General features: G+C 68.6%; 44 protein-coding genes, 1 tRNA gene and 6 pseudogenes (1 of these 51 only partly in view). 14 read left to right on the top strand and 37 right to left on the bottom strand.

From position 1 onward, the window contains the following. Positions 1-88: 88 nt before the first annotated feature. The 11 genes and pseudogenes from ABIA35_RS15455 to ABIA35_RS15405 all read right to left on the bottom strand — a co-directional run. Positions 89-673 carry a hypothetical protein gene (locus ABIA35_RS15455; RefSeq protein WP_370346594.1) on the bottom strand — a complete coding sequence of 195 codons (585 nt, stop codon included), beginning with the start codon at positions 671-673 and terminating at the stop codon, positions 89-91. Between the two features lie 223 nt (positions 674-896). After that, positions 897-1,514, bottom strand: coding sequence for a class I SAM-dependent methyltransferase (locus ABIA35_RS15450; RefSeq protein WP_370346592.1), 618 nt, complete (start codon positions 1,512-1,514; stop codon positions 897-899). A gap of 421 nt (positions 1,515-1,935) precedes the next feature. Further along, entirely contained in the window at positions 1,936-2,373 is a 438-nt protein-coding gene (locus ABIA35_RS15445) for a monooxygenase family protein (protein ID WP_370346590.1), read from the bottom strand. Positions 2,374-2,739: 366 nt separating this feature from the next. Next, positions 2,740-3,519, bottom strand: coding sequence for a GNAT family N-acetyltransferase (locus ABIA35_RS15440; protein ID WP_370346588.1), 780 nt, complete (start codon positions 3,517-3,519; stop codon positions 2,740-2,742). 240 nt (positions 3,520-3,759) lie between these two features. Next, a complete protein-coding gene (locus ABIA35_RS15435; protein WP_370346586.1) occupies positions 3,760-5,364 on the bottom strand; it encodes an acetolactate synthase large subunit in 1,605 nt (534 codons plus the stop codon). Between the two features lie 193 nt (positions 5,365-5,557). Continuing rightward, positions 5,558-6,154: an NADPH-dependent F420 reductase gene (locus tag ABIA35_RS15430; protein WP_370346584.1), complete on the bottom strand. Its 597-nt coding sequence runs from the start codon at positions 6,152-6,154 to the stop codon at positions 5,558-5,560. A 46-nt stretch (positions 6,155-6,200) separates the two neighbouring features. After that, positions 6,201-6,317 (bottom strand): annotated as a pseudogene (locus ABIA35_RS15425) (3'(2'),5'-bisphosphate nucleotidase CysQ); the annotation flags it as partial. Positions 6,318-6,342: 25 nt separating this feature from the next. Further along, positions 6,343-7,137, bottom strand: coding sequence for an alpha/beta fold hydrolase (locus ABIA35_RS15420; protein ID WP_370358314.1), 795 nt, complete (start codon positions 7,135-7,137; stop codon positions 6,343-6,345). A gap of 41 nt (positions 7,138-7,178) precedes the next feature. Then, on the bottom strand, positions 7,179-7,997 hold the full coding sequence (locus tag ABIA35_RS15415; protein WP_370358313.1) for an inositol monophosphatase: 819 nt from the start codon (positions 7,995-7,997) through the stop codon (positions 7,179-7,181). A gap of 232 nt (positions 7,998-8,229) precedes the next feature. Further along, entirely contained in the window at positions 8,230-9,096 is an 867-nt protein-coding gene (locus ABIA35_RS15410; protein WP_370346579.1) for a hypothetical protein, read from the bottom strand. A 118-nt stretch (positions 9,097-9,214) separates the two neighbouring features. Continuing rightward, positions 9,215-9,412 (bottom strand): annotated as a pseudogene (locus ABIA35_RS15405) (cytochrome P450); the annotation flags it as partial. A gap of 388 nt (positions 9,413-9,800) precedes the next feature. Between ABIA35_RS15405 and ABIA35_RS15400 the strand changes: the two are divergent. Both ABIA35_RS15400 and ABIA35_RS15395 read left to right on the top strand, forming a co-directional pair. Further along, on the top strand, positions 9,801-10,454 hold the full coding sequence (locus tag ABIA35_RS15400) for a TetR/AcrR family transcriptional regulator (protein WP_370346577.1): 654 nt from the start codon (positions 9,801-9,803) through the stop codon (positions 10,452-10,454). 180 nt (positions 10,455-10,634) lie between these two features. Next, positions 10,635-11,030, top strand: a complete 396-nt coding sequence (locus ABIA35_RS15395) for a hypothetical protein (RefSeq protein ID WP_370346575.1) — start codon at positions 10,635-10,637, stop codon at positions 11,028-11,030. 421 nt (positions 11,031-11,451) lie between these two features. On the opposite strand, the gene ABIA35_RS15390 is transcribed toward ABIA35_RS15395, so the two are convergent. Beyond that, entirely contained in the window at positions 11,452-11,718 is a 267-nt protein-coding gene (locus tag ABIA35_RS15390; protein ID WP_370346573.1) for a hypothetical protein, read from the bottom strand. Between the two features lie 251 nt (positions 11,719-11,969). Between ABIA35_RS15390 and ABIA35_RS15385 the strand changes: the two genes are divergently transcribed. Continuing rightward, complete coding sequence (locus tag ABIA35_RS15385) at positions 11,970-12,368, top strand: FtsX-like permease family protein (RefSeq protein ID WP_370346602.1); 399 nt, start codon at positions 11,970-11,972, stop codon at positions 12,366-12,368. 31 nt (positions 12,369-12,399) lie between these two features. Here ABIA35_RS15385 and ABIA35_RS15380 read toward each other — a convergent pair whose 3' ends face one another. Both ABIA35_RS15380 and ABIA35_RS15375 read right to left on the bottom strand, forming a co-directional pair. Then, on the bottom strand, positions 12,400-13,104 hold the full coding sequence (locus tag ABIA35_RS15380; protein ID WP_370346571.1) for a site-specific integrase: 705 nt from the start codon (positions 13,102-13,104) through the stop codon (positions 12,400-12,402). Continuing rightward, positions 13,104-13,760 (bottom strand): hypothetical protein, encoded by a 657-nt coding sequence (locus tag ABIA35_RS15375; RefSeq protein ID WP_370346569.1) that lies wholly within the window; start codon positions 13,758-13,760, stop codon positions 13,104-13,106. The genes ABIA35_RS15380 and ABIA35_RS15375 overlap by 1 nt, the downstream gene beginning before the upstream one ends. 119 nt (positions 13,761-13,879) lie before the next feature. On the opposite strand from ABIA35_RS15375, the pseudogene ABIA35_RS15370 reads away from it, so the two are divergent. Then, a pseudogene (locus ABIA35_RS15370) lies at positions 13,880-14,830 on the top strand (hypothetical protein); the annotation flags it as partial. Between the two features lie 63 nt (positions 14,831-14,893). Here the strand turns inward: ABIA35_RS15370 and ABIA35_RS15365 are convergent. The 6 genes and pseudogenes from ABIA35_RS15365 to ABIA35_RS15340 form a co-directional block, all read right to left on the bottom strand. Beyond that, a pseudogene (locus ABIA35_RS15365) lies at positions 14,894-15,370 on the bottom strand (transposase); the annotation flags it as partial. Between the two features lie 886 nt (positions 15,371-16,256). Continuing rightward, a complete protein-coding gene (locus ABIA35_RS15360) occupies positions 16,257-17,024 on the bottom strand; it encodes a contact-dependent growth inhibition system immunity protein (protein WP_370346600.1) in 768 nt (255 codons plus the stop codon). Between the two features lie 31 nt (positions 17,025-17,055). Then, on the bottom strand, positions 17,056-18,498 hold the full coding sequence (locus ABIA35_RS15355) for an RNase A-like domain-containing protein (protein ID WP_370346567.1): 1,443 nt from the start codon (positions 18,496-18,498) through the stop codon (positions 17,056-17,058). A 183-nt stretch (positions 18,499-18,681) separates the two neighbouring features. Then, positions 18,682-19,041: a hypothetical protein gene (locus ABIA35_RS15350; RefSeq protein WP_370346566.1), complete on the bottom strand. Its 360-nt coding sequence runs from the start codon at positions 19,039-19,041 to the stop codon at positions 18,682-18,684. Between the two features lie 405 nt (positions 19,042-19,446). Beyond that, a tRNA-Ala gene (locus ABIA35_RS15345) sits at positions 19,447-19,519 on the bottom strand. A 197-nt stretch (positions 19,520-19,716) separates the two neighbouring features. Then, the gene (locus ABIA35_RS15340; RefSeq protein ID WP_370346563.1) at positions 19,717-20,169 is read right to left on the bottom strand and encodes a YidB family protein; all 453 of its coding nucleotides are present in this window, start codon (positions 20,167-20,169) and stop codon (positions 19,717-19,719) included. A 448-nt stretch (positions 20,170-20,617) separates the two neighbouring features. Here ABIA35_RS15340 and ABIA35_RS15335 point away from each other — a divergent pair, with 448 nt between their 5' ends. Further along, a complete protein-coding gene (locus ABIA35_RS15335; protein WP_370346561.1) occupies positions 20,618-21,331 on the top strand; it encodes a TetR family transcriptional regulator in 714 nt (237 codons plus the stop codon). A 5-nt stretch (positions 21,332-21,336) separates the two neighbouring features. On the opposite strand, the gene ABIA35_RS15330 is transcribed toward ABIA35_RS15335, so the two are convergent. The 5 genes and pseudogenes from ABIA35_RS15330 to ABIA35_RS15310 form a co-directional block, all read right to left on the bottom strand. Next, complete coding sequence (locus ABIA35_RS15330) at positions 21,337-22,101, bottom strand: SDR family NAD(P)-dependent oxidoreductase (protein ID WP_370346559.1); 765 nt, start codon at positions 22,099-22,101, stop codon at positions 21,337-21,339. Positions 22,102-22,177: 76 nt separating this feature from the next. After that, the gene (locus ABIA35_RS15325; protein WP_370346557.1) at positions 22,178-22,783 is read right to left on the bottom strand and encodes a TetR/AcrR family transcriptional regulator; all 606 of its coding nucleotides are present in this window, start codon (positions 22,781-22,783) and stop codon (positions 22,178-22,180) included. A gap of 53 nt (positions 22,784-22,836) precedes the next feature. After that, on the bottom strand, positions 22,837-24,303 hold the full coding sequence (locus ABIA35_RS15320; RefSeq protein ID WP_370346555.1) for an NAD(P)/FAD-dependent oxidoreductase: 1,467 nt from the start codon (positions 24,301-24,303) through the stop codon (positions 22,837-22,839). Between the two features lie 99 nt (positions 24,304-24,402). Beyond that, positions 24,403-24,849 (bottom strand): annotated as a pseudogene (locus ABIA35_RS15315) (VOC family protein). Positions 24,850-24,882: 33 nt separating this feature from the next. Beyond that, positions 24,883-25,734, bottom strand: coding sequence for an alpha/beta fold hydrolase (locus ABIA35_RS15310; protein ID WP_370346551.1), 852 nt, complete (start codon positions 25,732-25,734; stop codon positions 24,883-24,885). 227 nt (positions 25,735-25,961) lie between these two features. On the opposite strand from ABIA35_RS15310, the gene ABIA35_RS15305 reads away from it, so the two are divergent. The 3 genes and pseudogenes from ABIA35_RS15305 to ABIA35_RS15295 form a co-directional block, all read left to right on the top strand. After that, entirely contained in the window at positions 25,962-27,608 is a 1,647-nt protein-coding gene (locus ABIA35_RS15305) for a tannase/feruloyl esterase family alpha/beta hydrolase (protein ID WP_370358312.1), read from the top strand. A gap of 43 nt (positions 27,609-27,651) precedes the next feature. Further along, on the top strand, positions 27,652-28,233 hold the full coding sequence (locus ABIA35_RS15300) for a DUF308 domain-containing protein (protein WP_370346547.1): 582 nt from the start codon (positions 27,652-27,654) through the stop codon (positions 28,231-28,233). Between the two features lie 9 nt (positions 28,234-28,242). Then, positions 28,243-28,893, top strand: a pseudogene (locus ABIA35_RS15295) (esterase/lipase family protein); the annotation flags it as partial. A 377-nt stretch (positions 28,894-29,270) separates the two neighbouring features. Here ABIA35_RS15295 and ABIA35_RS15290 read toward each other — a convergent pair. Then, positions 29,271-29,783, bottom strand: coding sequence for an AAA family ATPase (locus tag ABIA35_RS15290; protein ID WP_370358311.1), 513 nt, complete (start codon positions 29,781-29,783; stop codon positions 29,271-29,273). Between the two features lie 265 nt (positions 29,784-30,048). Here ABIA35_RS15290 and abc-f point away from each other — a divergent pair, with 265 nt between their 5' ends. Together abc-f and ABIA35_RS15280 are read left to right on the top strand one after the other, a co-directional pair. After that, the gene (abc-f, locus tag ABIA35_RS15285; RefSeq protein WP_370346542.1) at positions 30,049-31,674 is read left to right on the top strand and encodes a ribosomal protection-like ABC-F family protein; all 1,626 of its coding nucleotides are present in this window, start codon (positions 30,049-30,051) and stop codon (positions 31,672-31,674) included. A 41-nt stretch (positions 31,675-31,715) separates the two neighbouring features. Continuing rightward, positions 31,716-32,291: a TetR family transcriptional regulator gene (locus ABIA35_RS15280; RefSeq protein WP_370358310.1), complete on the top strand. Its 576-nt coding sequence runs from the start codon at positions 31,716-31,718 to the stop codon at positions 32,289-32,291. A gap of 97 nt (positions 32,292-32,388) precedes the next feature. Here ABIA35_RS15280 and ABIA35_RS15275 read toward each other — a convergent pair whose 3' ends face one another. Together ABIA35_RS15275 and ABIA35_RS15270 are read right to left on the bottom strand one after the other, a co-directional pair. Then, entirely contained in the window at positions 32,389-32,850 is a 462-nt protein-coding gene (locus ABIA35_RS15275) for a MarR family winged helix-turn-helix transcriptional regulator (protein ID WP_370346538.1), read from the bottom strand. Beyond that, on the bottom strand, positions 32,850-33,269 hold the full coding sequence (locus ABIA35_RS15270) for an SRPBCC family protein (protein ID WP_370358309.1): 420 nt from the start codon (positions 33,267-33,269) through the stop codon (positions 32,850-32,852). Before ABIA35_RS15270 ends, ABIA35_RS15275 begins: the two co-directional genes overlap by 1 nt. Positions 33,270-33,417: 148 nt before the next feature. Here ABIA35_RS15270 and ABIA35_RS15265 point away from each other — a divergent pair, with 148 nt between their 5' ends. Further along, positions 33,418-34,200 carry a hypothetical protein gene (locus tag ABIA35_RS15265; protein WP_370358308.1) on the top strand — a complete coding sequence of 261 codons (783 nt, stop codon included), beginning with the start codon at positions 33,418-33,420 and terminating at the stop codon, positions 34,198-34,200. Position 34,201: 1 nt separating this feature from the next. On the opposite strand, the gene ABIA35_RS15260 is transcribed toward ABIA35_RS15265, so the two are convergent. Continuing rightward, the gene (locus tag ABIA35_RS15260; RefSeq protein ID WP_370358307.1) at positions 34,202-35,098 is read right to left on the bottom strand and encodes a DUF1003 domain-containing protein; all 897 of its coding nucleotides are present in this window, start codon (positions 35,096-35,098) and stop codon (positions 34,202-34,204) included. 225 nt (positions 35,099-35,323) lie between these two features. Here ABIA35_RS15260 and ABIA35_RS15255 point away from each other — a divergent pair, with 225 nt between their 5' ends. Beyond that, positions 35,324-36,469, top strand: a complete 1,146-nt coding sequence (locus ABIA35_RS15255; RefSeq protein WP_370358306.1) for an LCP family protein — start codon at positions 35,324-35,326, stop codon at positions 36,467-36,469. A 31-nt stretch (positions 36,470-36,500) separates the two neighbouring features. Here the strand turns inward: ABIA35_RS15255 and ABIA35_RS15250 are convergent, their stop codons facing one another. Beyond that, the gene (locus ABIA35_RS15250; protein WP_370346527.1) at positions 36,501-37,157 is read right to left on the bottom strand and encodes a Bax inhibitor-1 family protein; all 657 of its coding nucleotides are present in this window, start codon (positions 37,155-37,157) and stop codon (positions 36,501-36,503) included. Between the two features lie 161 nt (positions 37,158-37,318). Between ABIA35_RS15250 and ABIA35_RS15245 the strand changes: the two genes are divergently transcribed. After that, positions 37,319-38,779, top strand: coding sequence for a class II fumarate hydratase (locus ABIA35_RS15245; protein WP_370346525.1), 1,461 nt, complete (start codon positions 37,319-37,321; stop codon positions 38,777-38,779). A 19-nt stretch (positions 38,780-38,798) separates the two neighbouring features. Here the strand turns inward: ABIA35_RS15245 and ABIA35_RS15240 are convergent, their stop codons facing one another. Continuing rightward, positions 38,799-39,764 carry a helix-turn-helix transcriptional regulator gene (locus ABIA35_RS15240; RefSeq protein WP_370346523.1) on the bottom strand — a complete coding sequence of 322 codons (966 nt, stop codon included), beginning with the start codon at positions 39,762-39,764 and terminating at the stop codon, positions 38,799-38,801. 71 nt (positions 39,765-39,835) lie between these two features. Between ABIA35_RS15240 and ABIA35_RS15235 the strand changes: the two genes are divergently transcribed. Next, positions 39,836-40,738, top strand: a complete 903-nt coding sequence (locus tag ABIA35_RS15235) for an NAD(P)H-binding protein (protein ID WP_370358305.1) — start codon at positions 39,836-39,838, stop codon at positions 40,736-40,738. A gap of 74 nt (positions 40,739-40,812) precedes the next feature. Here ABIA35_RS15235 and ABIA35_RS15230 read toward each other — a convergent pair whose 3' ends face one another. The 6 genes from ABIA35_RS15230 to dnaE all read right to left on the bottom strand — a co-directional run. Then, positions 40,813-42,585 (bottom strand): phospholipase D-like domain-containing protein, encoded by a 1,773-nt coding sequence (locus ABIA35_RS15230; protein ID WP_370346518.1) that lies wholly within the window; start codon positions 42,583-42,585, stop codon positions 40,813-40,815. Positions 42,586-42,966: 381 nt separating this feature from the next. Beyond that, on the bottom strand, positions 42,967-43,524 hold the full coding sequence (locus ABIA35_RS15225) for an SRPBCC domain-containing protein (protein ID WP_370346516.1): 558 nt from the start codon (positions 43,522-43,524) through the stop codon (positions 42,967-42,969). Then, positions 43,521-43,838 (bottom strand): ArsR/SmtB family transcription factor, encoded by a 318-nt coding sequence (locus ABIA35_RS15220; RefSeq protein ID WP_370358304.1) that lies wholly within the window; start codon positions 43,836-43,838, stop codon positions 43,521-43,523. The genes ABIA35_RS15225 and ABIA35_RS15220 overlap by 4 nt, the downstream gene beginning before the upstream one ends. An 85-nt stretch (positions 43,839-43,923) precedes the next feature. Then, entirely contained in the window at positions 43,924-44,757 is an 834-nt protein-coding gene (locus tag ABIA35_RS15215) for an inositol monophosphatase (RefSeq protein WP_370358303.1), read from the bottom strand. A gap of 32 nt (positions 44,758-44,789) precedes the next feature. After that, positions 44,790-45,410, bottom strand: coding sequence for a nitroreductase family protein (locus tag ABIA35_RS15210; RefSeq protein WP_370346510.1), 621 nt, complete (start codon positions 45,408-45,410; stop codon positions 44,790-44,792). Between the two features lie 2 nt (positions 45,411-45,412). Then, a protein-coding gene (dnaE, locus tag ABIA35_RS15205) for a DNA polymerase III subunit alpha (RefSeq protein ID WP_370358302.1) crosses the window boundary here: on the bottom strand, positions 45,413-47,297 show its 3' portion. Its footprint extends 1,688 nt past the window's final position; the window shows 1,885 of its 3,573 coding nt (coding positions 1,689-3,573); its start codon lies beyond the right edge, outside the window — the gene reads right to left on this strand; the stop codon is at positions 45,413-45,415.

Raw genomic sequence — 47,297 nt, 5'->3', positions numbered from 1 at the left:
AATCCGGACGCGATGACCGCGCGAAACGGACACGGCGGTGATCAGCTGTCGCCGAGTAGTTATGGGCATGACCGGCGGATCGGGCAATCTACGTGCCCGATCCACCGGATAAGAGATGACATAGTATTGTCAAACGCCCTCTGAGATCTCCTGGTACGTCCCAGTTCGGATACTCCACGATGCGCTCGGGGTCGAGCGTGCAGCGGCGGGGAAGCACCTCGTCATCTGCCAGCGGATGTGGGGTGGGGAAGACGTCGAGGGTTTCGGTGATCTGCGTGCTGTCGCGCCACACCAGCACGGGCTCGACTGGGTAGTGGGTTTCCTGGAACGGGCACCAAAGCACCTGAAGTAGGTCGGTGTTCGGGGGGAAGGGCAGTTCGGGAACATGCGCTGCGAACAGCTGCAGGACGCCTGCCAGTGGGAACTCGTTATCCCTTGCGTTGAGCGGTCTAGGGTCGTTGTTGGTGCGCCACAGACTGGCATGGTGCTCGCTCGTGGAACATATCGGCCAAGGTCCGTTGGCTGGCCACAGGAACGGCCCACCGACCGAGCTGGCCCGCGCGCTGACGGATCCCGGCCGCGGATGCAGCCTCACCGCCGGACGTGCCAGCGGCGCCAGCTCGGGCATCAAGGCAGCGATGTCGATGGGCGATGGCGGCGTCGTGCGCGTCATTCCAGCATCCTCCGGGTCGGGTCCGATGGACCCTATCGAGGGAAACCCCTTTCCTGGTCAGAAACTCCCTCGGGCTACCCGACCGAGTTTTCGGCACGCACAACCCTCAGGTTCCTCGGCCAGGTTTTGACCCGGCTGGCGTTGTCGGCCCGGTCCTCAGCGTCGACGGACGATGCTACAAGCCGGCCTTGTCGCAGCTCACAGGGGCTTTCGGGGCGCTCGGCTAAGCGCTGTTGCCCAGGAAACGCGTGACCGCCACGAATTCGTTGTACACGAACAGCCTCCCCGCGACGCGCGGCAGGGGAAATGAGAACTGGCGGATGACGTCCAACCCGGCAGCGGTCGCGATCTTGCGCTGACCCGCGAAATCGATGAAGGTCACATGCGTGGTGTCCGAACGGAATCCGCGCTCCTGGGGCGTGATGACGACGACATGTCCGCCCGGCTCGAGGTACGGCAGATACTGCTTCAGCAGGCCGACCGCGTGGTCCCGGTCGAGGTGCTCAAACACATGTGCGAAAAGAAGCGAGTCATAGGACCGTGGGACAGCGTCCGGCGACTCCGCGAACTCCTCGCACGTATAGGCCCTCAGCCCCCGCGAACGTGCCACTGCGATGGAAACCGCATTGTGATCGACACCGACCGCGCTGCTGCCGAGGTGCTCGAGATTACGTCCTAGCCCACAGCCGACGTCGAGCGTGCGTCCCAGGTGCAGTCGACGGATGTTCCAGCGGTAGACCGCCTGAACGTTCAGGACCTGCTTCCAGCGCGTGAGGCTGAGGCGAGCATTGCGCTGGGCGTAGTCCTTGCCCGCGGTGGACCCACCGCCCCCGTTCTCCATAGTGATGACCTGTGTCTTCAGTTTCGATCGCTGGACGGCTGTCGCTACATCCCAACCCGCTCGGTTTCGTCGCGCAACCCGGCACCACCGCTCGGGTGCCATTGACGGCCCTGTGCTGGTCGGCAGTTCAATTCGGCCACTACCCCGGACCTGGGGTGATGCCGTGGGGCGATCGGTTCTGTGGCTGTCGTCTTGCTGTACCGGATCTTCGCGAGTGTTCGGTCATGGCTGGCGCTGCCGGCCCGATCGCAGGCGTCGAAGAACTCGGTGTCCGGTCGCGAACAAGTGGCGCCGACCGAAGGCCCCCGGACGGCGGCCGATCAGCGACGAAACTCGTCCAGCTGATCCTCACCATGGCCCGGCAGAACCGCACCTTAAATCAGCTTGTGAAACTCAGTACCGGTTCAGCGCGGCCGTGAGCTCAGAGCGCGGTCTGTGAGGGGTCGTCTGATTGGCGGGGGAGGGGACCATTCACCTTCCACGCCAGCGGCTGTACGTCGCGCAACGCACCGATTCCCGTCGGAGGCATGTTGCCGTAGAGGGCCTCGGGCGCGGCTGCCGTAAGCAGCTCGTGCCAGACACCGACTGCCGCTCGGCCTGCGGCGTAGTGCCGCCAAAATCGTTCCTGCGCGGCACGGTGTGGGGAGTCGATGTCGCGGGCGAATGTGTGCAGGGCGTCGGTGTCGCTCCAGTACTGCACCAGCATTGCCTGGCGCGGCCCGGGTCCGAGCAGGAGCCGGTAGCCGAGCAGGCCGCTGTCCGGATCGTCGGCGAGGTCACAGACCATCGGTGGCAGCGCGAGCAGGAGGGGCAGCCAGTGCCGAGGTGCACGCCATTTGTTGATGCGTATGCCGATCATGATTATGGTTGCCGGATCGATGCCGTCAGCTGCTACTTTGCCTACCCGGACGCCCCGCCGGTACGGGGCGCCGACAGTCCACTCCGGATGGAACAGCAATCTTCCGAAACCCAGCAGCGCAGACAGGGCCGCCCGAGCCCTTCCCCGTCTTGTAGAGCCGTGCTTCATGGCGTTATCTGTTTCACGTCCTCCGCCGACGTGTTCGGCGGGTAGAGTTTTGGACCTTTTCGTTCCGGACTCTGCTTACCATTTGTCGAAGATCCACCGTCTTGATGGTGTTGGTCAGGTCGCTGGTGTGGCCGGGGTCGTGGGTGCTCGTGCTGGTCGTGGGCGGGTGTCCACGCCGTGGATCGCTAGGGCGGTTCGTCAGTCACTCGGTGCCTGAAAAGCCACGTGCTGAAGCTCGCCCACTGTCTCGAAGCCGAGCCGGCGATACACTGGCGCACCGAGTCTGCTCGCCTGCAGGCTGCCGATCCGGAATCCGCGTTCGCGACCGGCGAGCAGTGCGGCGGTCGTCAACGCAGTAGCGATTCCCCGGCCGCGAAAGGGCTCCCTCGTGCTGACCCAGTAGACTCCTGCGACTCCGTGGCTCATCGACACCTTGGCCGTACCGACTACGTCCCCGTCGAGCGTTCCGATGAAGCGCTCCACAGTCGACTGCGCAGTCGCGTATCCCGTTTCTCTGGCGACGACTGCTGCTCGAAGCTCGGGCGCGATCCCGAACACGTCCGAGTACGCCTCGACGTATTCGGACATAGTCGCGCCGTCGACCCGGGTGATCGCCAGCCCGGGAACCTCCGCCTCGGACACGCGCTTGAGGTCGATCGCCATGACGGGCAAGGTCGAACCGAGCTGTCCGCCGCCGGCCTGCAACTGTTCGAGTACTCCCGGGTCGCTGTCCGCGCCGACCCACCACAGGTGCGGCACCCCGTCGAGTGCGCGCAGCCCGGTCTCGACGGCTTCGTCCACAGACCGGCCACGGATCCGCAGCACCCCGTTCAGCAGCGAGTACGCCAGACCCGATCGGTAGAGCGGCATATCGTCGTGCGCGGTGTTCGAACTGCCCCATCCAAGCCAGTACGAGCGGAGGTTGGCCAACTGCGGCTCTATCTGGTGTATGGAGGTAATTGGTGCCGGTATAACCATGTGAAGCGCCTTCCTATTTAAACTTGATCTCGGCGAGGAGCTCGTCCGCGCTCAGCTGCCACACCAGCAGTCTGGCCAGTTGCTTGAAGATGGCTGATCTTCACTGAACTCGCGCCGGAGCCATCTCGCCGTGTCCGCTCACGTGAGTTCCGTGTCTGTCTGAAATCCAATGTCGCGAATAGATGCGGAAACCACACATGCCGTTATGAGGTCTTTGGCTGTCGTTGTTCCCGGCGGTGTTCAGGTCGGCTGGAGGATCGCCTCGATGAGGTGCGGTCCGGGTGTGGCCAGCGCGGTGGAGAATTGTTCGGCCAGTTCGGTGGTGTTTGCGGCCCGTGTCGCGGGGACGCCCAGGCCGGTGGCCACGGCGGTGAAGTCGATGTCGGGCCGGCTGAGGTCGAACAGGGCCCTGGCGGCCGGTCCGGCTTGGCCGCCGCCGACGCGGTCCAGTTCGGCGCGCAGGATCGCGTAGGAGCGGTTGTTGAGTATGACGGTGGTCACGTTGAGCTTCTCGCGGGCCTGGGTCCACAGTCCGGAGATGGTGTAGAGCGCGCTGCCGTCGGCTTGCAGGCAGACGACGGGCCGTTCGGGACATGCGATGGCTGCGCCGACGGCCACTGGGATGCCTTGCCCGATGGCCAGACCGGTCAGGCCGAGCACGTCGTGTGGTGCGGAGTTGGCGGTCGCCGGGAAGAGGGTGTTCATTCCCTCGGTGATGGACTCGTCGACGATGATCGCATCCCGTGGGAGCAGGGCGCCGATGACCTTTGCCCAGTTCTGGGTGCGCAACGGCCCGTCGGCGACGGGAGGCGGGGCGTCTTGCGACGGCAGCACTGCGAGGGTGTCCGGCGCGACGATGTCTGCCAGTTGGTCCAGCGCGTCGATGACATCGAATCCCTCGTCGGGGACGAAGTGGTGCACGCGCGTTCCCGGTGGAGTGAGAAGGCCTGGACGGCCCGGATAGGCGAACGATGCCACCGGTTCGCGTGCTCCGACCAGGATCAGGTGCTTGATGCCCGCCAGTTGCTGGTCGACGGTTTCGGCCCGGTACCCCAGGGGCTGGATCGGCGGTACGCCGGCGCCGCGCCGTAGCCGGGCGGGCCAGGTCGGGCAGAAGGCGGCGGTTCCGGTGGCCTTCTGTATCCGGGCGGCGGCTCGCAGGCCACGCTCACCTAGTCCGGCTCCGTCGATCAGCAGCGCGGCAGGCTCGGCACCGGCGACCAATGCGGCTGTGGATTCCACGTCTTCGCGGGTGGTGCGACGCAGTGGCGGTGCCGGGAGATGTGGCGGAGGCGGGGCGCTCTCTTCCCAGGAGAGGTCGGCGGCGATGATGAGTGTTGAGATCGCGCCGGAGGTGCCGGTGCGTGACCGGTCCGGGGCGCCGGGCATCCGCACCCCTGCGCTCATCGCCGCCGCCACGGCTGCGGCGGTGTCGGGACCGATGTGCGTCGAGGCCGTCGGTCGGCGCACCCAGTGGGAGACGGTCGCGGCTGCGGCATCGATGTCGGATTCCAGGGGCGAGTCGAGCTCCTTGTGTAAGCGGGCGTGGTCGCCGATGACGTTGACGATCGGGGTGCGTGCTCGGCGGGCGTTGTGGAGGTTCGCCAGGCCGTTGGCCAGGCCGGGGCCGAGGTGGAGCAGGGTCGCGGCCGGCCGGCCGGTCATGCGGGCATAGCCGTCGGCGGCCCCGGTCGCCACTCCTTCGAACAGGCACAGCACGCCACGCATGGCCGGGTGGCGGTCGAGCGCCGCGACGAACTGCATCTCCGACGTACCGGGATTGGCAAAGCAGACGTCCACACCGTTGTCGAGCAGGGTGCACAGGAGAGTCTCGGCACCATTCATAGAAACTGATCGCCTTCCACTGATTCTTTGGGTGGTGTTCCGCTGTTGGAGGCGTGTCATCACACCGCTGCGACATGAGCTGGGACGCAGGCGTGACTGAGGCCGAGGCCAGGTGAGATACCGCTCTAACCTCGCCCGTGCGTTCCGGGCGGCAGGCCAAGGATTCCTCCCAGGGCGGTGTGCTGTGTGCGAGTCAGCGGGCGATCGAGATCGCGAAGGGTGTGAAGCCGCTGGACCGAATCACGTGCGGTACGAACAGTATTGCGGCTTCTGTTGCGCGGGCGGTCTGGATTCCGCCGAGGTCGGTGATCCACTCCGTGCGCCAGCCGAGGTCGGCGAGCAGCTCACGGACGGCCTGCTTGGCCTGCGGGTCCTCGCCGGAGAGGAACGCGGTCGGCGGCTGGACGAGCGTGTCCGGAGCGGTCATCACCGGGAAAAGCATGGTATTGAGTGTCTTGACTACGCGCGTTTCGGGGAGCGCTGCCTGGAGTTGTTCGGCAAGGCTGGAGCCGGGGTAGAGCAGGCCGGCGGGCAGTCCGTCCGGTCCGTCGGTGGTGGCGTTGGACACGTCGACGAGGATCTTGTCGCGGAGTTCTTCGCGCAGGGCGGCGAGACGTTCCAGCGACCCCTCACCCGGGGTGGCGTTGATGACGACCTCGGCTGTCCGGGCGGCGGCCGCGGCGGCGCCCGGTGTGCGGTCAGCGACGGTCACCTGATGTCCTGCCCGGGTGAGAGCGGCGGCCAGGCCGCCGCCGACGCGGCCGTTTCCGAGAACTGCGATCGTGGTCATGATGATCAGGTCCTTCCTTGGGTGCGGGTTGTGGTGCGCGGTCAGCGGTGACGAGCAGCGCCCCGGGCAGCAGGTCCGCGCGGGCGCTGGCGAACTGCCAGAAAGCGTCGATCCGGCCGGCGGCCATGTTCAGCAGGTGCGGGGTCGCGGGCGCGATGAGCCGGCGCGCTCAGGATTGAAACAGGTACTCAGGCGCTGAAGAACTGATGGACGCGGGAGGCGAACCATTCGGGTTGTGCCAGGTGCGGATAGTGCGTGAGCTTCGGTGCCTGCTCGACCACGGCCCCGGGGATACGGTGGGTGAGCCAGTCGGTGTAGTCACCACCGGGGTCCGTTCCATGCAAAGACAGGTACGGGACGTCGGGCGGGAGGCTCGTGGTGCGTCGAGACCACGCTGCCAGCGTGTCTGCGTCCCAATCAAGCAACGGGGTCCAAAACCCGCTGAAAACTTCCTGGTCGACGGCGCGGCGGCGCTCGATGTCGGCCGCCAACTCGGGGTCCAGCTCGCCGTACAGCTGGGCGAAGAGCGTACGAACGAAGTCGGCGAAACCCTCTCCCCGCACGGTGGCGACCAACTCCGCAGGAAGTGGACCGACCCGCAGCGACTGGTCGACATTGACCACGCCGCGAGTGGGGTAGCGGGCCGCGTAGGCAGTCGCAATCACCCCGCCGAGGGAGTGACCGACGACGAACGGGGATTGGCCCTCGCCCAGGGACTCGATCAGGTGGTGGATGTCCTCCACCGACTCGTCGATCCCGAACGGCGAGGTCCGAGGCGAGTCGCCGTGGCCACGCAGGTCGACGCGCAGCACGCGGAAGTGCTGCTGCAAGCGGACGGGGTTCCAGAAGCTCCGGTTTTCGGTGATGCCGTGGACGGCCACGAGCATCGGTCCCGTGCCGTCGAGGTCGTGGGCCAGCAGGTTGTTGGCTGCGGCGAGGTTGCCGCCGACGCGGCCGTTTCCGAGAACTGCGTTCGTGGTCAAGCTGATCTGATCCTTCCCATGTTTCGGATTGTGGTGCGCGGTCAGCGCGAGAGCGTGGCGACGGCCTCGGCGTGGATGCCGGGCGCGGCGGCCAGGAAGCTCTGGCTCTGCGAGGTCCAGGGGCGGCCCTGGGCGTCGGAGATCTGGCCGCCGGCTTCGGTGACGAGCAGCGCTCCGGGCAGCAGGTCGGCGCGGGCGCCGGCGAACTGCCAGAAGGCGTCGATCCGGCCGGCGGCCACGTTCAGCAGGTGCAGGGTCGCGGGCACGGCGGTGCGGACGACGAGCGCGTCGAAGAGCATCGCGGTGATCGAGGAGCCGACGCGGCGCACGACCTTTTCATCCTCGTCGGGCCGGGCCTGGCTGGTGGCCACGATGCTCAGGCCGAGGTCCGCGGTCTGGGAGACGTGCAGCGGCTGGCCGTCGAGGTGGGCGCCCGCGCCGGTGAGCGCGGTGTAGGTCTGGCCGGTCAACGGCAGGTGGACCGCGGTGAGCACGGGCTGGTTGTCGCGCACGAGGGTGGCGGTCACCGCCCACTCCGGCAGGGCGTGCAGGTGGTTGATGTTGCCTTCGGTCGGGTCCACGACCCACCATTCGCCGGGCGGCAGCGCCCCGCCGTCCAGCTCGTCGTCCACCCAGCTGGCCCCCGGGCGCAGGCCCGTGAGGCGGGGACGCAGGATGGCCAGGGCCGTGTCGTCGTTGACGGCGAGCGCGCGCATCAGCTCGTCGCGGGTCTGGTAGGGGACCAGCTCGCCGAAGCGCTCGCGCAGCGCTGAACCGGCCTCCCGTACGGCTATCGCGGTCTGGGCGAGCACGTCGGCGTCGGAGGCGGCAACGTCAGCGGTCTGAGGCGTTTCGGGCATGGTGGTACTCCCGTCTGAGGAGGGGGCTGAGGCCGGTCGAGGGCCGAACTGCGCGATGCTTCTTGCGCTTCGCCTCAACGGTATGCAGCCGCATCATTAACTTCAAATGCATGTCAGGCACGGCTTGGATTACTCGTATGCAATTGGATTCGGGCGTTCAGCGGCCGCACGCTCAGCGGATGACAGGATTCTGATCGGCGGGCCGGCGACGATCTGTTGCCCGCGGCCTTCTCTAGTGGGACCAGGCCAATGCGGTGGCGGAAAGCTCGCCGCGTGGTGCGGCGGCGTCCGCGATCCCCAGGCACTGTCCGCCGTCGAACAGTCCCAACTCGTAGTGCACGGTGTGCTCGTCGTGTCCGCTGACGGCGATCCCGACGTCGTAGGCGCGAGGGTGAAGGACTTCGCCGAGGTAGGTCACGCGGTAGCGCCAAGGGAGGTACCGGGGGAGCTTTCTGGCGGCGTCGTCTCCCAGTAGATGGTGTGCGTGAGAGGCGATCGCCTCGTCGTACCAACCCAGTTGGGCGACGTAGTTGACATGCCGGTTGAGGTCGACGTCCCCGATGCGGCTGTGGACGGTGGCGGCGGCGGGGTAGTACTGCCACTCGCGGCGACTCGGGTCGGGCTTCGACTCGACTGCCGCACTGGTGTGAGGCAGCCGCAGTTCCTCAAGGTCGGCGAGCAGTTCGTCGGGCACGGTGATCGGCCCGGACTTGTCGGCGAGGACGATGGTGGCCTCAGCCATGGCGACGAGATGCCCGTCGGCGAACATGCCTTGACCGTAGGTGAACGAGGACCGTCCGATCGCGCGGATACCGGTGCCGATCCGGACGGTCGCGCCGACCTTGCCGAACGCCGTCAGCCGCTCAACATGCTGGCCGACGAACAAGATGCGGTGCGGCTTGACCCCGCCGTCGGCCGCGAGCTTGTCGAAGCGTGGGAAACGTAGACCGATTCGGGGGTGCTCGAACAGGCGCGACAACGCCACCGTGCTTGTTGTGCCGTCCGGTGCGAGGTCGCCGAACCGCTGCACCACCTGCTGGTGGTCAGGAAAGTCGTCCTCGGCCGGTAGCGCGGCGTCGGATTGTTCGTCGATGGTCAACGGACGTTCCCCTCAAGATGGTCACCGTTATGAACCGGGATCGCAGACCGTAGATCAGTGCACGACGCTTGAAAGCGGGCCTGGCGGCGGGGTCGGCGAGGCGCAACCCGGGGAACCGCCGCAGCAACTTCTCCACCGCGTCTTCGACCGCGCTCGGATCGTCGTGCACCAGCGCGAGTTGGTCGGGGTGGCGCAACAACGCGAGCGTTCCGAGCGGGATCACGTTCGCAGTGGTCTCGTGGCCGGCGATCAGCAGCAGGTCCGCCAAGCCGACCAGTTCCTCGTCGGAAAGCGCGCCCGCGCCGTGCTCGCGGATCCAGCATCAGCAGCCGCCCGGCACGGCGTCGCTTCATCTCCTCGTCGTCCACGCCCTCGGTCGCCAAGCCGGGTGACGCGCCGACCGTGTCGAGTCGGAGCCGTTCGACATCACTGTGCACGGCCCGGACATCGTCGAAGCGGCTGAAGCAGATGGCGTCGTGCCCCAGCGGCGATCGCACCCGGTAGACCTCGCCGGAGTCACGCCGGCTCCGCAGTCCCGGGGCGATGTCGAACTCGTTCCGCAGAGCGACTGGCTCGTGCAGGTCTGTCACGGGTGTCTATTGAACATGATGCACGCACCGCGTGCAACATCGCGGGCAACGCCGAGTTCAACACCGCGTGTGTTCTGCGATGGAACGCCCGCTCTCCTCGACTAAGCTGGCCTCATGCGTCAGCGGTGGAGTAGGCAGACCATCTTGGACACTGCTGTGGAGCTGATTTCGGGCTCTGAGAGGGACGAGCTGTTCAGCATGCGCAAGCTCGCTGCCGAGCTGGGTACCGACTCCTCCAGCCTGTACCGCCACTTCCGCAACCGCACCGAGCTGATGCTCGCGATCGTGGACCATGTGCTGGTCCAGGCCATGCACGACTACCGGCGACAGGGGACCTGGCGTGAGCGGCTCCTCGACCTGATCCTGCGCTCATGGGATGCCTACGCCGCGCTGCCGCAACTGGCGAAGGACGCCAGCCACTATCCGGGCACCGGGCCCGGCAGCCAGATGGTGATCGAGGAGACCCTGCAAGCCCTCACCGACGCCGGCGTGCCCGAGGAACTCATCCCCGAGTGGTACCACCGACTGGTGACCTTGTCCGTGTCCCTGATCTCCGCGCACGCGGCCAGCCAATCTTCCAGCCTGACCGAGCAGAAGCGGAGACTGGAGACCTTCCGGGTGATCACGCTCGGCGCTGACCCGGCAGAATTTCCCGCCCTGGGCCACTTCGCTCGCCGGATCGAACCCATCGGGTTCAACCGCGAGAGCTTTCTCGCCACGGTCGAGTTGGTGCTGGACGCGGTGCCCGCGCTTCAAGAACGAACCTGAACCCAGCGCTACAGTCCAGAAGGCTAGAAGTAGCCCCGGGCATGCGCTGCCTGGCAGCCCTGTAGGTGCCGAGAATGTCGTCCTTGCTGGTCGGGATGGGTTGGCCTGTCGCTTCCCAGCGACGAGCGGTCAGCCGGTTTTCGATGCGGTGCTTGCCGGGGATGGCGATGATGGTTGGTCGTGCTGGTCAGGTTCGCGTATCTGGCAGTGACGAATACGTTCGCTGCGTTGCGGCTGCTCCCGATGAGCGGTCGGGAGAAGGATGCCGAGATCTTGGCGCTGCGCCATCAGATTCGGATCTCGCAGCGGCATTTGGGCGGTCAACGGGTCCGGTTCGAACCTGCGGATCGGGCGTTGCTGGCGGCGCTGCTCGGCACACTGCCGGGCAAGACGCTGCGTCTGCTGCAGTTGGTCATGAGCCCGGATAACGGGTCGGTGGCGGCCCGGTGTCGGGCAGCGGCCTGCTGGTGGTGGTTCGGGCGGATGGTGAGGACCCGGCCGGCCTTCGCCGTAGCGCAGCGCTCACGCAGCGGTCAGCCGGCGCACTCAGTGAAGGCGGCCCTGCGTTGCAGGTGAATCCGGGACGCCTCGCCCAGCACGATCTGATGTCCGGCCGGGCAGGTGACGGTGCCAGCGGTGGCGTCGATGGCGAAGTCGTCCAGGCTGAACCTTGTGGTGGTCAGTAATTCTCTGACCATCACAGGTATCGTGCACGAGTACCGACACACCGCCTGACCTGACTCGACGACCTTATGGGCAGGCGCAGAGCCAGCCGATGCATCTTCGTTGGGCGTGGACAGTTTCCAGTGAGGGGCTCTGACCTGAACGGACAGCGGTGAATTCGTACCAGGCCGGCACGTGACTCATTGAAGAGTCCTGGTAGATCGCCTGCCGCTCACTCGAAGCGGTCTACACCCTTTGAAGATAGAGCCGCCCCGGTCAGCGATAGCAGGCGAGCCGCGAGTTGTGTCAGTTCCCTTTGCTACTTCGTCGCGGGTCAGGTGCAGGTGGAGTTCGTCCACGGAGACGTTCCGTACTCGTTCACCGCGCGTACGGTGTAGCACAGGTTGTTGGGTCTCGTCTGGAAGCCGGGGATGGTGAGGCTGGTGCCTGTGACGCGGGTCGTCTTGTCCTGTGGCGGGTCGCCAGAGGTTTCGCCGGGATAGGCGTAGTGGACGTCGTAGCTGGTCGCGTCGCTTTGCTTGAACCAGCTGATGACGACGTTATAGAGCGGGGGAAGGCAGGTACAGGCTGGATCGACCATCGCTATGGAGCCTTGGACGCTCTGGGGCGGGTTTCCTTGAGGCGGCGGAGGGGTTGGCGTAGTGCTCGTCTTGGGGGGTGGTGTTGGTGTCGTGTTTCGTGTCGGCGGTGGGGCGGTGCCGGTGTGGGTGAGTGTGATGGTTCCGCTCGTCGTGACGACTGTGGTTGTGAGGCTGGCAGTGGGGTTGGGGCCTGGATTGGGGTTGCTCGTGCCACAAGGGCGGCCTGTCCGCAGCCCAGCGACAAACCGTGATGGCCGGCCTGGTCGGCAGCGCCATGCCGCTGATGCTGGTCTTCGGATACATCGCGGTGGCCGTCGCCAACACCCTGGTGATGACCACCCTGTCCCGCTCCCGGGAGTTCGCCCTGCTGCGCCTGGTCGGCGCCACCCCGAAGCAGGTGATGCGGATGATGCGCACGGAAACGCTCATGGTGGTCCTGATCGCGGTCGTGGTCGGCACCGCCGTGCCGCTGCTGCCGCTGGCGACGGTCAGCCTGGGCCTGACCGGTTCACCGACCCCGTATGTTCCACCCCTGCTGTACTTCGCGATCGTCGCGGCTGCCTCGGCGCTGGCGGTGTCAGCCATCCTGGTGCCGATACGGTTGGCGCTGCGTGCCCGGCCGATCGACGCCATCGGCATGCGCGAGTAGGCAGGGCCATCCGGGATCCGAAGCCCGACGATCACAAGACCATCGAGATACTGCTGCCACGCCACCAACTCGCCGTCTTGCCGCGGCAACTTGCCGGGGCAGGAAAGCGTCCGCGGCATGCCGTCATCGTCGGAGGTGCCGGGCGATGGCGTTGGCGGCGGCGTGTCGAGTCCGGTCGGTGACGGTGGCGTACAGGTCCAGGGTGACGGTGATTGCTGGAGTGGCCGAGCATGTCGGAGACGACCTTGACCGGGACGCCGGCGTCGAGGGCGTGAGTGGCGGCGCCGTGTCGGAGGTCGTGCAGTCGGATCGGTGGGAGGGCGGCGTCGCGGACCAGGCGGTCGAACAGGCCGGTGACATCGGCCGGGTTCAGGGCGGTGCCGTTGGGGTTGGTGAATACCAGCCCGGTTTCGGTCCATGCTTTGCCTGCCGCGTGGCGCTCGGCCTGTTGGGCGCGGCGGTGGTGTCTCAAGGCTGCGGTCACCGGTCGGGCCAAGGCGACGGGGCGGTTTCCGGCTTCGGTCTTTGGCGGGCCCTGGATGGTTTCGGTGCCGATGCGCAGGAGCTGGCGATGGATGTCAGCCTCGCCTGCGTGCAGGTCGAGGTCCTCCCAGCCCAGGCCGCAGACCTCACCGCGGCGCATGCCGGTGTACGCCAGCGCTACGAACAGCGCGTGCAGCCGGTGTCCTGTGGTGTGCTCCAGGAAGCGTCGGGTCTGGGCCGGGGTCCAGACCATCAACCGCGATGGACGTCTTCCGGTCTTCTTCCATATGGCGACCGTGCCGGAGTCCATTCCAGTGGTCGCGCTCGCCGCGGGGCGGGTAGTTTGACCAGTTTGGCTGCGTTGCTGGTGACGAGTTCGCGGCGTACCGCTTCGGACAGGGCGGATCGCAACACCGCCCGAGTCCACTGTACCGTGGACGCCCCAACCGGACGCCGGAAGCCTGGCATCGTGGCCACCTGCGCTCGGGCGGCGCGGGCTGTAGTGGCATCGTGCGCCCGCCATGCTGCCTTTGCCCGGTCAAGCGCTGCGTGCCGGGCGGCATTGGCGGCGGAGACGCTGTGTGCTGCGGCGGAGATCTGGGCCAATGCCGCGCGTACCTGTGCAGGGCGAAGCTCTTCCAGCAGGACGTGGCCGAGCGTTGGGATCAGGTGCTGCTCGATCAGGCTGGCGTAGTTGAGCCGGGTGGCGGGGCGCAGGTCGGTGCGCTCGGCCAACCATTTGGTCAGCCACTGCCCCAGTGTCAGCGTTGGTGTTGGCGACAGTCCGTGCCGTAGGCGGTCGGCTACCTGGGCGACGTCCGGTAGCGGTGTTCTATGGGCGATGGCGGAGTGGACGGCTTGGCTGATCGCAGACTGTGTGGCGATCGGATTAGGGGCCGACGTGGCCAAGGTGAGTAACTCCCGCAGTGAGGCCAGAGCCTGTTCTGCATCGGCGTGAGTGGCGTATCCGCCGCGTCGGAAGTGCCGGCGTGGTTCAAAAACCCTGCTATAGGGTTTCACCTGCGCGAATGCCGCCCGGAGGTGGCGTCGGGTACGGGACGATGATGCTCGTGTCTATGCGTCTGCTCCACCTTCTGTTTTGCCGTATAGCCTCCTGGCTGGTGTTGTTAGGCCGCAGCGGCGCCGCCAAGGACGTCGAGTTGCTCGTACTGCGCCACGAGGTGGCAGTGCTGCGACGGGCCAATCCGAAACCGCGACTGGACTGGGTCGACCGCGCGCTGTTCGCGGCGCTGATCCGGCTGCTGCCCAGGAACCTTCGTGCCCACCGGCTCATCACCCCCGGCACCGTGCTGCGCTGGCACCGGCGGCTGGTTGGAACGAAGTGGCGACAGCCACGACCGCCAGGACGCCCACCGATCAGCGAGGAACTCGTCGAGCTGATACTTCAGCTGGCCGGCGACAATCTGTCGTGGGGCTACACCCGGATCCAAGGCGAGCTGCGACGCCTGGGTCACCGGGTCACCGCCGCCACCATCCGCAAGATTCTGCGAAGCCACGCCATCCCGCCGGCACCGAGGCGGGACGACGGCTCGACCTGGCGTACGTTCCTGCTGGCCCAGGCGTCAACGATCCTGGCCACGGACTTCTTCCAGATCGAGACCGTCACACTCAAGCGGCTGTACGTCTCCTTCGTCCTGGAGCTCGACACCAGGCGGGTACACGTCCTCGGGGTCACCGAGCACCCGACCGCAGCCTGGGCGACCCAGCTGGCCATGAACTTCCTGGCCGACGTCGGCGAGCGGGCCGACCGATTCCGATACCTGGTCCGGGACCGGGACTCGATCTTCACCGACGCGTTCGACGCGGTCTTCGACGCCGAGAACATCGAGATAAAGAAGTCGGCACCGCAAACCCCGAAGATGAATGCCTTCGCTGAACGCTGGGTGAAAACCGTCCGCGCTGAATGCACAGACCGGATGCTGATCATCGGCGACCGCCATCTGCGGCTTGTCCTGGACCGCTACGCGGAGCACTACAACGCCGGACGTTCGCATCAAGGACACGGGCTTAGGACTCCTAACAAAGCCGCGGTCGGCGTACAAGTGCCGCGGGCGCTGTCGGGGCCGACCGCCCACACCCCGGACCGCAGGGATGGCGTGGATCAGCGGCATCAACTGGGTGACGTCGTTGCGGTTGCCGCCGGTCTTGCCCCGGTCCACCGGGGATGGGCCAGTGGCCGGCCCGCCCTTCATCGCCCGCAGATGGGAGGAGTCGACCGCGGCGCGGGAGAAGTCCAGCAGTCCCGCGCCGCGCAGCTCGGAAAGCAGCAGCTCGTGCAGCCGCTGCCAGACTCCGGCGGCGTTCCAGTCCCGAAGCCGCCGCCAGCAGGTCATCCCTGAGCCGTAGCCCAGCTCCAGCGGCAGGAACTCCCAGCGGATCCCGGTGTACAACACGAACAGGATGCCGTTCAGGGCCTTGCGGTCATCGATCCGCGGCCGGCCCGGGTACCTGGGGTTGCGCTCGACCTGCGGCAACAGCGGCTCGATCCGCTCCCACAGGCCGTCGTCGACCTCCCATGGCCGACGTGTGCTCTTCTTCGTCTCGGCTGTCTCCCACCTCCGACAGCATCAACGAAGGCTGATACACACACATTCCCGCAGGTCGGACGACCCAATTTTGTTACGAGTCCTTAGCCTGCGGGCGCCGCTGGACGACCCGACCGTCATCCCGTTCCCAGCTCAGCGAATCACCCGAACGAAGATCCTCGGCGGCCTCATCAACGAATACGAAGCCGCAGCATAGACCCAGGTCAACGCCTCGGCAGGGTTATTGAACCCCACAGGCATGGAGTTCTACTACCCGCCGAACACGGTCGTGCAGCGCATCACACGCGAGGAACTCGAAGCTGGGGACGGCCGCTGAAGGGCGGCGACCCCGCCTCCCGGAGCGGCTTCTGACACCGAACAGAAATCACCCAATCTGGTGACCGACGCTGTTGCCACGATCCCAGGGCTGTCCCAGACCCAACCAAGATCGGGTCGCGCATGGGTCGCGATCTTGGATAAAGAATGATCGACAGCGAGTTGCAGTGAGACAAAAGCCTTCATCGCGGCGCAGCCGAAAACTGGCCGTGAGCTGCGGTGTAATCCCCTGAACAGGGCAGTGGCGCCCTCGTTTCCGAGGGTGCCACTGCCACTATGTGGAGCTTAGGGGCCTGGTAGTCGAATCCTGAAACTATGCCTGCGAGCTGGCGCGGGACCGTTGCATGCTTTCAACTTCCGAAACCGCACCACGCATGCACCGGTGGTGTCGAGACGCGTTGTGACTGGTTGAGACCGGGAGCGTCGCTGCACTAGGTGCTCGGACCAGCCGCGGGCCAAGCGAGCCTGGCCCGGAGCGGAGGCAGCTTCGACAGCCTTGATCGGTACCTCGCGCGGCAGTGGATCAACGTCCCCAGGCACGTTTGTCGTGTGCCGGATATGCGGGGTTCGGAGGTGCCGGAGGCTGGTAATCTACGCCTTGCAGTCGCCCCCGTAGATCTCGGGTGATCGAAGACAGCCATTCTCCATGTGACAACCCGCGCGACGGGCGCACCTGGCGGCCGAGCATTGAGGTCGCCATTTCAAGAAAATCTTCGTCGGAGCCCATCGCGAGCAGCTCGTCGATCTCGGACACGGCAGCGGCTACTTCGTAGGGCCAATTTGTGGTGAAGTAGTCGGCGAGAATAACTTCACTGGTCGCATTGTTGCCGTATACGTAGCCGATGTCCTGGTGATAGTAGCTGCCAAGCAGGTTGCCCAGATTGGGAAAGCGTTCCCGCCACTCCCACCGGGTCTCCGGCTTCTGAACCGCGGCCTGTTCACCGCCTTCCGTGAAGGCAACCAGGTGCGGGATCATCGCCGTCAGGCAATCCTCACGGGTCCTGCCATCCGGAACGATCATGCGCGACATCGAGTCCATGTCCGCGGTGACCTCCGGGTCGTCCAGGCCACGCTTGAGCGTGTCGAGGATCTCGGCAGTGGCCCTGAAGGCCCGGCCCGGATAGAAGGTGGCCATACGCAGGTACGAACGCATTGCCTTCGAGGGCGAGTCCGGCGTATCGGTGAACCGTTCCTGGAGCGGCACGGATGAATAAGCTTCGAGGAGGAGCCTCAGCTCCGGCAACCTCTCGGCCCACGGGGCGTCGTCATCGAAAATGTCAGGCTGTGTCATCGTCAAGACCTCAGGCTATTGCTGGCGCATATTAAGGGAGCCACGTGGCTGCGTCAATCCCAGTAGGAAAGCTAGTTAGGATATAATACCCATTTGGTGCGGCCGGATCGGCTCTAATGACTACTCTGGCGCCCAGCACCGGCTTGGACGGGAGCTTATTCTCCCAATCTTCTCTGGTGAGCTTGCGGCCGGTCACCTCGCCGAGAGTGTCCACTTCGAAATCCCGTGTGCTGCCAGGTTTTGCCTTGCTCAGCCAATTGGTGATTTGCGCATTATTCTGATCGATCACCATTTGGCTGAACCTCCGTTCGTCTTCGTAGGTCTCGTATGTCGACACCTCGTCCGGCGGATTTTCATCGTTTCTGGTGTCATAGAGCCGATCGCCAAGCTCCTCATTGCTTTCCCCAACGTGCTTATCATATGCGTGGCCGCCGTATTGTTGATCTCCGCCCGGGTCGGCATCGCGGAGCTTCGCCGGCTTCGCTCCGCCCCGTTTGCCCCGGGGCCAGGCGTTGTAGTCGCCGTTGGCCATCGCGGCCATCCAGTCGTACAAGCCCTTGCCGGCCAGAGCGCCGCCAGCGGTGATGAGCCCGGCCGACACGGCGGCCGCCGGAATACCGAGGACGGCACCGACCCCCGTCGCGTCGAGCACCACGCCGCCGACCTCGCCGCCGGCACCCGCGACCATCAACATCAGCCCGGCGAGCGTCTGGGCGATGCCGAGAAGCGAGTTCGGGCTGAACAGCGCCTTGAGGACGTCTTCGAGTTCGTACGCCATGCCTTCGGCGAAGTGTCCGACGTCCGAAAGGACTTCGCCGGCAGTCGACAGGACACTGCTGGCGACGTGTTGCCACCAGTGCTTGTTGTGGATGCCGTCGGACTGTGCGTGGTGCAACGCCTTGGCGCAGTTCTTGGCTGCGTCGATGCGGTCGTCGTAGGCCTGTTTCGCCTGCGCGGTGAGCGCGGCCATGTGGGCCTGGGCGTTCTTCAGGCTGGCCTGCGCACTGTCGTGCGCTGTCTGGGCATCGGCAAGAGCCTGTTGGTCGGGGTTGACGGCATGGCTCTGCTGGGCCGACTTCAAGTCGGACGCGGCGCTGTTCGCAGAGGTGGTGGCACGTTGGAGATCGACCGCGGCGTCTTTGGCCTGGTGCAACGCCGAGTCCGCCTTGGTCTGCGCAGCCTGCAGCTTCGGTGCGTACGAGGACAGGGCGTCGGAGGCCTCGCTATAGGAGATATACAACTTCTGTAGACGCCCCGGCAGCGGACCGAACTGATCCTTGAACGCCTCAGCGGTCTGGCCCACCCACTGCAACGCTGTCGCATCCGAGCCGAAGGAATTCAGACTCCGATAAGCCGACTCCACATCGTGCGCGAAGTCCCCGAACTCCTTGGCCAGAGCCTCAACCGACTCCACGGCGCCCGGCGTGGGATCCCCATCCAAACTCAGAATGTCCCAGCCAGATGGACGCGCCATCAGTCCAACCCCCCCCGGATGATTCTGCTCAGCCCACGCATGGAGCTCCCCCCGCACAGTGAGAAAGAGCATACAAGGGGCCTGCGACACTAGTAACCCGCGAGTACCGATCAGTTGCTCAGGGTTCTCGGCGCCACCGATCCTGTGCACATGAACTCGCCGCCAGCGAGGTGCTTCATGCTGTCAGAAGCCGGAGTCGGCAGAGGACGCGGGCCCCATGGCACAAGCACCTGCGGACCGGTCGGGGTACAGGCTCACAGTTCGCGACAATTGCTCCCGTGACGACCGGCCAGGCCGTCGGCGCGCATCAGCCGGGGCCACACGGTTGCGTCCGATGCGTATGCCGGCCCCGAGCAGCAGCTCGGCGTGTATCGGTGCAGCGCAGGTGCCGCGGGAGATCCGGTTGATCTCGGTAATCGATGCGGTCAGCTGGGCGTTCTCCAGCTCCAGCTGACGCGTCCGCCGCCGCAACGCCGCCGACTCTCCTTCGCCGCCCTCGACAGGCCCTGTTTTTACACCGTCGACGACCTTGGCCTGGTCCATCCAGCGTCGCAGACACGAGTACGAGATCCCCAGATCCTCGCCAGCCGACCGAACGGCGTCTTCCCGGCACGGACCAACTCCACGGCCCGACGACGGAACTCCGGAGGACGAGGCTCCAGCATCACAGACTCCTTCCGGCGACCAGTGTCGCCTCCCTTAAGGAGCCCGGGAAAGAAGGGCAAGCTTAGCGGCCCGTGTCAGAGGCCCGTCCGGACTCCCTATGGGCGTGAAACGCCACGACCAATTCACCGCGGACGGCGACGAATCAGAATCCAAAACGGGGTGGGATGAGAATCGGCGTTCGAGCCCGGCCTGCGCCAGAACGGTCTCAACCCGGGGGTGACTCCAGCCATCTCGCCAAAAAATAGCCCCCGACCTGCGGTTTCGCAGATCGGGGGCGTGCCGTGGAGCTTAGGGGACTTGAACCCCTGACCTTTTGTCTGCCAGACAAATGCTCTACCAACTGAGCTAAAGCCCCATCTGGTCCCCCGGTGAGATCTTCGATCGATCTTGCTGATCTCCCCGGCGGGCGTTGCCTATATTAGCCAGAGCTGCGGCTGGAAGGGAAATCGATTCGCTACCTGCGGGTTTTCGGGCGTGGCGTGGCCGGGCCCCGGGGGTGCGGGGTCCGGCCGTGGGGTGGTGGCGCTGGGGCGCCGCCTGGGTCCCTGCTGGCTACATCGGGGGCGGGTTGGGGTTGGTGCGGGCTGGCTGGGGCTGGGCGCCGGTGGGGGTGTTGCCCATGGCGTTGTCCATCGTGCTCTTGGCTGCGCCTGCGGGGTTGCTCTGGGTGGCGCCCGCTACGTTCGACTTGATGGACTGGGGGTCGGGGAGTTGGCCGTCGGGGGTCATCTTGTCGACCATGCCGGGGAGCTTGTCGGCCATGGTTTGGGCCGCCTGCTCGGGGGTGGTGCCGGCCTGTTGGGCGATCTTTTCCATGCGGTCCTGGCCGATGGCTTCGGTGACCTGGTCGGCGTTGACGGGCTTGTTCTCGCCCTTGCCGATCCAGGACTGGACCTGTTCGCCGATGCTGCTCTTCTTCAGCTTCTCCAGGGCTTCGCCCATGCCGCCGCCGACGCTGTCGGTCAGCTGTTTCCACATCTTGCCCAGGTCCGGGGTGTCGGCCATGGCATTCCGCCTTTCGAGGAGGGTCCGGGCCTGGTGGCGCCGGGCCGTGTACGCGGGCCACGTAAGAGCCTTCGGTACGGAGGCTTGGTGTGGGCTGGCGGAGGCAGCCGTTTGGGGCAATGGGCTGCGGGGCTTCGTCTGGACGGCGGGGTGGGGGTGGGGGTGGGGGCGGGGTTCCGGGACCGTGGGGGCGGGACGCGGGAGGTCCGGGTGCTGGGCGGCGGCGACAGTGAGGGTGAGCCGCGGTTGCGGCTGGCGGCGATGGACACGGTCGGCGTCCAGGCTCCAGTGGTTGGACAGGCACCGGGGGCGGGGCGAGGGCGGTGAGGCGGTGAGGCTGTGAGGTCGCAAACGCGCAGCGACCGGCGGCGGCCACGAGGGCAACCTCCCGTGTGACGCGGACCGCATCGATATGGGGACCCCTCGCGGGCGGTGTTACCGTCCACCCATGTCCGCCCTCCAGCCCGCCTCCGCCGAGCCTCGGCCGGCGATGCGCGATGCGCTGGTCGCGGCGGCGGTGGGGCTGTTCGCTGAGCACGGCTTCGATGCCACCACCATCGATGACATCGTGGCCCGTGCGGGAGTCGGCCGCCGTTCCTTCTTTCGCTACTTCCCCTCCAAGGAGTCGGTGGTCTTTCCCGACCACGAGGGGACCCTGGCCCGCATGTCGGCCTTCCTCGCCGACGAGTCCGGCTTCGGTCAGGATCCGGTCGCGCGGGTCTGCGACGCCGCTCGCATGGTCCTGGCCATGTACGCGGCCGATCCCGAGTTCTCGCTGGCCCGCTACCGGCTGACGCGTCAGGTCCCCGCCCTGCGTACGCATGAGCTGGCGGTCGTCCGCCGCTATGAGAGCGCCCTGGCCGCGTTCCTGCGGGCCCGCTATGCCGGCCGGGCCGACGGGGGTCTGCGGGCCGACGTCGTGTCGGCGGCCGTGGTCGCCGCCCACAACCACGCCCTGCGCGGCTGGCTCCGGTCCGACGGTCGCGGCGACCCGGCCGAACTGGTCGAGCACGCCCTGGAATGGGTCCGCGCCACCTACGCCGACGACATCCCCTCCGCCCCGCGCGCCGCGGAGCCGGAAGAGGACGTCATGGTGGTCGTCGCCCGGCGCGGGACGCCGATGTGGCGTGTCGTGCAGCGGGTTCAGGAAGCCGTCGAATAAGACGCCTAAGCCGCGATCACCGCGGCCGCGGTCCGGCCGCCGTCCACGTCCAGCACCGTCCCGTGCAAGTAAGAAGCCTCATCGCTGGCCAGGTACACCACCGCGTCCGCGATGTACTGCGGCTTCCCCAGCCGTCCGGCGGGAGTCCCGTTCATCATCACCTCGCCGGGGTGCGCCTCGCCGGGCGCCGGCTCCAGGATCACGCCGGGCGACACCGCGTTCACCCGCACGCCCTGCGGGCCGAACTCGGCGGCCCAGGCGCGCGTCAGCGTCTCCATCGCGCCCTTCGTCGAGGCGTACAGGGCGCCGACGGGGACCGCGAGGCGGGCGACCCAGGAGCCGAGGTTGATGATGGTGCCGCCGCCCGCGGCCGCCATTTGCGGGGCGATCTCCCGGGTCAGGAAGAAGGGGGCCTTCACGTTCACCGCGTACACCCGGTCGAAGGTCTCGTCGTCGGTGGTGATCGTGGTGCCGGCCGGGTAGATGCCGGCGTTGTTCACCAGGATGTCGATGGTGTCGCCCAGGAGGGCCTCGGCTTCCTCGGCCAGCGTGCGGGAGGCCTGGGGGCTGCCGTCCAGGTCGGCGCGGACGAAGTCGGCGCGGCCGCCCTTGGTCCGGATTCCGGAGACGACCTCCTCGCCGCGCGCCGTGTCGCGGCCGGAGACGATCACGTGCGCCCCTTCGGCGGCGAAGGCTTCGGCGATGGCGCGGCCGATGTTGCTCGTCGAGCCGGTCACCAGCGCGCGCTTGTCCTGCAGACGTCCACTCATTTCGCACTCCTGAGTTCTCGTTCCAACGTGCCGGAACCCACTGTGCGATCCGAAAAATGGACTCTCAAGTCCAGACTTAGGGGGTGGCCAGCCGCCGCAGGTCGGCCACCGCTTGATGCAGCGCAACGCGCAGGTGGTAGGTCTGCCCGGTGGCCAGCAGGATGCCCACCCCGCCCTGGATCGTGGCCAGCAGGGTGGCGGCGCGCTCGTCGGCGTCGACCGACGCCGGCAGCCGCCCGGCCTCCTGCAGCGCGCGCACGCCGTCGGCCAGCGAGGCCTGCCACTGCCGCAGCAGAGCCACGACCACGGCTCGCGCACCCGGCGTGCTGCGCCCCAAGTGCAGCGACAGCGCCCCGAGCGGGCACTGGTCGCCCATCTCCTCGTAGCGCAGGATCGTCGCGTCCCGCCAGCGCTCCCAGGCCTCCCAGGTGTCCAGGCACCCGAGATACGGCTCCTGGTCCGCCAGCACCCGGCCGGCCTCGTGCCGGGCCACGGCCAGCAGCAGCTCCTCCTTGCCGTCCGGGAAGTAGTGGAAGAGCTGGCTCTTGCTGGTCCTGGTGCGGGCCATGACGTCGTCGAGCGTGGTGGCCTCGACGCCGGAGTCCCGCAGCAGATCGGCCGCGCCCTCGACGATCCGGGCCCGGGTGGCCCGGCCCTTCGGGGTCAGTGTCGTGCTGCTCATGGCGCCTCCGGTTTCGGACTCGACCTCTCTCGACTTTAGGCCTGTTGGAGAGGCTAGATCGCCGAGGACTGGTCCCGGTACGTCTCCAGCAGCCGCAGCCACACCTCGCTGATGGTCGGGAACGCCGGCACCGCGTGCCACAACCGCTCGACGGGCACCTCGCCGGCGATCGCGACCGTCGCCGAGTGCAGCAGCTCCGCGACCCCGGGCCCGGCGAACGTCGCGCCGACGACCGTGTGCCGCTTGGGGTCGACCAGCATCCGCGCGTGGCCCCGGTAGCCGGACGTGTACATCGCCGCGCCCGCGACCTGCCCGATCTCGTAGTCCACGACGTCCACCGCCTGCCCGGTCCGCTCGGCCTCGGCGGTCGTCAGCCCCACGCTCGCGATCTCCGGATCGGTGAACACCACCTGCGGCACCGCGACGTGGTCGGCCGTGCCCACGAACCGGCTCCAGCGCCGGATGTCCAGCGGGCGCCGATGCGCGCGGGCGGCGATCACCGCTCCGGCGATCCGCGCCTGGTACTTGCCCTGGTGCGTGAACAGGGCGCGCCGGTTGACGTCCCCGACCGCGTACAGCCACTCGCCGGAGACCTCGTCGACGGTGAACAGGTCGTCCGTCGTCAGCCAGCCGCCCGGCTGAAGACCCACTGTTTCCAGCCCGACTTCCGCGGTCCGGGGCGCGCGGCCGGTCGCCAGCAGCAATTCGTCGGCGATCACGACGCTGCCGTCGGCAAGCGTGATGTGAACTTCGTCGGAGCCGGACTCGGAAGCGTCTGGCCGCACCGCCGAAGCGATGCCCGAATCGAACCGGATGTCGACCCCTGCTTCCCGCAGCCGCTCCGTCACCAGATCCGCCGCGAACCGCTCCACCCGCGGCAGCAGACCCGGCTCCCGGGCGATCAGCGTCACCTGCGAGCCCAGCGCCTGCCACGCGGTGGCCATCTCGACCGCGACGACCCCCGCGCCAAGGATCGCCAGCCGTCCCGGCACCTCCTTCGCGCTGGTCGCCTCGCGGCTGGTCCACGGCCGCAGCGCCTCAAGGCCGGGCAGCGGCGGCAGCGCGGCCGAGGTCCCCGTGCACACCGCCACCGCGTGCCGCGCCGTCAGCAGCAGCAGGTCGCCTTCCGGCGTCGTGACGGTCACCTCCTTCGGGCCGGCCAGCCGGCCGTGCCCGCGGATCAGGCTGATCCCGGCCTTGTCCAGCCACGCCACCTGGCCGGCGTCGTCCCACTGGCCGGCCCAGGCGTCGCGGTGCTTCAGGACGGCTTCGACATCAAGAGGCTGATCTGCCGCGCGCTCAAGGCCGGGGACGCCGCGCAGCTCGCTGTGCGCCAGCACCGGCCGCAGCAGCGCCTTGCTGGGATCGCAGGCCCAGTACGAACACTCGCCGCCGACGAGTTCGGCCTCGACGATGACGGTGTCCAGGCCGGCGGCGGTGGTCCGGTCGGCGACGTTCTCGCCGACCGGGCCGGCGCCGATCACGATGACGTCGAAGGTGCGGGTGGGGGTACCTGGCATGGTCCTGACTCCAGAGCGGCTAGGGGGAAAGACGAGCCGAGGGGCGGCGGGGTGTGGACGGGGAGTTACCGCCCCTCGGCGGTATAGGAAGGAGAGTCCTCAGCGGCCGGGGGCGCGCTGAGTGATCTCCTGCAGGAACCACTGGTTCCCGTCCGGGTCCTCGAACTAGGCGAAGCTCCCGTACCTGAGCCGCTCGGGGTGCAGGCCGGGGACCCGCTTCGCCGTGCCGGGGCGGTGGAACGCCCCGGTGACGTCCTGGAACGGCTCGCTGACCTCGACCCCGCGCGCGGCGAGCTCGGAGCGCGCCGCCACGATGTCGGTGACGATCAGGTGCAGACCCTGGTAGGTCCCCGGCGCCGCCGAGGACAGACCGTCGCCGAGGATGACGGAGCACTCCGACCCCGGCGGCGTGACCTGCACGATTCGGTATCCGTCCTCGATCGGGAAATCCGCGTCCAGGCGGAATCCCAGCTGCTCGACGTAGAAGGCCTTGGCGCGGTCCACGTCGGTCACCGGCACGATGACGACTTCCAGCTTCAGATCCATGAGTGATCCCTCGTGGTCGGTGTCGGGCAGGGATCAGCGCGTCGCGCGGGCCGCGCGCTCGATGACGTCGGCCACCACGCCCGGGTGCGACACCGCGACCGAGTGCGAGGCGGCGACCTTGGTGACGTGCGCGTTCGCGCGCTTGGCCATGAACTCCTGCGCCGCCGGCGGGATGTTCAGGTCCTGGGTGGTGACCACGTCCCAGCTCGGGATGGTCTTCCAGGCCGCGACCGTGGCCTTCTCCTCCAGCGCGGACTGCGCGATCGGGCGCTGCGTCTCGGCCATCAGCGCCGCCTGGTCGGCGGGCACGTCGGCGGCGAACTGGTGCGGGAACTTGTCCTGCTGGATGTACAGGTCGGTGCCGGTGGTGCCGTCGGGGTTGGTGAACGGCACCGGGTCCAGCGTCGCCGGCAGCGTCGAGCCCGGGTAGAGGTTGGTCAGCTGAAGCGCGCTCTCGCCCGGCGCCGGCAGGAACGCCGCGACGTAGACCAGGGCCTTGACGTTCTTCTCGCCGGCGGCCGCCTCGCTGATGACCGAGCCGCCGTAGGAGTGGCCGACCAGGATGACCGGGCCGTTGACGTGCTCGATCAGCGCCCGCAGCGACACCGCGTCGGAGGCCGGGCCGCGCAGCGGGTTCGCCGCGGCGATCACCGGGTAGCCGTCGCGGCGCAGGTCGGTGATGACGCCGTCCCAGCTGGAGGCGTCCGCGAACGCGCCGTGCTCCAGGATGACCGTCGGCTTCGGGCCGTGGTCCGCGGCCGCCGGACGGGACGCCGCGTCCGCGGTGCCGGTCAGGGCGAACGCGCCGAGCGCGGCGGCGGTGCCGACGACAGCGGTGGAACCGGCGACGATCCGGCGCTTGCGGCCGGAGGGCAGGGTAGGCATGGCAAATCCCTTTCGAGGGCTGGGTCATTGGTGCGGCATCACTGTCACCCGGCCGCCGTGACGCACACATCGGTCATCTGACTCCCAGTCGAAGGGGCCCTTGAGCCACCTCGGAGCCGTCGAAGACTGAGCGTCACGTGACTGATGTGCCAAGGGCGGAACGGCCGCGAAAGTGAAGGCGCCATCCCGACACCAGGCACTTCACCGCCCTTGATCCGAGGAGAACCATGAAACGACGACGGCTTCTGACCATCACGGCGGCCGCGGTGCCGCTCGTGGGCGCCGCTGTCTACGTCCCGGTGACCGCGTTCGCGGCCCCGGCGACGACCGCCGCCGTGACCCCGGCCACCATGGCGGGCTACGCCTGCACGCCGTTCCAGATCCCGGCGCCGGACGGCACCGCGGTGGAATCCGTGACCGCGGCCAGCGTCGCGGCCGGGGACTACACGGTTCCGGGCACGCCCCCGCTCGGCGGGGCCGTGGTCCCCGCCGTCCCGGCGCACTGCGAGGTGACGGTCACCCTGACCCACCCCGGCCTCAACGACCACGCCAAGGTCCAGGTCTGGCTGCCCCAGACCGGCTGGAACGGCCGCTTCCAGGCCGTCGGCGGCGCCGCCTACCAGGCCAACGACCAGGGCGGCGGCCTGGCCGCCGCGGTCAAGTCCGGCTATGCCACCGCCACCACCGACGCCGGTGTCGGCAACGCCTTCGACACCAGCTGGGCCCTGAACTCCGCCGGCCAGATCAACACCGGCCTGCTGCAGAACTTCGCCTCCCGCTCGGTCCACGAGATGACCGTGGTCAGCAAGCAGGTCGTGGCCGACGTCTACGGCCACGCCGCGTCCTACTCCTACTTCAACGGCTGCTCCACCGGCGGCCGCCAGGGCTACGCCGAGGCGCAGCTCTACCCGAACGACTACAACGGCATCAACGCCGACGCCCCGGCCATCAACTGGAACCAGTTCGAGGTGTCGACGCTGTGGCCGCAGGTGGTGATGAGCGAGGAGCACACCTACCCGACCACCTGTGAGTTCAACGCCTTCAACGCCGCGGTGCTCAAGTCCTGCGACAAGCTCGACGGCGCCGTCGACGGCCTGATCAGCAACCCCGCCGCCTGCGACTTCGACCCGCGCCGGCTGATCGGCACCACGATCCAGTGCGACGGCAAGCCGGTGACGATCACCGCCGCCGACGCGGACGTGGTCCGCAAGATCTGGGACGGCCCGCGCGACGCGAACGGCAAGCGGCTGTGGTCCGGCCTGCCGGTCGGCGCCGACTTCTCGACGCTGGCGGCCACCAAGACCGCGACCGACGGCACCACCACCGGCGACCCGTTCTTCGTCCCGGCGGTCTGGGTCGCCACGTTCGTGGAGAAGAACCCCGCGTTCAGCTCCGCGAACCTGACCTACGCGCAGTTCGACCAGATCTTCCAGAAGGCGCGCGCGCAGTACGACGGCGTCATCGCCGACAACAACCCGAACCTGTCGGCCTTCCGCAAGGCCGGCGGCAAGCTGATCACCTGGCAGGGCTCCGCCGACCAGATCATCCCCACCGGCGGGACCGTCGACTACCGCCAGCGCGTCGACGCCACGATGGGCGGCGACAAGAAGGTGGACGACTTCTACCGCGTCTTCCTGGCGCCCGGCGTCGCGCACTGTGGTCTGCAGGGCGGCGGCGTGGACGACATGGCCTCGCTCACCAAGTGGGTCGAGCAGGGCAAGGCCCCGAGCGTCCTGCACGCCACGCTGACCAACCCCAGCGGTCAGAGCTTCACCCGGGACGTGTGCCGCTACCCGATGGTGTCCCGCTACACCGGCCACGGCGACGTGACGAACCCGGCCAGCTTCCGCTGCGTGACCTCGTCGCACAGCTGACCCTGCCGGTCTGAAATCCGAGCACAGCACTAAGGAGAAGGCCATGAGTACTACAACGGCGGATTCCGGACACAGCCCCCTGACACGGCTGTACTTCACCCGGGGTGTGCTGGCGGTGGCGTGGGCCGTGGCCTTCGCGAACGCCTACAAGGTGAACGAGTCCCTGAGCGCGGCGGCGGTCACGCTGCTGGTCGCCTACCCGCTGCTCGACGCGGTGTCGTCCGTGTTCGACTACCGCTGGGGTCCGGACGGGCCCGAGCGCCGGGTCACGGCGTTCAACGGAGTGCTGAGCGCGCTGGCCGCGATCGGCGTGGGAATCGCCGGCGGAGCCAGCGGTGCGGCGGCGGCCCTGGCCACCTTCGGCGCGTGGGCCATCGTGTCCGGCGCGGCGCAGGTGTTCGTGGGGCTGCGGCGCCGCGGCCCCGAGCTCGGCAAGCAGTGGCCGATGCTGATCGCCGGCGGGCTGTCGTTCGTCGTGGGTGCCTTCTACGACGCGCAGGCCGCGGGGGACAAGCCGTCGCTGTCGGTCCTGGCCGTCTACGCCACCGGCGGCGGGATCTTCTTCATCGTCCAGGCCGGCCTGCTGGCCTGGAAGGCGCGCCGGGGTACGGTTCAGCCGGTCTGAGCCGGGCGCGTGTCACAGTTCGGGCCCGACCCCGGGACGGGGGCGGGCCCGAACGTTTTTGTGTTCTCGGCCCGGTCGGATCGGGCCTCGCGCGGCGTCGCAGTGTTCAGTCATCCGACTGTTCCGATCGGGCGCGCGCCGGAGAGATCATCGAGAAGCCGGCGGGGCCGCCCGGCGGCCGATGCCAGCCCGTCGTCGGAAGGCCCTGTCGTGCAGCCCATCCCTGTAGTCCTCATCCACGGTGCGTGGCTTCACGCCTCGAGTTGGGAGGCCTGGGCTGAGAGGTTCGCCAGACACGGCTACACCGTCGACGCCCCGGGCTGGCCCGGTGAGGAACCCACCCTGGAGGCGGCCCGCCGGAACCCCGGTCCGCTCCGCGATCTGCTGATCGGCCAGCTTCTGGAGCACTACGAGCGGATCGCACGATCCTGCGACACCCCGGCGATCCTCGTCGGCCACGCCCTCGGCGGCCTGATCGCGCAGCGGCTCCTGGGTGCCGGCATCGGCCAGGCCGCCGTGGCGATCGCGCCGCAGCCGCCGGCCGGCCTGGTGGAGCCCGGAGTGCCGAACCGCCCCCACCGGCCCGGCCCAGCCGGCGCCGTGCCGCACCACGTCGCTGCAGGTGTTGGCATAGATGCGGGTCTGTTCGTCGACCAGCTCGTCGTCCAGGGAGCCGATGAGCTCGTTGATACGCTCCCACGCCTGCCGGTCGCCGGCGAACATGCCGATGGTGAGCAACTGGGCGGTCAGCCGGGACATGTCCTCGGGCTGCGCCCGGCCGCCGTCGCGCAGTGCCTCGATCGCGGCTACGACCTGCCGCTCGGTGGAGCGCACATCGCCGTCCCGGTACAGCGCCGCGTAGGCGTCGGCCGAGGTCGAGGCGACAGACTCGCCGGCGCCGGACGTCCGGTCGGAGCGCACCAGGCGGTGGGCCTGGCCCAGGCGCGCGGCGTAGCCGGCGATGAAGGCCGCGTGCGCCAGCCGCCGCGAGCGGTCGGCGCGGTCCTCGGTCAGCTCGGCGGCGCGGGTCAGCCAGGTCACCGCGGCCAGGGCGCCGCCGCGCCGGGTCGCGGACTGCGCGGCGGCCTCCAGCACGGCCGCCACCTCGTCGTCCGGATCGATGGTGGCCGCGGCCAGGTGCGTCGCCCGGCGCTCGAGGTCGTCGCGGTGGAAGCGCGCGAGCCGTTCGTGGGCCGCGCGGCGCTGGTTCGGCGTGGCCAGTTGCACCACGCTGGAGCGTACGAGCGGATGGCGGAAGGTGTAGTCGCCGGTGCCGGGGTCGATGTCGAGCAGGCCGCAGGCCCGTCGGCCTCCTGCAGCAGCGGGTAGACGAGCTGGTGCACCCCGGCGTACGGCAGGCCGGACTCCGCCTCGACGCCGGTCGCGCGGACGATCAGGTGGCCCTCGGCCGCGGCGAGGCCGGCGGCGAAGTCCAGCAGCGAGCTCTTGCCGACGCCGGTCTCGCCGCGCAGGACGAGTGCCTGGCCGGTGTCGGCGCTGATGAAGGCGGAGAGGTGGTCCTGTTCGCGGGTGCGGCCGACGATCTCCATGTCCGGGCCTCCGGCTAGTCAACTATCTGGTTAGTTAATTAGAGCGGTCGCGGGAGGCCGTGTCAACCAAATAGTCAGACTTTAGGGCTGCGCCCCGTGTTACGGTGCTGGAGGTCCTGAGTAAGGAGTTCGACATGCTGAGCGACGACGACATCTCGCACTGAGATGCCCGCCGGTACCGAGCGTGTTCTGACCGATTGATCCGCGACTCGGCGCTGTTTCGTCTTCTCTCACCAGTCACGCCTCACCTTTCAAGGGCATCTCCATGTCTCAATCCCCTGTTGTCGTCTCCGGCCTGTCCTTCACCTGGCCCGACGACACCCCGGTCTTCCACGACCTCAGCTTCAGCCTCGACGCCGGACGCATCGGCCTGGTCGCCCCGAACGGCGCCGGCAAGTCCACCCTGCTGCGCCTGATCAGCGGCGCATTGACGCCGACCGCCGGCACCGTCACGGTCCAGGGCGTCCTGGGCTACCTGCCCCAGGACCTGCCGCTGACCGCGGGCCGCACGGTCGCCGAAGTGCTGGGCGTCGCCGAGATCGTCGCGGCGCTGGACGCCATCGAATCAGGCGACACCGACGAGCGGCACTTCACCACCATCGGCGACGACTGGGACGTCGAGGACCGCGCCCGGGCCGAGCTGGACCGGCTGGGCCTGGGCCAGGTCGGGCTGCGCGATCCGCTCGGCACCCTCAGCGGCGGCCAGGTGGTCTCGCTCGGCCTGGCCGCGCTGCTGATCCGGCAGCCCGACGTGCTGCTGCTCGACGAGCCGACCAACAACCTGGACCTGGCCGCCCGCCACAAGCTCTACGACGTCCTCGACGGCCAGCGCGGCTGCGTCCTGGTGGTGAGCCACGACCGCGAACTGCTGGACCGGATGGAGCGCATCGCAGAGCTCGATGCCGGCGAGCTCCGGTTCCACGGCGGGAACTTCAGCGCCTATGAGGAGGCGGTCGAGGCCGAGCGCGAGAACGCCGAGCGCAACCTGCGCAACGCCGAGCAGGAGCTCAAGCGCGAGAAGCGGGAGATGCAGCAGGCACGCGAGCGGGCCGACCGGCGCGCCAGCACGGCGGCCAAGAACCTCAAGAACGCCGGCCTGCCGAAGATCTTCGCCGGGAACATGAAGCGCGGCGCCGAGAAGGCCGCGGGCAGCGCGCAGACGATGCACGCCTCGCGCGTCGGCGAGGCCAAGGAACGTGCCGACCAGGCGGCCAAGGCCGTGCGCGCCGACCAGAGCATCTCCCTGGACCTGCCGGACACGCAGGTCCCCGCCGGGCGGACGCTGTTCGTGGGGGAGCACCTGCGCAAGCGGCTCGGCGACACCGAGATCTTCGCCGGCGACGGGGCCGACCTGACGATCCGCGGGCCGGAGCGCATCGCGCTGTCCGGCGGGAACGGTGCGGGCAAGTCGACGTTGATGCGCCTGATCCACGGCGACCTGGAGCCGGACAGCGGGATGGTCCGGCGCGCCGACGGCCGCGTGGCGTACCTGTCCCAGCGGCTGGACCTGCTGGACGACGACAAGACCGTCGCCGAGAACTTCGCGGCGTCCGCGCCGTCGCTGCCGGACGCGCAGCGGCTGAACGTGCTGGCCCGGTTCCTGTTCCGGGGCGCGCGGATCCACCTGCCGGCGCGGGTGCTGTCCGGCGGCGAGCGGCTGCGGGCGACGCTTGCATGCGTGCTGTACGCCGAGCCCGCGCCGCACCTGCTGCTGCTCGACGAGCCGACGAACAACCTGGACCTGGTCAGCGTCGGGCAGCTGGAGAACGCGCTGAACGCCTACCAGGGTGCCTTCGTGGTGGTGAGCCACGACGAGCGGTTCCTGGAGGAGATCAAGGTGGATCGCAGGATCGAAATCCGGGCCGGCCTCCTGCATCCACCGAAACAGTAATAAACCAAATGGTTAGTTGATGGTGGGTTAGTCTGGTGGTCATGCAGCGTGACGCCGAAGCCACCAGACAGCGTCTCATCGCGGCGGGCCGGGCCGAGTTCGCCGCGTATGGGATCACCGGCGCCCGCGTGGACCGCATCGCCGCGGCCGCGCAGTCCAACAAGGCGCAGATCTACCACTACTTCACCAACAAGTCCGGGCTGTTCGACGCGGTCTGGAGCGACCTGGTCGGGCAGATCGTCGACGGCCTGCCGCTGGACGTGGAGGACCTGCCCGGCTTCGCGGTGATGCTGTGCGACATCTATGCCCAGTACCCGGACCTGCCCCGGCTGATCACCTGGCAGCGGCTGGAGCGCGGCGAGGCCTCGCCGAACGAGGTCGGAGCCCGCGACACCCGGGAGCGGGTCGGCATGATCGGCGAGGCGCTGTCCGGCGGCGTGATCGCCAGCCCGTTCCCGGCCGACGTGCTGTTCGCGCTGGCCGTCCACATGGCGGCGTTCTGGGAGTTCACCAGCCCGGACATCATGCGGGTGATGGACGCCGCGGACCAGGAGCGGCGGCGGGAGATCGTGCGGACGGTGGTGGCCGCGGTGGTGAAGGAGTCGTCGGCGGGCTGAGGCTGTCGGGCCGAGCCGCCGACGCTGTCGGGCTGAGCCGTTGTCGGGCGGGGCCGCTGTCTTAGCAGCCCCGCCGCTGACGCCCCGGCCCCGCCGCCTATCCGGGCTCGGTGAAGCGCGCCAGCCTGCTCAGCATGCCGACCGCCTCCGGGCGCGCGACGGGGTCGAAGAACGCCGCGTCGGCCGCCTCCACCGCCGCCATCGCCCGCGGGGCGAGATCGGCGCCGGCCTGGGTGACCCGCAGCCGGCGGGCGCGGGTGTCGGCCGGGTCGACCTCGCGGCTGATCAGGCCCTTCGCCTCCAGGGTGCGGATCACCTGCGAGGTCATCTTGACGTCGGTCCCGGCCTGTTCGGCGACGGTCGCCTGGTTGGGGGCCAGGCCCTGGTCGTTGAGCCAGAAGGTGCAGGCGAGCAGGACGAACTGGACGTGGGTGAGGTCCAGCGGCGCCAGGACCGCGGCGATCTCGCGCTGCCAGCGCAGGGTGACGCGCCACAGGAGGAAGCCGGGCTGGTCGCCGGGGCCGACGGAACCTGCGGAAGCGCCCGCACCATCGGCCATCAGGCGCTCGCCGCCAGCGCCAGCAGCTTGGTGACCACGTCCGGGAAGTCGGCGCAGATCTGCGGGCCGATCTCCGGCCCGACCTGGTCGGCGGCCTCGCCGGTGATCTCGGTGCGGTAGGTGACCTTGGTGCGGCCGGCGCCGAGGTCCTCGATCAGGTGGTGCGTCGTGATCAGCATGCCCGGCACTTCGCAGACGTCGATCCAGGCCTGGTCCGGGACCACCTCGGTGATCCTCATGCGGATGGTGTCCTCGCCGGGCGGGGTCATCGTGAACTCGGTGCCGGCGGCGAACGGGCCGAGCAGTTCGACCTCGCCGACGCCGTCGTTCCAGGTGTGCCAGCCCAGCGGGTCGGCCCAGAGCGTCCAGACGGCGTTCGGCGTGACCTCGGCCGTGGCGCTGTACTCGTACTCCCACATGGTGTTCCCCTCCCGTAGCGGATTTGCTCTACGCACAGACTATCTGCGCGCAGGCTATCTCGCAACTGCAAGATTCTCGCAGGTGAGAGCCGGTCGCAATAGTTGCTCATATTCGTCAATGCGAAGATGTGAAGCTATAGTGGGCTCTGTGAAGACGCTTCCCGCTCTGATGCTCGCCGCCGCAGGAGTCGGGTTCGGCCACGCTGTCATGCCGGACCACTGGATGCCGCTCGCCGTCCTGTCCCGGACCAGGAGGTATCCCACCCGCCAGACCGTGCGCCTGTCGCTGGCCGCCGGGATCACGCACGTCCTGGTCTCACTGCTGCTGGGCGCGGTCCTGGTGGTGGTCGGGTCGCAGTTCCGGACCACGGTCGCCCGCCACGCCGATGTGATGATCGGGGGGATCCTGCTGGTCACCGGGGTGGTGTTCCTGGTCATGGAGATCGCCGGGCGCGGTCACGGGCACAGCCATGAGGGCCATGACCACGGGCACGGGCATGACCACGCCGACCGCGGCCACAGCGGCCACCACGACCACGACCACGGACACGACCACTCCCACGGCGTGGCGACCCTGGAGCGCACCGACCTCCGCGCCGGCGTCCACACCCACGCCGCCGATGCCGGACCCCGCCCGCACCGCGACGCCCGCGGCCTGGCCGCCTTCCTGGTCCCCTTCGGCGCGGCGGCCTCGCCGGATCTCACGATCCTGCCGGTCTTCCTGGCCGCCGGGGCGGTCGGCGTCGCGGCCTCGATCGGCTCGCTGATCGCGTTCGCGGCGGTCACCGTGGCCACGATCGTCGGGCTGACCACGGCGACCGCGGCCGGGGCCAGGCTGCTGACCGCGCCGTGGATCGACCGCGGCGCCAACCTGCTGACCGCCGGGACCCTGCTGTTCATCGGCGGCCTGGTCGCGGTCGGCGTCATCTGACTCAGAGGACTGTGGGGACTTCGGCCGTCCCGTTGCTCCCGCACGCCGTCATGTGCTCCACCACGTGCCGGATCGCCAGGTCCTGGGCCCGCAGGTGCGCCTGCAGCCGCTCGCAGGCGCGCAGCACCGCCTCGGCGTCGCGGAACGTCATCTCCGCGCGCCGGTCCGCCGCGCGGCCCAGGACCTGCTGGCCGAGCATGATCACGAACATCAGCAGCAGCTGGGCCAGGCTCGACAGGAACAGCAGGAACGCGAACGGGTACGGGTCGAAGCGCAGCACCCCGGTCTGCGCAAGCGTGATCCACACCAGCTGGAACGCCGCGGCGGCGTAGAAGGCGGCCATGGTGCCGCAGCTCGCGGTGATCCGGGCCGCCAGCCGGGCGTGGACGCCGATGTGCTCGTCGGCCATCGACGGCGGGGCGGCGAAGCGCTCGGCGGCCTCGGTGAGCTGGATCTGCTCGATCTCGTTGAGCACCACGCACGCCGCCAGGTGCCGGTCCTGGGCGATCAGGTGGTTCTGGATCTGCTCGCAGTCGTGCAGGATCGCCTCGGCGTCCTCGAAGGTCTGGACCGCGCGCCGGTCGCCGGTGCGCCCGAGCACCTGCTGCCCGAGCAGGATGACGAAGATCAACAGCAGCTGCACCACGTTGCCCAGGAACAGCATGAACGGGTACGGATACGGGTCGAACCCGAGGAACGCCCGCGAACCCAGCAGCATCCACACCACGGTCAGCGCCAGGCAGCCGTAGACCGTCCACATCGACCCCAGCCTGCGGGTGATCCAGGCCGCCAGCTTGCCGCCGGTCCCGGATCCGGCGTACTCGTTCTCGATCCGGGCGTGGCCGTGCCGGATCCGCCGGTGGACGTGGGGATGGCGCATGGACGTGTAAAGGCTCACAGGCCCATAAAATAGTCGAACCCTCACAAAGCATCCGTCAGGGCGTGTCGTCCGGGGAGAGGTCGCTTCACGCGGTTTGCTGGATATGTGCACCAGCCATCATCGGGAACGCCGTATGCCGCCGGCCCCAGTGGTCGCCGACCCGGGCCCCGTCCCCGGCCGCGGACGCCGGTCCCGCGGAGCCGGCGCTCGCGCTGGCTGTGGGCGGCGGCCTCGACGCTGTCGATGTCGGTGCTGCTGCTCAGCGTCACCGGGGCCTGGCTGCGGGCCGCGGTGCTCGGCGGCTTCCAGCGCTCGGCCGCGCTCGGCGGGACCATCCCGAAGTCGCACGACGGCTCGGTCAACATCCTGCTGATGGGCCTGGACTCGCGCCGCGACAACCAGGGCCACGACCTGCCGCGCGCGATGCTGGGCGAGCTGCACGCCGGCTCCTCCAGCGACGTCGGCGGCTACAACACCAACACCCTGATCCTGCTGCACGTCCCGGCCGACGGCTCCGCGGCCACCGCGGTGTCGGTGCCGCGCGACGACTGGGTCGACATCCCGAACCTGGGCTGGCACAAGATCAAGGAGGCCTACGGCCGGGCCAAGGCCGCTCAGGAGGCGGCGCTGGTGAAGGCCGGCAAGGGTCCGGCCGGCGACGCCCTGGAGGCCGCGGGCCGCGAGGCCGGCCGGGCCTCGGCGATCGCCGCGGTGCAGACCCTGCTGAACGTGCCGATCGACCACTTCGCCGAAGTGAACCTGGCCGGCTTCTACGATGTGGCGATGGCGTTGGGCGGGGTGACCGTGTGCCTGAACCAGCCGGTGCAGGACGACTACTCCGGCGCCGACTTCCCGGCCGGGGTGCAGACCCTGGACGGCTCGAAGGCGCTGGCGTTCGTCCGCCAGCGGCACGGCCTGCCCGGCGGCGACCTGGACCGGACCCGGCGGCAGCAGGCGTTCCTGGCGGCGGTGCAGCGCAAGCTGTCCGACGACGGCGTGCTCTCCGACGTCGGGAAGCTCTCGGGCCTGGTCGACGCGCTGAAGCGGGACGTCGTGGTGGACGACAGCTTCGACGTGCTCTCCCTGATCTCCAAGGCCGGCAGCCTGAAGGCCGGGCGGATCCAGTTCCACACGCTGCCCGTGGAGAGCTTCGCGACCCGCGACGGCGAGGACGTCAACCTGGTCGACCCGGCGAAGATGCAGGCGGCGATGAAGCAGTACTTCTCGGGTGCCAAGGCCGCCGGTGGCGGTGGCGGTGGCGCGAAGACCGCGCATCAGGCCTCTGCCCCGCGAACCTCCTCTGCCCCGCGAACCACCTCGGCCGCCGTGGCCGCGCCGCCGTCCGGCCCGGACACGACGACCGAGAAGGGGATCGCCTGCGTGAACTGACTGCTGTATCTGCTGTATCCGCTGTGTCCGCCTAGTTGCGTCGCCCATTCCCGCCGAACAGGCTGAGGAAGAACAGGAACACGTTCAGGATGTCCAGGAAGATCGACGCGGCCAGCAGCGGCGCCGACTGGATGTTCTGCACGCGCCGCAGCCGCTGGAAGTCCACGAGGGTGAAGCCGGCGAAGATCACCAGGCCGGCCACGCTGTAGATCACCGAGGCGTGCGGGATGTTCACGAAGATGGCGACGACGCCGAAGACCAGCAGCGCCACCAGGCCCCAGAAGCTCACCCGGGCCACGCTGGACAGGTCGCGTTCGGTGGCGTAGCCGGCCGAGCCCAGCGCGCCGACGAACAGCGCGGTGGCCGCACCGGCCTGCCACAGGGCCTTCGGGTCGGTCGTCGCGTAGTAGACCAGGGTCGGTGCCATCGCGATGCCCATGAGCAACCCGAACGCGCCGAGCAGGAGCACCGTGGCCTGGGGCGAGCGGGCCGCGGTGAAGCGCATCGCGATCAGGGCCGCGAAGGCGGCGATGAAGGCGATGAAACCGGCGCCGTGGGCCAGGTCGCGGCCGGTGTAGGCGCCGAGCGCGAACAGGGCGGCCGTGGCGGCGACGAAGCCCATCGTGCGTGCGAACAGGGTGTTCGTCGAGATCCCGTAGCCCTGACGGGACATTGTCGTGTCGTACACGGTCACCTCCTACCCCCGGTCGGGGGCGTTCAGTAGTGCGAGGCCGGGCGGCCTCGATGATCGTATGGTCTCGTACCCGCGGCCTGTCTCGGAAGGCACAGTGCCCGCGGGCCCGCTAGCGTTACTGCATCGGCATTCTGGCGTCTCTGAATGGAGGTCGCATGACGAACTCGGAGCCGGACACCCCTCCTGAGATCCTCGACCTCCCGGTCGGCCTCGACGTGGCCGGGACCAGGCGCGAGACCGACGCGATGGGGGCCATCGAGGTCCCGGCGGACAAGTACTGGGGCGCCCAGACGCAGCGCTCGCTGGAGCATTTCACGGTCGGCGACGACCACATGCCCCAGGGCATCCACCACGCCTACGGCTACGTCAAGATGGCCGCCGCGCTGGTCAACGGCCAGGCCGGCCGGCTCCCGCACTGGATGGCCGACCTGATCGCCCGGGTCGCCGCCGAGGTGATCGCCGGCGAGCTCGACGAACACTTCCCGCTGTACGTCTGGCAGACCGGCTCGGGCACGCAGACCAACATGAACGTCAACGAGGTCATCAGCAACCGCGCGATCCAGCTGGCCGGCGGCACCCTGGGCAGCAAGTCGCCGGTCCACCCCAACGACCACGTCAACCTCGCGCAGTCCTCCAACGACAGCTTCCCGACCGCGACCCACGTCGCCGCCGTCCTGGCGCTGCAGAACCACGTGCTGCCCGAGCTGAGGAACCTGCACGCGGCCCTGGACGACAAGGCCCGGCAGTGGGCCGACATCCCCAAGACCGGCCGCACCCACCTGCAGGACGCCGTCCCGCTCACCGTCGGCCAGGAGTGGTCCGGCTACGCCGCCCAGATCGCCGCCGCGACCGACCGCCTGGAATCGGCCCTGCCTGGCCTGTACGAACTCGCCGCCGGCGGCACCGCGGTCGGCACCGGCCTGAACGCCCCGCCCGGATTCGCCGAACGCTTCGCCGCCGAACTCGCCGAGCTCACCGGCCAGCCCTTCGTCACCGCCCCCAACAAGTTCGCCGCCCTGGCCGGCGCCGAGGCGATGGTCGCGGCCTCCGCGGGCCTGCGCGGCGTCGCGGTACCCCTGCTGAAGATCGCCAACGACATCCGCTTCCTGGGCTCCGGCCCCCGCAACGGACTGGGCGAACTGCGGCTGCCGGAGAACGAGCCGGGCAGCTCGATCATGCCCGGCAAGGTCAACCCCACGCAGTGCGAGGCCACGATGATGGTCTGCCTGAAGGTGATGGCCGACGACACCGCGCTGGCCACCGCCGCCGGCATGGGCAACTTCGAGCTCAACACCATGCGCCCCCTGATCGCCTCCTCCTTCCTGCACTCCGCGCGCATCCTCACCGACGCCGCCCGCAACCTGCGGGTCTTCTGCATCGAGGGTACCGAACTCGACCGCGAGCGCATCGACCACGACCTCGGCCGCTCCCTGATGCTGGTGACCGCGCTGACCCCCGAGATCGGCTACGACCGCGCCGCCCAGATCGCGCACACCGCCGACGCCGAGGGCACGACGCTGCGCGAGGCGGCGATCTCCAGCGGATGGCTCACCGCGGAGCAGTTCGACGCGATCGTGGATCCGAAGGCGATGACGGGGCAGGGGCGGCGGAGCTAGGGGGTAGGGCAGGAGGGAGCTATTCGCCCTCTGCCGCCTGTTCGCCCTCTGTCACAGACCGCGTGAGCCGCGCACCCAGCTCCGCCACGAACTTCTTCAGCTCCGGCGGATCCAGCACCTCGAAGTCGAAGCCCTTCAGCGCGATGTAGATCGCGATGCTGTCGAGGGCCTCGGCGCCGGTGTGGTACAGGCACGAGTTCTCGTCGCGGGCTTCGAGACGGCCGGCGGTCGGGCTCGTGGTCTGGGCGACCTTCTCCAGGGGTGCGTGGAACAAGATCGTGGCCTGATACCGGTACGGCGCTCGAGTCAGGGCGTCAGAGACGTACGTTGCTGTGTCCCCGGCGGGCTCCGGCCGGGGAGTGAAGCGTGCGCCGGGTTGAATCGGACCCTCAACGCGGTCCACACGGAAGGTCCGCCAGTCTGCGCGATCCAAGTCGTACGCGAGCAAGTACCAGTTCCGCCCCGCGCGGACCAGGCGATAGGGCTCGACGCGCCGTGTGGCGTCGCGGTACTGGAACCGGACCCCCTCGTGGGCGCGGCAGGCTGAGGCCAGGGCCGTGAGCAGGTCGGCGTCGACGACCGGGCAGTCGCCGGGCAGCAGCATGATCGCCGACTGGAGGCCGCTGACCCGGTGTCGCAGCCGCGAGGGGAGGATCTGCTCGATCTTGCTCAGCGCCCGCAGTGAGCTCTCCTCGATCCCGGTCACCCAGCCTGCCGCCGCGCCGCGCAGGCCGACCGCGACGGCCACCGCCTCGTCGTCGTCGAGCAGCAGCGGGGGCAGGGCGGCGCCGACGCCGAGGCGGTAGCCGCCCGCTATGCCCGGTGTGGAGTCCACGGGGTAGCCCAGGTCGCGCAGCCTATCGATGTCGCGGCGCACGGTGCGGGTGGTCACGTCCAGGCGCTCGGCGAGGTCGGAGCCCTGCCAGTCGGGGCGTGACTGCAGCAGCGACAGCAGGCGCAGCAGCCGGGCCGAGGTCTGGAGCATGGGTTGCCACTCCCTGAAATCCGGGGCGAAACGAGGACCGAACCTGTCCTCAAGTCTTCATAGTGTTACTCATGCGGGGCCGGGAGGGCGCCGTTCACCACAGCTCACCACAGCTCACCATCGCGAACCTGGGAGAACTCATGATCCTGATTACTGGTGCCACCGGGAACGTCGGCCGCGTCGTCGTGGAGCGCCTGGCCGACGAGGGGCAGCCGGTGCGGGCGCTGAGCCGCCGGCCCGAGCAGGCGCAGTGGCCGGCCGGGGTCGAGGCGGTGGCGGGGGACCTGGGCGACGTGGCGTCCGTGCGGCCGGCGCTGGACGGGGTCGAGTCGGTGTTCCTGTTCCCGGCGCCCGAGGTCGGCGCGGAGCTGGTCGCGGCCTTCGAAGCCGCCGGGGTGCGGCACGTGGTCCTGCTGTCCTCCGGCGCGGTCGAGGACGGCGCCGAGGCGCAGGACGGCCCGATCGCGACCCGGCACCACGAGCTCGAGCAGCTGCTCCGCGCCTCCGGCATGAGCTGGACGTTCCTGCGGCCGGACACCTTCGCCGTCAACATCCTGCCGTGGAGCTACCAGACCAAGCACGGCGACGAGGTCCGCGGCGCCTACGCCGAGGCGGCGGCCCCGGTGATCCACGAGGCGGACATCGCCGATGCCGTGGTGGCCGCCCTGACCTCCGAGGGCCACGCCGGCAAGGCGTACCACCTGACCGGCCCGGAGCTGCTCACGCACGCCGATCAGGCCCGCGTCATCGGCGAGGTGCTCGGCCGTCCGATCCGCTATGTCGAGATCGACGTCGAGCAGGTGCGCCGGCAGATGGGCGCCTACGTCCCGGCCCCGATCCTGGCCGACATCCTCAAGTTCTGGGCGCGGTCCCTGGAGCAGCCGCACGCGGTGAGCGGAGACGTCGAGACGCTGACCGGGCACAAGGCGCGGGACTTCCGCAGCTGGGTCGAGGCGCACGCCGAGGCGTTCTGAGCGCTGTGTCAGGACATTGAAAAGCCGCTCGCGGCCGCCTTCCAAGGCGGCCGCGAGCGGCTTCGTGCCAGGTGTCAGCTCACGGTCAGCGCGGCGTCGTCGATGACCCACGAGGTCGGGTCCTCGAAGTCGTTGGTACCGGTGAACTCCAGCGTGACCGTCTTGCCGGCGTACGAGGCCAGCGAGTAGGTCTGCTTGGCGTAGCCGCTGTTGGCGTTCAGGTTCGTGACGGTCTTCAGCGTGCTCAGGGCGTTGCCGGAGCCGTCCAGCACCTGCAGCGTCAGCTTGTCGTAGGCCTTGGTGGTGCTGGTCTCGGTCGTGTCGGTGTGCAGGTAGTAGCTGAACGAGTAGGTCGTGCAGCCGGCCGGGATCGCGACGGTCTGGGACAGCGTGTCGGTGGTGCTGGCAGTGCCGCCGAGCCAGGCGTCCCACGAACCGGAGTGGGCCGGCTCGTCGGTCGTGTCGTCGTTGATGATGTCGCTGGAGGAGGCGGTCCAGGCGGTGTCGCCCGCGCCGTTCTCGAAGCCGGGGTCGCCCAGCAGCTGGCCGCCGGCGCAGCCGCTGCCGCCCCCGGCGGCGTTGACCGTCCAGCTGAAGGTGGTGCTGCCGGACGCGCCGGTCCCGTCGGTGGCGGTGATGGTCACCGAGCTGGTGCCCGCGGTGGTGGGGGTGCCCGAGACGGCGCCGGTGGAGCCGTTGATGGACAAGCCGGCCGGCAGACCGGCGGCCGTGTAGGACAGGGTCTGGCCGGATGCCGAGTCGGCGGCCGAGACCTGGAGCGAGGCGGCGGTGCCGACGGTCCCGGTCTGGTTGCCCGGGTTGCTGACCGTCACCGTGGAGGTGCTGCCGCCGCCACCGTTGCTGGGCGTCTGATTGAAGTCGGCGGTGAAGGTGTTCTCGATCCCGGTCAGCACACCGGAGTCGGAGATGATCAGGCCCAGCTCGCGGTTGGAGTTCAGCGAGTTGTCCGAGAAGTTCTCAGAACCCTGGAACACCTTCGCGCTCGACGTGCCGTAGTCGGCGACGATCGCCTTGGCGTGCACGTAGAAGCCGGTCTGCGAGGTGTACTGCGTCACCTTGACGCCGGCCGCCTCGACCTGGCTGATCTCGCTGTTGTACTTGCCGCCGGTGTTCTCCAGCACGCAGCGGACCGTGACCCCGCGCTTCTGGGCCGCGATGACCGCGTTGATCAGCGCCGTGTCGCCGAACTCCTCCTCCTGGATGTCCAGGGTCTTGGTGGCGCCGTTGATCAGGGCCAGCAGGTGGGTCTGCGAGTCGGTCGGGGACCAGACCAGGTTGTCGCCGTCGGCGGGGGTGATCGAGGTGTCGGTGAAGTCGGCGTTGAACACCTGCTCCACGGCGGCGACGTCGTTCTGGTCGGTGTCGAAGACCGAGTAGTCCCGCGAGGTCGCGTAGTAGGTGCTGTCCAGGTTCCCGGTGCTGATCCAGGACGTCGCGCCGTCGACCGTGATGGTCTTCTGGTGCGTGTAGGTGAACACCGAGGAGCTGTAGACGACGCTCACGCCGCCGGCCTGCAGCGCGCTGTAGGCGGCGCTGTTGACCGAGGTCTGCTTGCCGTCCAGGATCACCCGGACCTTGACGCCCGCCTTCTGCTTGTTCACCAGGGCCGTGGTGACGGTCGTGTCGCGCAACTCGTACATCGTGACGTCGATGGTCTTGGTCGCGGTGTTGATGAAGCTGTAGATCGCGTTCTCGCCCTGGTCGGGCAGGATCAACAGGCTGTAGGTGCCGGCGGCGTGGGCGGCCGGCGCCAGCAGCGCGCCGGACGCGGCGGTCGCGGTGGCGACCACGCCGAGGCCGAAGCGGCGGATGGCAGTGCTGAACATTTCCGTTTCTCCTGAATGTGGAGGACAGGTGGCGGTGAGGGCGGCAGGGCAGGGCCGAAGCCCACCACGGAAAGTACAGATCAGCACTTAAGGTGCATAGAGGCTTTGACAGAACTTTTAGATGAACAACACTCGTCGCCGGCGTGCCCGGTCCGCGAGCGGGCATGGCGAATCAGGCCCGGGTGATTCTCCGGCGCCTGGCAAGCCTTCCAGGATGCCCGACCTTCGATGATCGAATCAAGGGGTTGCTGGTTTCGGCCCGAATCTCCGATTTGCATGCACATAAAGGAATGCGCGGCTCTGACTCAGAGTCCTGATATCGTAAAGAATCCGCGCACCGGGCTGTGAATCGCCCCTGCGCGCGGATTCCGAAGCCGCGGCTCACTCCATGCCAGCGGGCGGACCCTCCTGCTCGCCGAGGGTCGGCGAGAACAAGGCGGTGTAGCGCTCGAAGCGCGTCTTCCAGGCATCCTTGTCCCTGTCCGTGTTCCTGTCAGTGTTTGCGTCCCTGTCTGTGTCCCTGTCCCGGGTGCCGCCGGCCAGCAGCTCCAGGCACGCCTCCCAGCCCGCGGCGTTGCGCGCGGCGATGCCCGGGCGCAGTTCGTCGACCAGGACCAGCAGGGTGCCGGTGCCCTGCGGGCTCAGGGTGAAGCGCAGCGTCTCCTCGCCCCAGGTGAAGGCCAGCGACTCCGGTTCGCGTGCCTCCAGCACCTCGCCCTTCATGGTCAGGCCGTCCGCTTCGGGCCCGAAGACGAAGCTCAGGCCCGCACCGGGCTCCCAGCGGCCGCCGTCGACGATCACGTCGCACGGGAACCACGCCTTGAGCTGTTCGCGCTCGGTCAGCGCCTGCCACACCTCGGCCGGCGGGTCGGGCAGCGGGCGCTCCAGCCGGATGGCGGCACCCTGCGTCCCGCCGGTCGTCAAAGATGCCTCGCTCATGTCTTCCTCCGGTCTTCCAGATGTGCTTCCAGGCGGTCCAGGCTCCGCGTCCACAGCCACCGGTACTGCGCCAGCCAGTCGTCGACCTCGGCCAGCGGCTCGGTTCGTATGCGGTAGTAGCGGTGCTGTGCGTCGGGGCGTACCTCGACCAGGCCTGCTTCCCGCAGCGCGCGCAGGTGCTTGGACACCGCGGGTTGGCTCGCGCCCAGGCGGTCGGACAGTTCGCCGACGGATTTCTCGCCTTCGCGCAGGAGGTCCAGGATCGCCAGCCGGCGGGGTTCGCCGAGGGCTTGGAAGGCTGCGGCGACTGTCATGGGTGCGAATATTCCTCTCCGGTTATATACCGGTCAAGGCATATGCGGTGGACATGGGGAGGAGTCGGGACCAGCCAGGCCGCGATCAGCCGGCAGCCTGCGCCGACTCCGTGATGATCTGCCGGATCCGGTCCGTCGTCCCGGACTCCGCGGAGACGATGAACGGCAGCGCGTTGCCGCCCTCCAGCCGGACCGGCGAGCCGTCCAGGGCGGCGACGTGCCCGCCGGCCTCGGCGACCAGGAGCAGGCCGGCGGCGTGGTCCCAGCAGTACTCCCAGGTGAGCACCATTCCCGACCGCGATCCGACTGCCACGTCGAGGTATTCGATGCCGCACGCGTCGAAGTACCGCACGTCCAGGTCCGCCGCGCGCATCGCGTCCACGCCGCGGCCGTAGCCGGCGGGCCACCAGACCGGGTGGCTGGTGGTGATCGGCAGGGCCGGGGCGGCGGGGTCGGCGGCCGGGGCCACGCGGGCCGGGACGCCGTCCACGCGGGCGCCGTGGCCGGCCAGCGCGGTGCCGATGCGGCCGATGATCGGCGCGTAGGTCCAGGAGGCCTGCAGGACGCCGTCGACGGCCAGGGCGACCAGCGTCGAGAAGCGGCCGGAGCCGGCGATGAAGTTGCGGGTGCCGTCGATGGGGTCGACGATCCACACCGGCGCGCTGCCGGTGAGGGCGTCCAGGACCGAGGCGTCCTCGGACACCGCCTCCTCGCCGACGACGACCGAGCCGGGGAGGAACGCGGTCAGGCGCTCGCGCAGCAGGTCCTCGGCCTCGCGGTCGGCGACCGTGACCGGGTCCATCGGGCCCTTCATGGCGACGTCGGAGTCGTTGAGGCTCCGGAAGCGCGGCAGGACCGCTTTCTCGTTGACGGAACGGATGATGCTTTCGACTTCGGCCAGCTCCGCGAAGGAAATCACAGCCTTACTGTCGCAGACGCGCGCAACAGGCTTCAGTCCGCGCTGGTCTGCGTCTGCCAGCGCCCGCGATGTGTGATGTCCTCGACGGTCCGCCGCTTGATGGTCTTGCGCGACGTCTTCTGCTTGGCGTCCCGGCCCTCGTCCGGGTGCCCGATGGCCACCGCGCCGATCGGCGTGAACTCCGCCGGGATCCCGAACTGCGCGCGCACGTTGCCGATCGACTCCGGCGGGATCCCGAAGTACAGCGCCCCGAGGTCCTCCTCGACCACCGCGAGCAGCAGCAGCATGGTCAGCATGCCGGTGTCGATGTGCCAGAACGGCACCGGCCAGCGCGCCTCGTCGCGGTCGGTCCAGCCCTTGTCGGGCCGGGCGTACCGGTCGAGGTAGATGTCCTTGTTGGAGCAGGGGATCACGATCATCTGGGCGTTGCGCAGCGGCGTGCCCTCGTACTCGCCCCCGGGGTCCATCGCGGTCCAGAAGGCGGAGCGGTCCTCGGCCGACTCCAGCACGAGCATCGCGTAGCCCTGCGAGAACCCGGCGGAGGGCGCCCGGTTGGCGGCGCGCAGCAGGCGCTCGCCCACTTCCGGGGCGATGGGCTCGGCCGTGAAGGCCCGGACCATCTTCCGCTTGCGGATCACATCCTGGAATTCCATGCTCACTCCGCCGCTTGCGAGGGGTCGGCGCCGAAGCAGCCGGCGCCCAGCAGAACCTTGAGATCGGAGCTCAGCGCCGGCGAGTTGGCCACCCGCAGGTTGTCGCCGAGCTGGTATCGGACCACCCTCTCGTCCGGGCTCTTCAGGTGCATGCGCACCGCCGTGGTTCCAGGGTGGCGGGTCAGGATCCGCTTGAGCCGCTCCACGGTCGCCGGGATCACCCGGGACTCCGAGACGTGCAGGACCACCGGGGCGCTGCTGCCGGCCGTGGAGATGTCGAGCAGCGCGACCTCCATCGCGATCAGCTTGGGCACCTCGTCGCGCTTGTCCAGCCGGCCCTTCACCACGACCACCGCGTCCTCGGCCAGCTGCGTGGAGTACAGCTGGTAGGTCTGCGGGAAGAACATCGTCTCGATGCCGCCCTCGAGGTCCTCGATGGAGGCCGCGGCCCAGGTGTTGCCCTGCTTGGTGACCTTGCGGGCCAGGCCGGCGACCAGGCCGGCGATGGTGACGATGGAGCCGTCGGCCCGGTCGTTCTCGCCGGTGAGCGAGGCGATCGAGCAGTCGGCCTTGGAGGCCAGCAGGTTCTCCACACCCGAGAGCGGATGGTCCGAGACGTAGAGCCCCAGCATCTCCCGCTCGAAGCCGAGCAGCACCTTCTTGTCCCACTCGATGTCGGAGAAGGCCATCTCGATGCCGCCCGTTATGGCCTCCTGGCCGCCGTCCAGCAGCGAGCCGAACAGCGAGTCCTGGCCGAGCGCCTCCTGCTTCTTGACGTCCACCACCGAGTCGATCGCGCGCTCGTGCTGCTCGATCAGCCCGCGCCGGGAGTGGCCCAGGGAGTCGAACGCGCCGGCCTTGATCAGCGACTCGATCGTCCTCTTGTTGCAGACCGGCAGGTCCACCTTGGCCAGGAAGTCGTTGAAGGAGGTGAACCGGCCCTTGGACTTGCGGGTGGCGATGATCGAGGAGACCACGTTCTCGCCGACGTTGCGGATCGCGCCGAGGCCGAAGCGGATGTCGGTGCCGACCGGGGTGAACTGGTGCAGCGAGTCGTTGACATCGGGGGGCAGCACCTTGATGCCCATCCGGCGGCACTCGGCCAGGTAGATCGCCGAGCGGTCCTTGTCGGTGGCCGTCGAGGTGAGCAGCGCGGCCATGTACTCGGCCGGGTAGTGCGCCTTCAGGTACGCGGTCTGATAGGCGATGAAGCCGTAGGCGACGGAGTGCGACTTGTTGAACGCGTAGTCGGCGAACGGGACCAGGACGTCCCACACCGCCTTGGTGGCCTGGGCCGAATAGCCGTTGTCGGCCATGCCCTTCTCGAAGCCCACGTACTCCTTGTCGAGGACTTCCTTCTTCTTCTTGCCCATCGCCCGGCGCAGAAGGTCGGCCTGGGCCAGGGAGTAGCCGGCGAGCACCCGCGCGGCGGCCATCACCTGCTCCTGGTAGATGATCAGGCCGTAGCTGACGCCGAGGACTTCCTTCAGCGGCGCTTCCAGCTCCGGGTGGATCGGGGTGATCGGCTGCCGGGCGTTCTTGCGCTCGGCGTAGTTGATGTGCGAGTTCGCACCCATGGGCCCGGGCCGGTACAGGGCGATGATGGCCGAGACGTCTTCGAAGTTGTCCGGGCGCATCTGGCGCAGCAGCGAGCGCAGCGGGCCGCCGTCGAGCTGGAACACGCCCAGCGTGTCGCCCTTGCACAGCAGCTCGTAGGTCAGCGGGTCGTCGAGCGGGAACTCCAGCGTGTTCAGTTTCTCGCCGGTGGTCGTCTCGACGTTGGTCAGCGCGTCGGTGATGATCGTCAGGTTCCTGAGACCCAGGAAGTCCATCTTGATCAGGCCGATTTCCTCGCAGGTCGGGTAGTCGAACTGCGTGATGATGACG

This window comes from Catenulispora sp. MAP12-49 (assembly GCF_041262705.1).
Lineage (GTDB): Bacteria > Actinomycetota > Actinomycetes > Streptomycetales > Catenulisporaceae > Catenulispora.
The sequence above is the reverse complement of the archived record's forward strand: the minus strand, read 5'-3'. Positions and strand labels throughout refer to the sequence as shown.

Coding starts and splice junctions, on each gene's coding strand:
- ABIA35_RS15455 (WP_370346594.1), bottom strand. CDS start 673: ATGACGCGCACGACGCCGCCATCGCCCATCGACATCGCTGCCTTGATG.
- ABIA35_RS15450 (WP_370346592.1), bottom strand. CDS start 1,514: ATGGAGAACGGGGGCGGTGGGTCCACCGCGGGCAAGGACTACGCCCAG.
- ABIA35_RS15445 (WP_370346590.1), bottom strand. CDS start 2,373: ATGATCGGCATACGCATCAACAAATGGCGTGCACCTCGGCACTGGCTG.
- ABIA35_RS15440 (WP_370346588.1), bottom strand. CDS start 3,519: ATGGTTATACCGGCACCAATTACCTCCATACACCAGATAGAGCCGCAG.
- ABIA35_RS15435 (WP_370346586.1), bottom strand. CDS start 5,364: ATGAATGGTGCCGAGACTCTCCTGTGCACCCTGCTCGACAACGGTGTG.
- ABIA35_RS15430 (WP_370346584.1), bottom strand. CDS start 6,154: ATGACCACGATCGCAGTTCTCGGAAACGGCCGCGTCGGCGGCGGCCTG.
- ABIA35_RS15415 (WP_370358313.1), bottom strand. CDS start 7,997: ATGCCCGAAACGCCTCAGACCGCTGACGTTGCCGCCTCCGACGCCGAC.
- ABIA35_RS15400 (WP_370346577.1), top strand. CDS start 9,801: ATGCGTCAGCGGTGGAGTAGGCAGACCATCTTGGACACTGCTGTGGAG.
- ABIA35_RS15390 (WP_370346573.1), bottom strand. CDS start 11,718: ATGGTCGATCCAGCCTGTACCTGCCTTCCCCCGCTCTATAACGTCGTC.
- ABIA35_RS15385 (WP_370346602.1), top strand. CDS start 11,970: ATGGCCGGCCTGGTCGGCAGCGCCATGCCGCTGATGCTGGTCTTCGGA.
- ABIA35_RS15380 (WP_370346571.1), bottom strand. CDS start 13,104: ATGGTCTGGACCCCGGCCCAGACCCGACGCTTCCTGGAGCACACCACA.
- ABIA35_RS15360 (WP_370346600.1), bottom strand. CDS start 17,024: ATGACACAGCCTGACATTTTCGATGACGACGCCCCGTGGGCCGAGAGG.
- ABIA35_RS15355 (WP_370346567.1), bottom strand. CDS start 18,498: ATGGCGCGTCCATCTGGCTGGGACATTCTGAGTTTGGATGGGGATCCC.
- ABIA35_RS15350 (WP_370346566.1), bottom strand. CDS start 19,041: ATGGACCAGGCCAAGGTCGTCGACGGTGTAAAAACAGGGCCTGTCGAG.
- ABIA35_RS15340 (WP_370346563.1), bottom strand. CDS start 20,169: ATGGCCGACACCCCGGACCTGGGCAAGATGTGGAAACAGCTGACCGAC.
- ABIA35_RS15335 (WP_370346561.1), top strand. CDS start 20,618: ATGTCCGCCCTCCAGCCCGCCTCCGCCGAGCCTCGGCCGGCGATGCGC.
- ABIA35_RS15330 (WP_370346559.1), bottom strand. CDS start 22,101: ATGAGTGGACGTCTGCAGGACAAGCGCGCGCTGGTGACCGGCTCGACG.
- ABIA35_RS15325 (WP_370346557.1), bottom strand. CDS start 22,783: ATGAGCAGCACGACACTGACCCCGAAGGGCCGGGCCACCCGGGCCCGG.
- ABIA35_RS15320 (WP_370346555.1), bottom strand. CDS start 24,303: ATGCCAGGTACCCCCACCCGCACCTTCGACGTCATCGTGATCGGCGCC.
- ABIA35_RS15310 (WP_370346551.1), bottom strand. CDS start 25,734: ATGCCTACCCTGCCCTCCGGCCGCAAGCGCCGGATCGTCGCCGGTTCC.
- ABIA35_RS15305 (WP_370358312.1), top strand. CDS start 25,962: ATGAAACGACGACGGCTTCTGACCATCACGGCGGCCGCGGTGCCGCTC.
- ABIA35_RS15300 (WP_370346547.1), top strand. CDS start 27,652: ATGAGTACTACAACGGCGGATTCCGGACACAGCCCCCTGACACGGCTG.
- ABIA35_RS15290 (WP_370358311.1), bottom strand. CDS start 29,783: ATGGAGATCGTCGGCCGCACCCGCGAACAGGACCACCTCTCCGCCTTC.
- abc-f (WP_370346542.1), top strand. CDS start 30,049: ATGTCTCAATCCCCTGTTGTCGTCTCCGGCCTGTCCTTCACCTGGCCC.
- ABIA35_RS15280 (WP_370358310.1), top strand. CDS start 31,716: ATGCAGCGTGACGCCGAAGCCACCAGACAGCGTCTCATCGCGGCGGGC.
- ABIA35_RS15275 (WP_370346538.1), bottom strand. CDS start 32,850: ATGGCCGATGGTGCGGGCGCTTCCGCAGGTTCCGTCGGCCCCGGCGAC.
- ABIA35_RS15270 (WP_370358309.1), bottom strand. CDS start 33,269: ATGTGGGAGTACGAGTACAGCGCCACGGCCGAGGTCACGCCGAACGCC.
- ABIA35_RS15255 (WP_370358306.1), top strand. CDS start 35,324: ATGTCGGTGCTGCTGCTCAGCGTCACCGGGGCCTGGCTGCGGGCCGCG.
- ABIA35_RS15245 (WP_370346525.1), top strand. CDS start 37,319: ATGACGAACTCGGAGCCGGACACCCCTCCTGAGATCCTCGACCTCCCG.
- ABIA35_RS15240 (WP_370346523.1), bottom strand. CDS start 39,764: ATGCTCCAGACCTCGGCCCGGCTGCTGCGCCTGCTGTCGCTGCTGCAG.
- ABIA35_RS15235 (WP_370358305.1), top strand. CDS start 39,836: ATGCGGGGCCGGGAGGGCGCCGTTCACCACAGCTCACCACAGCTCACC.
- ABIA35_RS15230 (WP_370346518.1), bottom strand. CDS start 42,585: ATGTTCAGCACTGCCATCCGCCGCTTCGGCCTCGGCGTGGTCGCCACC.
- ABIA35_RS15225 (WP_370346516.1), bottom strand. CDS start 43,524: ATGAGCGAGGCATCTTTGACGACCGGCGGGACGCAGGGTGCCGCCATC.
- ABIA35_RS15220 (WP_370358304.1), bottom strand. CDS start 43,838: ATGACAGTCGCCGCAGCCTTCCAAGCCCTCGGCGAACCCCGCCGGCTG.
- ABIA35_RS15210 (WP_370346510.1), bottom strand. CDS start 45,410: ATGGAATTCCAGGATGTGATCCGCAAGCGGAAGATGGTCCGGGCCTTC.